Raw genomic sequence first — 57,671 nt, forward strand, 5'->3', positions numbered from 1 at the left:
TTTATTTCTACAGTCTCTTTCATGTTGTCCTGACCTGATTGAACACAAACAAAGACAGCCAACACATTCATCGGCTGCCTTTATCCAAATATGTATTTCGGTTCACGCCTATCTGATCTTTTTGAGAAAAATTTGCTTGAAGCTTTCCCGGGCATGAAGTATACTGTTCTCGGGAAGGTTAAGCGCTTACCCTCTGAGGAGGATAAGCGAACATGGTTAAACCGATTGTAGTTGGCATTATCGGAGCGGGAAGAATCGGCCGCCTCCACGCAGACAATCTGCGTGCGATGCCGTCGTTCAAACTGAAGTCCATAGCTGAAGCTATGATGAGTGACGAATTGCTGGCCTGGGCAGAGAGCAGGGGGCTTGGCTCTGTTTTTGCTGCGGGTGAAGATATACTGAATGATCCTGAGATTGAAGCGGTGTTCATCTGCACGCCGACTGATTCGCATGCGTCCTGGATTGAGCGGGCTGCGCGGGCGGGCAAACATATCTTCTGTGAAAAGCCGATCAGCCTCTCCTCGGAAGAGACCCAGCGGGCCTTGCAGGCGGCAGAGGACGCCGGTGTGCTGCTGCAAGTTGGCTTCAACCGCCGGATGGACCCCAGCTTCCGCAAGCTTAAGCGGCTGGTTCAATCCGGGGAGCTGGGGAATCCGCATATTGTGAAAATCACCTCGCGTGACCCGCAGCCTCCCGGTGAGGCTTATGTACGGTCCTCGGGCGGGATGTTCATGGATATGACGATTCATGATTTCGATATGGCCCGTTATCTGGTGGGCAGTGAAGTGGCCGAGGTCTACACCCGGGGGGCGAATCTGATTGATCCGATGTTCGGCCGTTGCGGGGATGTGGACACCGCCGTCATTACCTTGACGTTCGTGAACGGGGCGATCTGCGTAATCGACAACAGCCGGCAGGCTGTATACGGCTATGATCAGCGGGTGGAGGTGTTCGGAACGCTGGGTTCGGCGACGGCAGACAACTGCCGACCGACAACAGTGGAGGTATCCACCGCGACTTCGGTCACCCGCGATCAGCCGGAGCATTTCTTCCTGGAGCGCTATAACCAGGCATTTATGGAGGAGATTGCCGCGTTTGCCCGTTCAGTAAGGCTGGAGGAACCGGTGATCTGCAGTGGCCGTGACGGCGAAGCGGCACAGCTCATTGCCGAAGCAGCCAGAGAATCGTATCTGAGCGGACTTCCCGTCAAGTTGTCTGTAACTGCTGCGGAAGCGGGATTTTCTGAACTGCAGGCCTTGTAAGCGGATACAGATTCTGAAGACAGAGGAGGATGAACGAGGATGTCTGATCTACTGATTAAGGCCGGAACGCCGGATAAGGATGGCTGTATCGCTGCGGTCAGCCCCGAGAGTGCCGGATGGAAGTATGTCGGGTTCGAGGTGTACCAATTGCAGGCCGGAGCTACCCTGGAGCGTGATAGCGAAGAGAATGAAGTCTGTCTGGTACTGCTGGCGGGCAAAGCAGATATAGAGGTGGAAGGCGAGCGGTTCGCCGATATCGGCGGACGCATGTCCGTTTTTGAAGATATGGCTCCTTATGCTGTATATGTTCCGGCGGGAGCGCATTATGAGGTTAGCGCACTGTCAGAGCTGGAGCTTGCGGTCTGCCTTGCTCCGGGAAGCGGCAAATATCCGGCACGGCTGATTACCCCGTCAGATGCGGCGATCGAGGACCGTGGCTATGGCAGCATGACTCGCAAAGTTGTTAATATCCTGCCTGAGCAGAGTGTGGCCGAGAGCCTGCTGGTGGTCGAGGTTCGCACGGGTGGCGGCAATTGGTCCAGCTATCCGCCGCACAAGCATGACCAGGATAACCTGCCGGCGGAATCCTACCTGGAGGAGACGTATTATCACCGGGTCAATCCCGCCAAGGGCTTCGTGGTGCAGCGGGTCTACAACGATGACCGCAGCCTCGACGAGACTATTGCTGTCCCTGATAAAAGCATCGTGCTGGTGCCGGAGGGTTATCACCCTGTCTCCGCGCCGCCGGGATATGATTCGTATTATCTTAACGTGATGGCCGGACCGGTCCGCACGTGGGTGTTCCACAATGATCCCGATCATGAGTGGCTGTTCAAGCCTGCACAGAGCGGGCCTGTGACAGCGGCAGAGTGATTTGAGTCAAAGAGGGTAGAAGGTTATGTAGCTTGGCAGACAAGCGAATGGTTTATAATGGGGCTTCCGCGCAGCGGGAGCCTTTTTTACTCTAGAGGAAATTATGATTTTCTTCTGTTGTGGATAAATGGCGCGCAGGTAATCTCATTCACCCGTAAGGGTTATTTAAATAGCTGGTTTGTAGAAGACACACATACCCGATAGATAGACAGCGTGGGAGGACTTCCTTATAATCGAAGGATAAGAAGGCAAGAACGCAAAGGCGGGCTTAATAACGATGAAACCTACGATCTATGATGTGGCACGGGAAGCAGGCGTCTCTATCGCTACGGTGTCCAAGGTATTGAATAAGAGCGGCCGGATCAGCGACAAGACGCGGGAAAAGGTAGGGCGGGTCATGGAGGAGCTGAACTACCAGCCCAGTCTGGTAGCTTCTGCCCTGACCAGCCGCCGGACGGGGACCATCGGGCTGATGATCCCCGATATTGCCAATCCTTTTTTTGCGGAGACGGCTCGCGGCATCGAGGATTACGCCCAGGAGCAGGGCAGCGACTTAATCGTATGCAGTACGGATCGCAGCGATGAAAAGGCAGCCCGGTATATCTCGCTGCTGCTGCGCAAGCGGGTGGATGGCCTGATTATTGCCTCTCATACGGGGAATCCTGAGCTGATTCGCGGAATGGTGGCCGATCATGTGCCGCTTGTGCTGTTCTCAGCCGATATCCGTATGCTGGAGGGCAACAGTGTCACCGTCGATGACTACAAAGGCGGCTATCAGGCCACGGAATATCTGCTGTCCCTCGGTCACCGCAGGCTGGGAGTTATCTCTGACAATCTGCCGGGGAGCAGGCTGCGTGTGGAGGGGTTCCTGGATGCGCTGAAGGCGGCGGGGATTTCTTTTGACAATCCGGCGAATATGATCCACACCTCGGCTACGCTGGAGAACGGGCGCACGGCAGCGGCAGAGATGCTGAATCAGGCACAGGACATACGCCCGACCGCCATCTTTGGCTGCAATGATCTACTGGCGATCGGGGTGCTCAAGGAGGCGCGCAGTGCCGGCCTGTCTATTCCCCGCGACCTGTCCGTAGTCGGCTTCGACAATACGATGCTGGCCGAAATCTGCCATCCCTCGCTGACCAGTATCGCCCAGCCTCTGCGCGAGATGACCGAGCAGGCGATGCTTCTGCTGAATGAATCGATCAGTAACCCCACCAGCCCCAAGCGCAAAATCATGCTGATGCCCGAGCTGGTCATCCGCCATTCGACGGGTCCGGTTCCGCACTAACCACACCACTATCTATTAAAGACCTGTTCCGGCTGCGGCTGGGAGCGGGTCTTTTTTGCGTGCAGTGGGGGGAGAGCGAGATGTGTGGGGGGGAGTGTGCCGGAGGGATGCGAAAAACCGATTATTGATATCGCTTTCAAATTGAGGATTGCCAAAAGCGCGCTTCTAAACTATACTGAAGTAGAAAATTAGGTTAAGCGCTTACCCTCCCCTGAGATGAAATGAACCATTCTGTTCCAAAGGAAACGATTAAACGTTGAAATACTCGTTGAAATACTCAATCTACACGCCAACCGACTCTTAATGCAGCGTATCAAACTAACCTTAAGATTGTGCGATTTATAGCATCATTGCGCTTATTTACAACTTCACTGTACGAATTACAACTTCATTGTCCAATTCACAACGGTTTACAGCCATTCATATTACCGTAGTACCGAATGAATTACCTTTTCCCTAGCTTGATCAAGGAGGCATCACTATGAACGGTTTAAAGTTTGACTCTGACCGGCGGCTGGATGTAGTTGCTGTTGGCCGGTTGTGTATTGATTTGAACGCCAATGAGACCGGGCGGCCGATGGAAGAGACGATGACCTTCACCAAATATGTCGGCGGCTCTCCGGCCAATATTATCATCGGTGCAGCGCGGCTCGGCATGCGTACCGGCTTCATCGGCAAGCTGGCTGACGACCAGATGGGCAGGTTCATCCGCAGCTATCTGCGCAAGGATGGCATTGACGACAGCCAGGTGTGCGTGGACCGGACGGGTGCGGTGACGGGGCTGGCTTTTACCGAAATTAAGAGCCCGCAGGAGTGCAGCATTCTAATGTACCGCGACCATGTGGCCGATCTGCTGCTGAACACGGAGGAGATCTCGGAAGATTACATTGCCAGCTCCAAGGCGCTGCTCATCTCCGGTACGGCGCTGGCGCAGAGCCCCTCGCGTGAAGCGGTGTTTCTGGCGCTGGAATTCGCCCGCAAGCATAACGTGACTGTGTTCTTCGATCTCGATTACCGCCCTTATACCTGGACATCAGCCGCTGAAACGGCGGTCTACTATAACCTTGCTGCTGAGAAAAGCCACTGCATCATCGGCACGCGCGAAGAATTTGACATGATGGAGAATCTGTACAATCTGGCTGGCGCCGATGATCAGGCCACGGCAGCCCGCTGGTTCTCGCATCAGGCAGAGCTGGTGGTCATCAAGCACGGCGGCAGCGGCTCGATTAGCTATACAGCGGATGGGCAGAGCCACCGGAGCGGGATTTTCCCGGCAAAAGTGCTCAAGACGTTCGGCGCAGGCGATTCCTATGCGTCAGCCTTCATCCACAGTCTGATGAGCGGGCACAGTGTCAGTGAGGCGATGCGGCGCGGCAGTGCCTCGGCCTCGATTGTCATCTCCCGCCACAGCTGCTCCGATGCTATGCCAACCCTGGAGGAGCTGGAGGATTTCCTGCGAACGAACGAGGAGGTTCCGGCAGGCGCACAATAAGTAAGGGTAGTCAGCAGACTCTATATAGAACAGAAGGAGTGGACATAAATGACAGAGCAAACGGCACAAGTATTGAAAAACTATATCGGCGGGCAATGGGTAACAGCCGATACGGCACAGACGGAGCCGGTAGTGAACCCGGCCACAGGTGAGCTGCTGGGCAGAACGCCTCTATCCGGCAGAGCCGATGTGGACCGGGCGGTGGCGGCGGCTAAGGCCGCTTTTGCAGGCTGGTCCGCAACACCGGTTCCGCGCAGAGCACGGATTCTGTTCAAATATCAGCAGCTGCTGGTCGAGAATTGGGAGAAGCTTGCGAAGATCATCACCCTGGAGAACGGCAAAAGCTTCAAAGAAGCCTACGGCGAGGTCCAGCGCGGCATTGAATGCGTAGAATTCGCGGCAGGCGCTCCGACACTGATGATGGGCCGGCAGCTGCCGGATATTGCGACTGGTATCGAATCAGGGATGTACCGTTATCCGATTGGAGTGGTCGGCGGGATTACCCCGTTCAATTTCCCGATGATGGTGCCGTGCTGGATGTTCCCGCTGGCGATTGCCTGCGGCAACACCTTTGTGCTGAAGCCTTCGGAGCGTACACCGCTGCTGGCGGCCCGCCTTGCGGAGCTGCTGGAGGAAGCCGGATTGCCCAGCGGTGTGCTGAATGTGGTGAACGGCGCGCATGAGGTGGTGAACGGGCTGCTGGAGCACCCGGATGTGAAGGCGATTTCTTTTGTCGGATCGCAGCCGGTGGCGGAATATGTGTACAAAAAAGGAACAGATCACCTGAAGCGTGTCCAGGCGCTGGCCGGAGCGAAGAACCACTCCATCGTGCTGGCGGACGCGAACCTGGAAGCCTCAGCCTCCCAGATTGTGAATGCGGCCTTCGGCTCTGCCGGAGAACGCTGCATGGCCTGCTCGGTGGTAACGGTGCAGGAGGAAGTCGCCGATGAGCTGATCTCCATTCTGCTGCGGGAGTGCAACAGCATGACCATCGGGAATGGGCTAGAGGAGGATACGTTCCTGGGGCCGGTGATCCGTCAAGGCCATAAAGAGCGTACGGTTAGCTACATTGAACAGGGCATCGCCGAAGGCGCGAAGCTGCTCAGGGATGGCCGTGAGGATGCGGCGGTGAAGGGAGAAGGTTATTTCATCGGACCTACGCTGTTCGACGGGGTGACGGAGGAGATGAAGATCTGGCAGGAGGAGATTTTTGCGCCGGTGCTGTCGGTGATCCGGGTGAAGGATGTAGCCCAGGCGGTGGAGATTGCGAATCGCTCGCGGTTTGCGAACGGAGCTTGTATCTTCACCAATGATGGCGGTAAAGTCCGTTACTTCCGCGAACATATCGAGTCCGGCATGCTGGGCGTCAATGTTGGAGTGCCTGCACCGATGGCGTTCTTCCCGTTCTCGGGCTGGAAGGATTCGTTCTACGGCGATCTTCATGCGAACGGAAGCGACGGGGTAGAATTCTATACGCGCAAAAAAGTCGTCACTGCCCGCTGGCAGTAGACAAGGCGAAGGGAGGAACATGAAGTGGAACGTATCCGATTAACGACAGCGCAGGCGCTGGTTAAATTTCTGAATCAGCAGTATGTGGATTACGGCGGCGGGCCGGAACGCTTCGTGCACGGGGTATTCACCGTGTTCGGGCATGGCAATGTACTTGGATTAGGGCAGGCCTTGCAGGAAGCGCCGGGTGAACTGACGGTCTACCAGGGACGCAATGAGCAAGGGATGGTTCACGCGGCAACCGCATTTGCCAAGCAGAGCCGCAGACGGAAGATTATGGCCTGTACAGCTTCAGTAGGGCCGGGGGCTGCTAACATGCTGACGGCCGCTGCAACGGCAACGGCAAATCAGATTCCTGTGCTGCTGCTGCCGGGAGATACCTTCGCTACCCGCCAGCCTGACCCGGTGCTCCAGCAGATGGAGCATACGTATAATCTGTCGATCACGGTCAATGACGCCTTCAAGGCGGTCAGCAAATACTGGGACCGTGTCACCCGGCCGGAGCAGCTGATGTCGGCCATGCTGAACGCGATGCGGGTGCTGACGGATCCGGGAGATACCGGGGCGGTTACGATTGCGCTGCCGCAGGATGTGCAGGGCGAAGCCTGGGAGTATCCGGCTGATTTCTTCCGCAAGCGGATTCACCGGGTCATCGCCCGGCTGCCTCATCCGCAGGAGATTGCGGCTGCGGCTGAGCTGATCACCAGCAAGCAGCGGCCGCTGCTGGTCTGCGGCGGGGGTGTCCGGTATGGGGATGCCGGAGCGGCGCTGCGCGCTTTTGCCGAGAAATTCGCTATTCCGTTCGGAGAGACCCAGGCCGGCAAAAGCGCCGTAGCCAGCAGCTGCGAGTACAACCTCGGCGGCATCGGCGTCACCGGCAACGGCTGCGCGAATGCGCTGGCCCCGGAGGCAGATCTGGTGATCGGCGTCGGTACCCGGTTCACGGACTTCACCACCGCCTCGAAGAGTCTGTTCAGTCATCCTGAGGTGGAATTCCTGACGCTGAACGCTTCGCCCTATCATGCGGCCAAGCTGGACGCGCTGGCGGTAGTTTGCGATGCAGCCGAAGGCTTGAACGCCTTAGCCGCAGCGCTGGAGGAGCGGGGGTACCGCTCAGCGTATACGGATGAGATCGCCCAGGCGAAGAAATCGTGGGCTGCGGAGAGAGAACGCTTAGCTGGTGTGGAGTATCCGGCGAACACCGGCAACACAGGTGCGTTCACCCCGGAAGTAGCCGGACAGCTTGATGAGAAGCTCCCGGAATATGCAGAGGTGCTAGGCACTTCGCTGACCCAGACGCAGGTGCTGGGGATCATTAATGAAGCTATTCCGCAGGATGCGATTGTCATTGGAGCGGCGGGCAGTCTGCCGGGAGATATGCAGCGGATGTGGAACTCGGAGGTGCCGGATACCTATCATATGGAATATGGCTTCTCGTGTATGGGCTATGAGATTGCCGGGGCGCTGGGCATCAAGCTGGCAGAGCCGGGGCGTGAAGTCTACGCGCTGGTCGGGGACGGCAGCTACCAGATGCTGCATTCCGAGCTGGTAACCAGCTTGCAGGAGAACCGGAAGATCAACGTCCTTCTGCTGGATAATGCAGGCTTCGGCTGTATTAATAACCTGCAGATGGAGCAGGGAATGGACAGCATGGCCACAGAATTCCGCCACCGGGGTACGGACGGGCAGCTCAGCGGTGAGCTGATGCGGATCGACTATGCGGCGAGTGCAGCCGGTTATGGGGTAGAGACCTTCCGCGCGTCAACAGTTGAGGAGCTTCGCACGGCTCTGGCTGCGGCCTGCCAGTCGGAACGCTCCACGCTGATCGATATCAAAGTGCTGCCGAAGACGATGACCCACGGCTATGGGGCCTGGTGGAATGTCGGGGTAGCGGAAGTGTCCGGCAAGGAAGCGATGCAGGAGGCTTATGACCGGAAGCGCAGCGGACTAGAGACAGCCCGGAGCTACTGAGCGGGCGCTGGATGTGCGCTGAATGTGCGCGAAGCAGGGCAGACGGCGCACAGTGAATCAAGGATTCTGCCATACTTGGGATTGTGGAAGGGGTAGAACATGAGCATGTTCAGAGACAATGCCGTCCGGCTGGCGATCGCTCCGATTGCCTGGACGAATGATGATATGCCTGAGCTGGGGGGCGGCAATACGTTCGAGCAATGCATCAGCGAGATGGCGCTTGCCGGATATGAGGGCAGCGAGGTGGGCAACAAGTATCCGCGTTCTCCGGAGCTTTTGCACAGGGCACTGGAGCTGCGCGGTCTGAGTATCGCCAGTGCCTGGTTCAGCGCCTTCCTGACGGTGCGTCCATATGAGGAGACGGCGGAAGCCTTCCTTGCGCACCGGGATTTCCTGCATGAGATGGGCGCCAAGGTCATTGTCGTATCCGAGCAGGGCCGGAGCATTCAGGGGCAGATGGATACGCCGCTGTTCGCGCACAAGCCGGTATTTACCGAGGCGGATTGGGCAGCGCTTGCCGCAGGTCTTAGCGGGCTGGGACGACTGGCGGCCGAGAAGGGCATGACGCTGGTCTATCACCATCACATGGGCACCGGGGTGCAGACCGCAGCGGAGATTGCCCGGCTGATGGAGCTTACTGATCCTAATGAAGTGTCGCTCCTATACGATACGGGACATTTGGCCTTCTCCGGCGAGAATCCTCTGGAGGTGCTGCGTGAGCATCTGCCGCGGATTAAGCATGTGCATCTGAAGGATATCCGGCCGGAGGTGGTCCAGCGTGTGAAGGCAGAGAACCTTAGCTTCCTGCAGGCGGTAAAAGCGGGAGCCTTCACCGTACCGGGCGATGGCTGCATCGCGTTCGGAGAGATTTTTGCCGAACTGGCTGCCTCTCCCTATACGGGATGGTTCGTTGTCGAAGCAGAGCAGGACCCGGCGCTTGCCGATCCGCTGGAATATGCGATCAAGGCGCGGCGGTATATCCGGGAAAATAGCGGTTTGTAGGACATCCTGGTGGCAGCCTGTATGTCTGAAGGGCAGGAATATGCGGGGGTGCACAGCTGCGGCTGTGCGCGCTCCGTTTTTTCATGAAATCATCGGTTAGAATGAATCCTGGTAGATGGCGTAAAGTAAGTTGTGTACCAAGATTTGGAGCCTAGTCAAGCACCAAAAAAGTAGGGTATCCTCGGGATTGCGAAACCACCAAGGAGGAACCCTACCAATGAATATTTTACCCGAAAGTTCTCTGAATAATCTATTTGAAAAACTTGTTAAAGATTTTGTGAAAGACAACATGGAACTCTTGTTGCGCGCCGAGATCCAGGGGTTTATGGACAGTGAAGAAGCAGGTGCCAGCAATAGTCGCAACGGCTACTATACGCGAGACTTACACACGAAATACGGCCATATCGAGGACCTCCAGGTGCCCCGGGACCGCCAAAGCCTTTTCCAGACGCAGATGTTTGAGCCGTACCAGCGGCGGGACGGATGGTTAGAAGAGGCCGTCATCCAAATGTACAAATCGGGCATGGGCACGCGGGATGTGGCCCGGTTCATTGAAAGTATGTTTGGCAGCCACTACTCCCCCACCACGGTCAGCAATATTACAGCTACGGTGCTTGACGATATCCACCAGTGGCAGAAACGGCCACTGAGCAAACGGTACTCCGTGATCTACTTTGCGATGGGGATTGACGAGGAGGGACAGCGTCAAATTCTTGGGTTCTACGTGGGTGGCCAAGAGAGTTCAAATGGCTGGCGAGAAGTGCTCAAAGACCTGTACAACCGCGGAGCGCAGGAAGTACTGCTGGGTGTGTTTGATGGACTACCGGGGCTGGATGCGGCTTTTAAAGAGACCTATCCTCAGGCGGATGTACAGCATTGCGTAGTGCATAAAGTGCGGGCCACGTTCCCTAAAATCCGGATGGAGCACAAAACCGATGTCATTGAAGCGTTGAAAACCGTATATACAGCACCGGATGAAGTGGTAGCCCGGGCTAACTTTGATACGGTCAAAGCCAAGTGGAACAAGCTGTATCCGAAGGAAATGAGGTCCTGGGAGGAACAGTTATCCACACTACTGACGTTCTACAAGTATCCGGAGTCGATCCGCAAAGCGATCTACACGTCGAACCCCATCGAGCGGATGAACAAGGAAATCCGCAAGCGCCTGAAACCGATGAACAGTCTGACGAACATGGATGCAGCAGAGAAAATCGTGTACCTGGAGATGCTTGAATACAATGAACGTCATGCAGGGCGGGTCGCCCAAGGCTTTGGCATGGATGCCGTTAAAAAGAAGCTAAAAGAGCTATTCGAAACACGCTACCCCTCTTTGCCCACACCGGAAGAGGCGTAGCAGAGGAATCCAGTTTCTGGGGGTCGGGGTTCCCCCTCCCCCCAGAAACACTACATCCCAACCCGTAACCCGGGGGAGGCACTTCTACTCTCTTACACAAACTTCTTGACGCTACCTCCTGGTACAACAGCAGTTGGAAAAACAGCACTTAATTTAATCACATTTCATTCAAAGTCCCATTATCGGTACTATTAAATGCTGTTTTTCCACTTGCTTGGGGATAAACGTAAGCAATTGAATAAATAAGATACATTTATCCACCTGTTGTGCCGGAGCCGGTTGCAGGGGTGGTGGCCGAGTGGGTTGAAGACAATGCCGGAAGCGCTAATTACTGACTGTTTGTGGAGGCAGTTACAGCCTGCACCAGCACAGGAGAATGGCGGGGAAAAGGGCCGAGGGGAGTTGACTTTATCTGGTTAGCTGGAGGGGAAGCGCATGTGCTATAATGGCAGGAATTCAAACGGCGGTCAGTTCTGCCAGTTGCACAGTAAAAATAGGCCTGATGTTCAGGATCGCCGCAGAGCGGCTTCGAACCATATGTGTTTGAAGCGGGCGGAGGCGGCCTTGTACCCTGATGGTTGTGGAGGAGGTTGTCGAATGTTCCGTTCCTGGTATCGCCGGTTGCTGCTGTCTTATTTCCCTATATTTTTGCTGACGGTGACGATTCTGATCTTTGCCTCCTTTGTGTTTATTAATGATATCTCCCGGACGGAAACGAAGAAGGCAGACCGCATCTCCGCCAGCTATCTCAGGGATAGTGTGGACCGGACGATCAAAGAAGCCGAGCTGTCGGTGCTGGAGGCGGTTGAGCGGAACGATGTCTACAAGCTCTATTTCAATAATCAGGGGGAGCCGGACAGAGGCACTGTCTATGCGGTTGCCCAGAGTCTGCGCAATCTGATCCAGGAATCTTCGAATATTCAGTCCGTGTATTTGTATGACCGTGAGCGTGGAAGCGTTCTAACCGATACGGGGTTGAAGGAGCTGGACGGATTCGCCGACGAGGACTGGATCAGGGCCATGACTTCGACTCCGGCAGTACCGGAAGGCTGGCAACCGGTCAGGGAATATCATACCGATATGTCCCAGCGTACAGAAATTCGTGTGCTGACTACCAATAAAGCAATGCCGCTTCCCTTCGGCTCCGGGGGGATGCTGGTCATCAATATCAAAATGAGTGCCCTGGAGCAGCTCATCGACAGCATGGTTAACCAGCAGCTCTCGTTCATGACCATTCTGGACGGCAATGGCAACACCGTGTACCAGGCCCATTCCGATACAGAAGGTGTGGCTGACGGCAAGCTGCTGAACACGCTGAAGCTGGAGAGAAACGGCTGGACGTTCGAGAGTGGAATCAAGGCGGGGAATCTGTTCAGCTGGGTCTCTGTAATTTCCTATCTCTGGGTAGCGATTGCGGTGGGAACCGTGGTCTGTGCGGTATTGTATCTGATCTATGTAACCCGGCGCAATTATAAGCCGATCCAGGTGATTATGAACCGGATTGAGGGCCATCAGATCCGCATGATGGATCAGTCTACCGACAGGCCGGACGAGATGATGCTGATTGACGGCGTGCTGGAGGATCTGATCAACCACATGACCGATTATGATAAAAAAACCAGGGAGAACCTGCTGCTGCAGCGCAGCAAGCTGTTCACCGATCTGCTGCACAGCGAGCGGCTGGAGCAGGTGACCCAGCGGCTGGAGGAGCTGTCTCCGCTTACCGGTGCGAATGCTGCCTCACGCTTCATCGTTGTGCTTGGGGAGATTAACCGCTACGAGCAGGTATTCGAGGACCGGTATACCCGGGGCGACCAGAATACGCTGAAGTTTGCCCTGATGAATGTGTTCCAGGAATTGGCGCGGAACGCGGAGCTGCAGGGCTGGGCAGAATGGGTGGGAACCGAACGTGCAGCGATCCTGTTTCTGGCCACCGGCAGCGATCAGGAGATGGAAGCCAAGATCCGGGTTTTTGCGGAGGATTGCCGCTCCTGGGTCGAGCAGAATCTGCGGATCTCGCTCAGCTTCGGCATCGGCTCCGCTGCCGCCGGGCCGGTGATGATCCGGGAGTCTTATGCGGCAGCCGAATATGTGATGCAGCACAAGCTGCTGATTCATGAGGATATCGTCTTGGCAGGCAGCGGCGCAGCGCGCCAGCCACTGCTTGAGACGTATAAATACCTGCAGATGATCGCTGAATTCGTGAAGTACTTCCGCATGTCGAGCGGCCAGTGGCGGGAGCAGCTGGAGCGGATTTTCGAGGCGTTTGAACAGGATTTCCTGAAGGACGAGGATATCCGTTCCTTAATTCAGGCTATGCTGCAGATGCTGAGCCGGGAAGTGGCGGTGATGTCCGAGCAGCTGCAGGACGAGCTGTCGGCGGAGAATGCGCAGGTCCGGCTGAAGCAGCTGGAGGAGGCCGAGGCGCTCCGTGAAGTGAAGACGATTTTATTCGAATATGTCACCGATTTATTCCGGACCTATGTCTCTGCCAGCGAGACGAAGAGCTACCGGGCCATGGTCAATGAGATGAAGGATTATATCGAAGAGAATTTCACCAATCCCGATCTTTCATTGAAGCATCTGAGTGACCGGTTCCAGGTCTCCGGCAAATACGCCAGCTATCTGTTCAAGACCGAATTCAAAATGAAGTTCGTGGATTTCCTCACCGAGCTGCGGATGAAGGAAGCCGAGCAGCTGCTGGTGGATACGGATTGTTCCTTGCAGGATATCGCGCTTCAAGTAGGGTATGGGAATGCCATTTCGTTCGGCAGAGTCTTCAAGCGGATTGCCGGCATCACGCCGGGCGATTACCGTTCTTCCAGACGCCGCGAAGCAGCCTCCAGATTGGAGCCGCAGGACTAGAGGAAGCTTCACTATGGAAGCATATGATTCATCTGCCACAACCGTGTAAGCACCAGGCCGCATCTCTTTTCCGCCAACCTCTGAAAAAAGGGGGCGAATAGCGATGCGGCCTGTATTTTTGCCGATATGAAAGCGGTTTATTGTACGAAAATGGTTGGTCTGATAAACCGGATGTCCGAATTCAGGTGCTTTATCGCATCCGAAACAGGTTTATTGTCAGACCGCCAAAAGTTATGGAATACTGTGGTCATCCCGGAACAACAAGCAGCCTTGAACGCTGAGGGGGGAATACAGGCTTGAACGGGACATTACTAAGAGTACGGGCACAGTGAAGCTTGGGGGTATCATGCAGTCACCATTATAGCCTGCTAAAGGCGAGGGAGATGGAACAATGACAGTGAACGTAAATCAAAGAGTTCTGAAGAAGGCAATCGGCATCGGCTTGACCGCAGTAATGGGGGCTACTCTGCTTGCAGGCTGTTCCTCGGACGGTAAATCGAATTCGGCAGCCGGAGGTACAGATGCACCCGGGAAGAGCGCTGAACGCGTAACCTTGAAGGTGGAGATCTTCGACCGCGGTAAAACGCCGAAGCAGTACACCATTACCAATAACTTCGTGTCCCAGATGATTCAGAAAAATTTCGGTGATCCGAATAACATTAATGTTGAATTTGTACCGGTGCAGCGCTCAGAGGAAGTCACGAAGCTAAATGTACTGATGGCGAGTAATTCTGATGTGCCGGATATTGTCTTCACTTACGATTCCAGTGTCTTCTACCGTTACGCCCAGCAGGGCGGTCTGACGGATGTGGGTTCCTTACTGGAGGAGCACGGCCAGACGCTGAAGAAATTCATTGGTGACGAGACGATGACCTTCGGCCAGCTGGATGGCAAGCAATTCGCCATTCCGGGTAAACGGGCGATTACAGGCCGTTACGCTTCATATATCCGCCAGGACTGGCTGGATAAGCTGGGGCTGCCGGTACCGAAGAACACTGATGAGCTGTACACTACTTTGAAAGCGTTTAAAGAGAAGGACCCGGGCGGTCTGGGCAGCAAAACCATTCCGATGGGCATGTCCCTCGGCTCGGCTCAGCTGGAGACCCTGATCTACTCCTTCATCAAGCCGATCAGCGGCGACCTTACTTACAGCCAGCGTTATGAGCTGCCGCTGCATGAGGGCTTCAAGGATGCGGCACAGTTCCTCAACAAGCTCTACAATGAAGGGCTGGTCAGCAAGGACTTCAGTCTGGATGAAGACAAAGCCCAGGTATCCAAGGACATTCAGAACGGCAACATCGGCTTCTGGTCCGAGGATGTGGATAGTATGTTCTATGCTGATGGCACGCTGGATAATCTCTACAAGAATGTGCCGGGCAGCAAGGTGCTGCCTGCGGACATCCTCACCAATGCCAAGGTGGACAATAAGTATATCAAATCCCGCTATGCTTCGAACGGCATGTACATCATGATCCCTAAGAGCAGCAAGCGTGCGGTGGAAGCAGTGAAATACCTCGACTGGATGGCAACTGGAAACAATCTGATTGACATCTACAACGGCGTTGAAGGCGAGAACTACGATATGGTGGATGGTATTCCGGTAGTTAAGGCTGATGTTTCTCAGGAATTCCAAGACCGTCTGTTCACTTCCGGGGACACCGCGATTATCTCCAACGGTAAGAACCTCGGCGATCAGGCCACCAATGAGAAAGCCTGGATTCTGGGCTTCCCTGCCAACAACCAGGAGGCGCTGAAGCAGTCGATTGATATTGCCAACACAGATACTGTGGGTCCGATCGTCTTCGGCAAGCCGATTGAAACGGAATCGAAATACGGCACAACGCTCAGCGACAAGCTTAACGTGATCATTGTGAAGACCGCGATGGCGAAGCCGGATCAATTCGATACTATTTTCGAACAGGAAATGAAGGACTACATGTCTCTGGGCGGAGACAAGCTGAAAGCGGAGCTGGAGCAGGCGCTTACAGAGATTTCAGCCAAATAAACTAAAAAAAGTGAAAACCGGGGGGAGCTGGCATGCTGCTCTGCCCGGTTTTTTCTCCATAGGAGGAGAGGAACTTGAGCAAAGCGTCTTACATTAGAAGGTACTGGCAACTATACGCGCTGCTTTCACTGCCCATTATGTATTTCCTGATTTTCCGCTACGGCCCGATGTACGGGGTGCAGATTGCCTTTAAGGATTTCAACCTGTTCCAGGGCATTAACGGCAGTGAGTGGATCGGCTTCGATGCTTTCCGCGAGGTTTTTGGCATGAAAGAGTTTTATAGCAGTTTGCGCAATACGTTTTTGTTGAATTTTCTCGATTTGGTAGTATCTTTCCCGGCCCCGATCTTTCTGGCCATTATGCTCTATGAAGTGAAGTCCGTATGGTTCAAAAAAATATCGCAGACCCTCCTCTACATTCCCCACTTTATTTCCTGGGTGATTATCGGAGGTATCGTTTATCAATTGTTCGGCAACCAATCGGGTATGGTGAATGGTGTGCTGGAGAGTATGGGGCTGAACCCCATTCCTTTTTTGACCGAAAAAAATCCATGGCTGATTACTTACCTGTTCACTGGTGTCTGGCAAAGTGCCGGCTGGGGGACCATCCTGTATCTGGCGGCGCTTACGGGTGTCAACCGCGAGCTGTTCGAGGCTGCTGAAGTGGATGGGGCTACCCGATTGAAGAAGATCCGCTACATTACGCTGCCCAGTATCAAACCAACCATTATTACCCTGCTTATTCTCAACCTGGGGAAAATGGTCAGCATCGGCTTCGATCGTCCTTACATCATCGGGAATACGGCAGTGCGCGAATACTCCGATGTGCTCAGTACCTTCGTCTACCGGATTGGTCTGGAATCGGGCCAGTATACGCTGGCGACTGTAGTTGGATTATTCCAGGCAGTAGTTGGACTGGTATTCATCCTTGGCTCCAATTATATATCGAAAAAAGTGACCGGCGACGGCATTCTATGATTATACAGAAAGGAGGCGGAGTACGATGAGTGAACGTACCTCAAACCGGATATTCGATATCGTTAACGTTACCTTAATTGCGCTGTTCGTGCTGTTCTGCCTGGCTCCGTTCATACACGTTATTGCAGTGTCCCTCAGCTCCACGCGGGCCATTACCTCCGGGGAAGTCACGATTTTCCCGATTGAGATCAACTGGAAGGCGTATGTGCAGGTCTTCACCGACAATGCGATGATCCGCTCGCTGATCTTCACCATTATCCTGACGGTGGCTACGACGGTATTATGCATGCTCTTCACTATTGCAGCCGCTTATCCGCTGACTAAAAGCAAGCTGAAGGGCCGTACTATGTTCATGTACCTGATCATCATCACCATGTTCTTCAGCGGCGGTATTATTCCTGAATACCTGCTGATCCGTGATCTGCATATGATCGATTCCGTGTGGTCGCTGATTCTGCCCGGTCTGGTCAGCCCGTTCAACCTGATTATCCTGATCTCCTTCTTCCGCAGCATTCCGCCGAGTCTGGAGGAATCGGCCGAGATTGACGGCAGCTCACATTTCCGCACCCTGCTGAAAATCGTTCTGCCGTTATCCATGCCGGTTATGGCTACACTCGCGCTCTTCTATGCGGTTGGACGCTGGAACGGATTCCAGGATTCCCTGATGTATATCAATAATCCCGATCTGTATCCGCTTCAGCTGAAGCTCTTCCAGATGGTTCAGAACAATATGATCACTGAGCTGACGAACCTGGAGGGGGCAGCCCGCACCAAGCTGCCGCCGGAGAGCCTCAAGGCCGCCACTGTCGTCTTCGCCACGGTACCGATTCTGGTCGTCTATCCTTGGCTGCAGAAATATTTCGTCAGCGGTGTTATGCTGGGAGCTGTGAAGGGCTAGTTCATAACACTTAAGCGTTGCGAGAGGAGACATGGTCATGGAGGATAAAGGAGAATTCTCCTTCTCCACCTGTTGGAATATGAGACGTCATTCTACTGGTGTTGGATTGCTTAATGAGATCCGGGAGCTGGGGTTCCGCAGGGTAGAGCTGAATTATAATGTGACGGAGGAAATGCTAGTTACCATCGAGCCGATGATTGAACGCGGGGAGATCGGTATATCAAGTGTGCATAATACTTTCCCCCATGTCCCGGACCCTGACTACGGCACGGATTCCGTTCTGCTGGGCTTCGAGGACAAAGAGAAGCGGAAGCGTGCGATAAACCTGCTGGTCCGCTCGGCAGAGTACGCTCAGCGTTACGGCGGGGAAGCTGTAGTGGTGCATCCGGGCGAGGTGCCATTCCCGTATGATATCTCTGGGGAACTGGAGCAGATCTACGAGGGACAGGGCAGGGATTCGGCAGCTTACCGCAGCAAGTGGGCGGAGCTGATGGAGCGGCGTGAAGCGTACAGTGCAGGCTATGTGCAAACCATTATCGAGAGTCTGGACGAGGTGTGTAACCGCGCGGTGTCCAAGGGGCTGAATGTCCGCTTCGGCATCGAGACACGCTCCAAGCCGCAGCAGATTCCGACGCTGGCGGAAGCGGGGACGATAATCAATGCTTTAAAAGGAGCGCCAGTCGGCATCTGGTATGATACCGGCCACGCCATTATGATGGACCGTCTGGGCTTGTACGACAGTATAGGGGAAATGGAAGGGCTGATGGATGATATTGTCGGTGTCCACATTCATGAGACGATCGGCCTCTCCGACCACTGGTATCCCTATGTGAACAGCGGAGATCCTGATTTCTATGATGCTTATCTGCCGATGATTGAACGGGCGCAGGTCAAGGTGTATGAGCTGAAGGCTGCCTGCCGCCCGGAAGAGATTCATGAGAGCCACCGTCTGCTTACGGCTAAGCTGGCACGCAGGGGATAGGACAGAAGGCTGATTGGCGAGAGCTTCGAGATTTCCGAGATTGCCGCAAGGAGGAAGCGCAATGTATAAGCAACTGGTGGATAGTAATGACAGAGCAGTAGAGCAGGGAATTCCCCGGCAGGTGCTGGATCAGACTAACCTGTATTATGGAGGAACCCTTGATTCCCATACGGGGATTGCCTGGGTGAATCACACCACCGGCACTCCGACGGATATGTGTTACTGGGGTGCGGCGCTGGTGAACCCGGATTCGAAGTATTACCGGGATGAGGAGCTGCTGGAGCGGTTGAAGCTGGCTACGGAGTTCGTGCTGCGCTTCCAGCATCAGGACGGCTCGATCTCCCCGGGCTGGACGAATTATCATTCGCCGCCGGATACGGCCTTCGTTGTGGTCGGCTATGCGCAGTTATATCAGCTGCTGGCGAAGCAGGAGTGGCCGCCGCTTCAGCCGGTGCTGGACAACATGCTCCTGTTCCTGGAGCAGTCCCTACCCGTTATGCTTACGGGCGGGGTCCATACCCCGAATCACCGCTGGGTGATGTGCGCGGCGCTTGGCTTCCTCTATGAGCTGTTCGGCAGAGAAGAGGCCCGGCAGCGGGCGGATGAATGGCTGGCGGAAGGCATGGATATTACACCGGACGGGGAATGGACCGAGCGGAGCAACGGCATCTACAGTGCGGTAAGTGATATTATGCTGATTCATGCCGCCCGGCTGCTGGATAAGCCGGAGCTGCTGGACCCGGTGCGCCGGAACCTGCACATGATGGTCTACCTTGTCCACCCGTCCGGTGAAGTCGTGACCGATTATTCCGGCCGGCAGGATCTGGGGGTGCTCCATGATCTGTCTCCTTATTATCTGCCGTATGCGATTCTTGCCCGTTCGGACAAGGATGCCGTGCTGGCCGGTAAGGCCGAATGGGCTGGACGCTCCTTGTCCAATCCGGGCGTCTGCTCGGTGAACGCCCTGGTACGGATGCTGCTGGAGCCGGAGCTGCAGCATCCGCCGGAGGCTACAGCAGAGCTGCCTGTGCAGTATGAACAAATCCTGAACGGTGATTTCCTGCGGGACGGCTATCTGCAAAAGATGGAGTCGGCGGGTCACCAGGGGAAGATCTACCACAGCCGGCTGCATACCGACTTCGGGGCGCCTGTGGCCCGGCTTAGAGACGGGGCGACCAGCGTGACGCTGATCACGGAGACGCCATCGTTCTTCGCGATGCGCCACGGTTCTGTAAGGCTGCTGGCCGTACAGCTGAATACGAGCTTCTACCCCGGATTCGTGCCGATGCAGGAGATGACCCGGCTGCCGGAGGGCTACCTGCTGAAGGGCGTGCAGAAGAAGGGCTACTACGGTCCGGTGGAGGGAGCGCTTCTCCCGCCGGAGGTGGGTACGGCTGTCAGTCCGTGGTATCTTTTGCCGCATCAGAGCCGTCCATTGACCCATGAACAGACGCTGTCTGTGGAGACAGTGGTACACCGTACAGAGACAGGTTGGACTATCCGGCTGCACTGCGCGGAGCCTGCCCAGGTCCTGGCTCAGCTATCCTTCAAATTCGGCTGGGAAGGTAACTTCACTTCGGGAGAGCTGGAGACGTTGGATGAGGACAACACTTCGGGAGAACTGCAGATGGTGGACGAGGACAACTTCCTGTGGCGCGACGGGCAGATTCGTTATACTTATGGTGGAGACTGGATCGATCTGACAGGCGGCGAAATGGCGCATCTCGGCAGAACCGCCCCGGAACCCGGCCCGCCAAAGAGCTATAAAACCGTGCAGGTTAACCTGGTTACTCCGTTCGACAAGACATTCACGCTTACTCTCTCTCCTGCGCAGTAGAGCTTGCTGGGTTTGAGATAGGATTGTGCGGGCGCATGCGCAAAGACACCAGCATCTTCGGAGGCTGGTGTCTTTGGCGTGAGGATACGGTCGGCACAATGTGAATGAGGGGCATAAGTGCACCTGATTTCGGGAGAAGTCGGCGGCAGGTGAGGTTAACCGCTTCTATCTACTTATTGCAAGAGTAATTGGAGATTTCGGGTGGTTCAGCGGGGTTCAGAGGAGAGGGGTGGATCGGCCTGTAATTTAGTAGATTATTTCCTATTTTATGACTTTTATCATAGTTGTCCATCAGGAAAAGTTTTACATTATTTACAAGTTAGTAAATGCAACTCTATCAGTCCTGAGGAGGATGAGGGCGTATGAGATTGTCTAAGTATAACTACAAACACAGATTAAGCGATGATGTTCTGCTGATCATGAATACATTAACCGGCGCTGTAGACTTGGTTGAGCCTAAGGTAGCCCGTGTTCTTTTTAATAGAAGCTCCGATACATCTGCATTAAACGATCTGGAGCCGGAAACGCGTACCCTGCTTAAGAGCAGAGGGTATCTCACGGATATGAACGAAGAACAATATGTCCGTGAATCACTTGAAACCTACTACCGCTCTCATCCGGCCTTACAATTCACAATCTGCCCCACCTACAAATGCAACCTCGCCTGCCCTTATTGCTTCCAATCTAACATTCACCAGGACTCGCCGACGCTTGACCTTGCACAGATTAATGAGATATTTCAGGCGATGGATCAGATGGTGCATCTGAAGCCTGAGGCGGCCGTCCAGTTCGAGCTTTTCGGGGGCGAGCCCTTCCTGGCCCGTAATCAATCTCAGGTGGAGTATATTTTACAGCAGGCTATTGAGCGGAGTTGGCCTATTCTCTCCATTACGAACGGTACCGAACTCGGTGCGTATTTCCCTTTTCTGCAGAAGCATTCGGCGCATTTCCGCCATATGCAAATCACACTGGACGGCCCGAAGGAGATCCACGACCAGCTGCGTAAATACAGGAACAACAGCGGCAGCTACGATCTTATCTGCTCGAACATTACTTTTCTCCTGGAGCACCATATACCCGTAACCGTCCGAATCAACACAGGCCGGGAGAATGTCCGGCATTTGCCGGAGATGTTCGCCGGGTTCGAGCGGCTTCAGTGGACAAGCTCACCTGATTTCTCCTGCCAGATTGCCCCGATCAATGATAATTTCAATACGGGGAAGGTTGCCGGCTTCCAGCCTGAATCTGATCTTCTGAAGCAGCTTCATTTACTCTTCCCGGATTGGGAAGCCACCCGGCGCAGGTATAAGGTCAGCCTGGGGTATTTCATGGAAAAGAAGCTGCGGATACTCCGAAAAGCTATGTTTGACACAGACGATGACCACTATTACTTCGATCTGTCCGGCTGCAGTGCTTCAAAGCGTCATAATCTCGTATTTGGTGCAGACGGGCGGCTGTATCCTTGTGTTGAAACCGTCGGATTCCCGGATTATTCGATTGGAAGCTACCTTCAAGGGCTGCATTTGGATGAGGAGAAGTGGCAGAGATGGCACCGGGATATCGTGGTGAATGACAAATGCAGACACTGTAATCTTGCGCCTCTCTGTGGGGGCGGCTGCGTACTGAAAGGAAGCAGAGACGGGGAATTAAGGGATTTCGAATCGAACTGCAGCGATACAAGGCAATATCTGAAGACCTATCTCGATCTTCACCGGGACCGTCTGCTCGAAAGCTATTGCCAGTGAACTCCATTACCCTGATGTCAAGGTATTTACCTTGCCATAAATATTCTTAGAGGAGAGGAGGTAATGTACATGAAATCACTGACGAAGAACAAGGATCTCTGGACGAATCTCTCAGCCAAAGACCTTGAAGAAATTACGGTTCCAATGGCATGTTGCCAGAAAGCATCCATTCAAATCAACAATCCTGCCAAAAAAGCCATCTAACAGCATCCTTATATTTGGGAAATAGCGGGAAGCGCATCCTTATGCCTTCCCGCTGTTCATACCAGGGGGGAGAGATATTGTATATTTCAGAATATATTCTTACGTATCGCTTAAGAAACGGCCGTCATCTTATCTTCAATTCCCTGTCAGGCGCAATGGATATTGTGGAAGAGCATATCAGCCGGTTCCTCCAGAAACAACAGCCTGTTGCCTATACTCTCACCGCTGAAGAAGAACAGTTTCTGGCCGGCAGAGGTTATCTGTACAGGGAGCGTGAAGAGGAGCAAGCCCTGATCCGCCGGTACCAAGAATACCAGGATCAGCATGGATCAGGTGACATTTCCTTTGTGTTCTGCCCTTCCATGACCTGTAATTTGAAATGTGTCTACTGCTTTGAGCCTCAAGAGATCCGCTCCAGCCATGAACGGATGACTGAAGATCAGGTGCAGGCTGCCTTCCTGGCCATGGATCAAATCATGCAGCAGCAGCAGTCCACCCGGCATCATTTTGTTATTTTTGGCGGAGAACCGCTCCTGCCCCTGAACCGCTCCATCGTCGGGCTTATTCTTGAGCAGGCCAAAGCAAGGGGAGTCACAGGAACGGTCATATCAAATGGGGTGTTCCTGTCACACTATCAGGAATTGCTAGAGCCTTACAAGGACATGCTCAGAATCCAGTTAACCATAGACGGCCCCCAGGCGGTTCATGACCGGCGGCGGATCACCCGGGCCAATGAGGGAACCTTTATGAAAATAACCGCTCAGATTGACTCCTTCCTGGAGCATGATTTCGACATCGCTATTCGTGTCAATCTGGATGGTGAGAATATAGAGCATCTGAATGAACTCCTGGATTTCTTCCAGGAACGGCAATGGAATGCTCACCCTAACTTCTCGGTGTCACTGTCTCCCGTTGAGAATTATGCAGGGAATTCCGCCCCGGGCCTGCTGCCCAGTTATCAGCTCACGGAATTCATCAAAGCGCATGTGCCAAACGATAGACTACAAAGGCTGAATGCCGCGTTAAACAGTGATCTAACCAGACTCTCCCTGCCATTTGAGAACGTGCTGGGAACAGGTCTCGCTAAAGATAGCTATTTCCCTAACTGTTACTTTTGCGAGGCGGCCGGAGGAAAAACATTCACCTTCTCGCCGGACCACCAGGTCTACCCTTGCACCAGTATTATAGGGGATCAAAAATGGAGTCTCGGAACGTATTACCCGCAGCTTGAGCTGGATGAACAGAAGCTGGCGCTCTGGAAGGAACGTCATGTCTTGAATCAGCCGGAGTGTAAAGCGTGCAATATCGCTTTTCTATGCTCCGGGAATTGTCCGGTTCAAGCCGCCCGAACCACCGGTTCGATCTTAGGCGCCTACTGCGGAAATGTGAAGCGTGACCTTGACAGCCATCTGGAGCTGCTGAATGATTCATTCACCGCCTTAAGTTAAATCTTCTCTTACGTGAGGTGATTGGGAAATGATCCAATTGATATGTCCGCCCTATAATGCAGCTGTGGATACCGTTGATCCCCCGCTTAACCTGCTTGTGCTCGGCGCTGCACTTCTTGAAGCGGGGTACGGGGTGTGTCTCACCGATCTGGCATTACTCTATTCAGGCACCAGCCATTTCGATGCAGCAGCCCTTGCCGGTATTGCCCGATTAATCATCGGCAAGCCATCCAGAGTTCTCGGATTCACCGCGATGTGCGGCAATTATTCGATCGCACTGAGAATTGCGGAGGAATGCAAACGGCTGGACCCGGACAGAATCATTATTCTTGGCGGACCCCATGCGAGCTTCGTAGCGGCTGAAACCTTAACCCATTTCCCAGCGATAGACTATATCGTTGCCGGAGAAGGCGAGCTGACGCTGCCGGAGCTGATTGCGGTCCTGGAGTCGGGCCATCCGCTCTCAGAGGTAGAAGGAATCTGCTACCGTGAAGAGGGGACAATCCGCACCAATCCGCCGCGGCCGATTCTGAGGAATCTCGATGATACGCCCTTCCCTGCCTTTCATCTAATCGAGGATATTGAAGCTTATTTTAGCACTCCGGAGAGCCGTTTTTTTCCGGTTGAGGCGGGACGCGGCTGTCCCTTTAATTGCAGCTTTTGCAGCACCTCGACCTTCTTTTCACGAAAATACAGAACTAAAAGTCCTGCACGGATCATCGCCGAGATGAGATACGTCAGGGATCGTTGGGGAATCACCCATTTCAGCTTAACACATGATAATTTCACGGTTAATCAGAAGTTTGTCAGACAATTCTGCCGGGAGCTGCTGGATTGCAGCGAGCCCTTCACCTGGAGCTGCTCCTCCCGGACGGACCACGTCAATATAGAACTGTTTGAGGTGATGATGCAGGCTGGATGTAATGGCGTCTTCTTCGGGATTGAGAGCGGCAGCCAGCCCATCCAGCAGGTCATTGGCAAAAAGCTCGATCTGAACCAGGCTTATGAGCTGCTCCGCGAGCTTCATCGGCTGGGTCTGTCATGTACGGCTTCATTTATTACCGGATTTCCCGAAGAGACAACCGAAGACCTTAATCAGACGCTGGATATGATTGTCCGGCTGCTCTCCATAGGAATAGCGGATGTGCAGCTGCATCAACTGTCCCTTTTTCCCGGAACCCAATTGTTTGACGCAGCGAAGGGCAGCCTTGTGCTGGACGAGCAGTTCTGGAGCACGAACGATATGAACAGTGATTTCCAGCTATCCGGCATTGAAAAGAACTGGATTGCCAGCTACCCGCAAATTTTCAGCAACTATTACTCCTTGCGGTCTGTGGATACACACACTCTGCACAGGATCAGAAAGCTCTACTACCCGCTGGCCCGTTCGTTCTTCCGCACCTTGTATTATCTCAATCATCTGGCGGCTGTTCCATACACCCGTACAATCGATTATGTCTCTGCCAGGCTGGATATGCATGAGACAATGCTGCCGGAAGCGGAGCTGGCCCTCATTCTTGATGAGCTGGTGCAGGGTCTTGTGCCGGAAACCGGGCGGGTCCTTAAGGACTTCCTGTCTTATGAGCGTGCGGTGATGGAACTGATGCAGCAGGATACAGCACCGCAGGACACAACTGCTATGAAGCCTGTCAAAGTGATGCAGCCGCACTATTCCATCCCTGCGCTGAAGCTGCACAGTCCCCTTCCTGCAGAGCTTGAGCTTGCGGAAGGGCATGAAGATTGGATTCTGCTGGTGCTGGAGAGCGCACCGGCTCTTGAAGGGCGCAGGCGCTACGTCCGGGTGATGAGCATGGACCCTTTAAGCATTGCTATTATTCAACAGATGGAGGACGGGAGCGACTTCCGGACGGTTGTACACAACCTGGCGTTAGAGAATCCTTTTGCTGCCAGCGAACAGGATCGGCAGGAATGGATCAGCCGGGTGTACGACCATTTCCATACGCATGAATTGCTGACTTCTTAGGGTGACAATACCGAAAGAGAGGGGGCCTTTCCTTGTGGAGTATGCTGAAGAACGGAGTGTTCCGCCGGTTATGGTGCACGCAGACCTTATCCTCTGTAGGAGATGAGATCAGGAACTGGGCCATCCTGTTCTGGGTATTTGCGGAAGCGGATCAAGCTGTCTTTTACCGGACAGCTCTTTTGTTTGCCCAGATGCTCCCGGTCTTTATCATGGCTCCTCTTGCCGGAACATGGGTTGACCGCAGGAAACCAAAGAAGGTGCTGCAGGCGACACTGGTGATCCGGGCTGCGATGTCTTTTGTACTGGCCGGATTGATCTGGATAGAGCAGGTGCCGCTTTTGCTGGTCATGCTGGCCTTCACGTGTACGGTTCAGCAATTTTTTCAGCCTGCCATCAGTAAATTAACGGTCACAGCCGTGGACAACGAGGATTACGGTACCGCCAGTTCCTCTGTAAAGACGGTAGATACGCTGATCAGTCTTGCCGGGCCTGCAATCGGAGCCTTTGTCTATGAGTGGTGGGGGGCGTCAACTTCTTTAATTATGGACGGCTTTTGTTTCATCGCAGGCAGCCTGTTCATTCTGAGTCTTAAGGTGAGCCCGGCCCCCCTGGCAGCACCCTCCGATTCCGGTCCGGCAACCTCCTTTTGGGTGGATGTCCTGGAAGGCTTCCGGTATATCTTCGCTTCTGCGCTCACCAAACGCTTATTTATCATGTTGGCGGTAATGGGGGCGTGCACAGGGGCGATTAATCTGTTAAATATATATTTCGTGGTGAAAGAGCTGCATTTAGACCAGAATTACTTAGCCTGGGCAAGCACCGCCGGGGGCATCGGTATGTTCGCGGGGGCGCTCGGTCTGAACCTGCTTGGGGCGAAATTCAAAAATTATGTGCGAATCAACATTTGGGGAGCAGCGGTCATGACTCTGGGGCTGTTGCTGCTCACGCTCTCCTTCGGCTCTTGGTCCATGCTGCTCAGCCGTGTCATTATCGGGATTGGCATATCCCTGCTGAGCATTACGCTGTCGACTCTGTTAATGACCTATGTTCCTGAGAACCTGCTCGGACGCGTCGGTTCCGTGTTTGAAGGCGGTCCGCTGGCGACCAATATGCTGTCTTATCTATTCTTCGGATGGTTGTATGTGTACAGTGGCGCCAGACTGATCTTCGGCATCTCCACTATGCTGTTCTTCATGGCGTTTCTGCTGGCCCTTAGCCTTCAGTCTGTACTCTCCCCGGCCCGGAGAGTCCGTGCCGAACAGCAGGAGTTCATCAGCCCGTCCCAGTAACAGCCTAACCCGGGATGCACCGGCGGGACGAGCGAATGAGGTACAAATTATCACTACATGAGATGAGCCCCCAGGCTGCTGAACTACAGCAGCCTGGGGGCTCTAGTGTCAATTGTATCAATCGCCGCCGCCACCGCCGGAATCGCCGCCTCCAGAATCCCCACCGCCTCCGAAATCGCCGCCTCCATGGCTGCTGTGACCTCCGCTGTCCCAGCCTCCGTGGCTGCCGTGATGATGATCATGTGAATGATTCCCGTGGTGATGACCCTGATGATGGCTGGCGCCGCTGTGCCCGTCCGTGCCCGGATGGATTTTGTGCGGGCTGTTTTCGTTGTAGCTGCCCGCATCGGCTCCGGTACCTGTGATGAAATAATGATCTCCCGAGTGAGAGCGGGTTCTATTGCTGTAATTTTTATACCGCGCATTACGATTACTGCGATTAATCAACTTCACCGCAACGAAGATAACTGCTCCTGCGAATAGTAAGCTTCCCATCATGCAGAACCTCTCCTTTAACCAAATGTAGGATTGCCCTCATAGCAGAATCATACCATAATTCTGGGAACTACTTGGAATGCTGCTTGAATTGTTTCGGGGTGAGGCCGGTATACTTCTTGAATACCTTGGTAAAATAGCTCTGGTCGTTAAAATGCAGACGGGTAGCGATATCTGATAGTGTGACACCGGGCAGCTGGATCAGACGCTTGGCTTCTTCGACCCGCTGCTGCTGGATGTAGTCGCTGATGGCGGTGCCGGTTTCTTTTTTGAACAGCTGGGACAGGTAACTGGCACTCATTCCGGCGTATTCAGCCAGCCTGCCGAGTGGAAGCTCCTCATACAGATGATTGTAAATAAAATTCCGGCACCGGTCGGAGATGCGGGAATGTCTTGCGCTACGGCTGCCCTCTACCTGATCGGCGAAGTCGCAGAGCGCGGCCAGCATGGCGCTGTCCACCGCCGGAATATCGCGAAGCTCCTCAATATGCTGGATATGGAAGTCACTCAGGGTATAGGCAGCCTCCCAGAACAGTCCGCCTTCAATTGCCGCGCGGGTGGCCAGCGTGATGGAGGAGACGGCCAGATTTTTTTTGCTGCGCAGCTGGCTTTTACGGGACAACCTTCCGTAGCTCTCTTCAGCAAAAGAAGCATGGGTCCGCAGCAGCCCTGCCTTGTCCCCATTGGTAATATAGCGGAACATTTCGCGTTCCTGCATCGGGTCGTGGTGCAGCCACGTATGCTCGCGGCGGTAGGATAAGTCCAGATCCGGGCTATCGTCCGCGCGCGGTAAAGGTTCCGCCAGCGTACCCGCCGCCAGCAGCAGCTCCGTTACCGACAACGCCTGCCCGGTGACAAGGGTGTAGAGCAGCAGCGCCGCATGATACCAGCGCTTCCGGCTGATCACAGGCAAGCTGCCGTAATACTCCAGCCAGCTTGCCTGCTGACCGGGCGGGATGTTGTGGTCACGCAGCAGGCTGGTTGCGTTATCACCGGTAACAGGTGCGTTCAGCGCCGGGCCGATGACGATGGCTCCACTGGCTCCGTCTGCATCAGCTTCCTGGAGAATAATGAAATTCTCCAGGAAGCTGGTCATATGCAGATACGGCACATCCAGTGTGTCTCCCGCCGAAGTATCCGCCCCGTTCACCCTCGCTCCGCCGCCCGCCGCCCCGCTGCGTCCCCGGACAAGCTCCATCACCTCAACCGGCAGGCCGCCCGTTCCCTGAACGGAAGGGCGGTTAAGTGCAGCCGGTGCCAGGGCTAGACGGGGCGCAGCCGCTTCATCCAGCCACAAGACCGGGACCCGGTAAGCTTCGTAGATCAGCTTGCAGATGTACTGTATACCTTCGTCATTCCCGATTCCCTTCGTCATGGGTCACCCCTCTTCTTGTCTGCTTAGAATACCAAAGATCGAATGAAAGTACCATAATTGACCGTTCGGGTCGTATAGAATGAAACTAAGAAACCGTATTCATAGGAGGCTATATAATGGCAAAGGACGTAACAGAGCTTCAAAACCTCATTTCACAAATGACACTGGAAGAGAAGGCCGGACTCTGCTCCGGGCTGGATTTTTGGAATACCAAAGGCATTGAACGTCTGGGTATCCCCTCAGTGATGGTAACAGACGGTCCCCACGGTCTCCGCAAGCAGCAGGGTGACGCAGACCATCTTGGATTGAATAACAGCGTACCGGCAACCTGTTTTCCGTCAGCGGCCGGACTGGCCTCCTCGTGGGATCGTGATCTGATCTTCCGGGTGGGCGAGGCGTTGGGAACGGAATGCCAGGTGGAGAATGTCGCCGTTCTGCTCGGACCAGGCAATAATATCAAGCGATCTCCGCTGAATGGGCGGAACTTTGAATATTTCTCGGAGGACCCGTTCCTGGCCTCAGAGATGGCTGCGAATCATGTGAAGGGTGTGCAGAGCCAGGGAGTGGGGACGTCGCTGAAGCATTATGCCGCCAATAATCAGGAACACCGCCGCATGTCAGTGGATGCGGTTATTGATGAGCGGACGCTCCGCGAGATTTATCTAGCCAGCTTCGAAGGCACTGTGAAGCAGAGCCAGCCGTGGAGTGTGATGTGCTCTTATAATCAGGTGAACGGAGAGTATGCTTCCGAGAGCTATGAGCTGCTGACTAAGGTGCTGCGTAAGGACTGGGGCTTCGAAGGCTTCGTCGTGTCCGACTGGGGAGCTGTCAATGAGCGGGTAAAAGCACTGGCAGCAGGGCTGGAGCTGGAAATGCCGTCAAGCGCTGGAATTGGGGACGCTAAGATTGTAGCGGCTGTGAATAGCGGCGAATTGGCTATGGAGACGCTGGATCTCGCTGTAGAGCGGATACTGGCCTTTATCTTCAAAAGTGTAGAAACCCGCAACCCGCAAGCGGTCTTCGACCCGGAGAAGCATCATCAGCTTGCACGCGAAGTGGCCCGGGAGAGTATGGTGCTGCTGAAGAACGAAGGCGGAATTCTGCCTCTCGCTAAGAGCGGGCGGATTGCCGTGATCGGCGAATTCGCCAAGCAGCCGCGCTATCAGGGCGGGGGCAGCTCGCATGTGAATCCATCCCGGATGGATGATGCCTTCGTTGAATTGCAGGCCGTTGCCGGGGATGCGGCCAGCTTCCTGTACGCACAGGGCTATGAGCTGGAGAGCGATGACATCAATGCTGATCTGCTGCGAGAAGCCTGTGATACAGCAGCTAAGGCGGATGCAGCTGTGCTGTTCCTTGGTCTGCCTGACCGCTACGAATCGGAGGGCTATGACCGTAGCCATCTGCTGCTGCCTGCGAGCCATAAGGCGCTGATCGAAGCGGTGGCCGAGGTTCAGAGCGAAATTATTGTAGTGCTGAGCAACGGCGCGCCGGTCGAGATGCCTTGGCTGCATCAGACGAAGGCGGTGCTTGAAGGCTACCTGGGCGGTCAGGCTTTTGGCGGTGCGGTTGCGGACCTGCTCTTCGGCGAAGTGAGCCCGAGCGGCAAGCTGGCGGAGACCTTCCCTATGAAGCTGAGCGACAATCCGTCATTCCTGAACTTCCCCGGCGAAGGCGATACGGTGGAGTACAAGGAAGGCTTGTTCGTAGGCTACCGTTATTATGACAAAAAAGAAATAGAGCCGCTGTTCCCCTTCGGCTTCGGCCTCAGCTACACACAGTTCGAATACAGCCGTCTGCTGCTGGATCAGACCCGCATTCAGGACACAGATACCGTTCAGGTATCGGTCACTGTCAAGAATACCGGCAGTAGAGCGGGCAAGGAAGTCGTGCAGCTCTATGTCAGCGATGTGGAGAGCAGCGTGATCCGTCCGCTGCAGGAGCTGAAGGGCTTCGGCAAGATTGAGCTGCAGCCGGGGGAAGAACGCATCGTAACCTTCACCTTGGATAAGCGTTCCTTTGCCTACTACAATGTGAAGCTGGCTGACTGGCATGCAGAGAGCGGGATGTTCAAAATCTCTGTCGGATCTTCCTCACGCGATATCCGACTGAGCACGGAGCTTGAGGTAGAATCCACCGTGAAGCTGCCTGGCTGGTTCCACCGTAACACTACCGTCGGTGACCTGCTTGCCAATCCGCTGACGGAGGAGAAGGCGAAGAGCTTCAGCAGTGTGTTCGGGCTGGAGGATGCACTCGGCGACAATCCGGAGATGCTGCTGGCCATGATGAAGTTCATGCCGCTGCGCGCCATGATCGGCTTCGGCCAGGGCAAGTACACCGAGGCGGATCTGGAAGCGGATCTGCAGGAGCTGAACAGGCTGGCCGGACAGGCGTAAGAGTGTAGGGGTTGCTTTTGGCAGTGTAATTTGCTAACATACGATGTAAGTTCATAAGCAGTTAATAGTTCTCTAGGGTTCCGCAGCAGGTACACACCGCTGGCCTGGTCCGAGGGAGAACACACGGATGAAGCCAATCCGTGTATACACGGAGGGACAAAAGCCCGGGAGGTATCGTCAATAATGACGATAACCTTCCGGGCTTATTTTATGAAACAGGAGGCAGGAGAAATGAAGAAGAGCACTAAGAGCTGGATCATGATTGCAGGCGCTGCTTGCTTTGAAGTGGTATGGGTCATCGGGCTGAAGCATGCCTCCGCTCCATGGGAATGGGCGGTTACGGTAGCGGCTATCCTGATCAGCTTCTACGCCCTCATCTGGGCCAGCGGCAGGCTGCCTGTGGGGACGGTCTATGCTGTATTTGTCGGACTTGGAACAGCGGGTACCGTGCTTGCGGGCGGAGTTCTATTCGGTGAACCGCTGCGGCCGTTGAAGCTGCTGTTGATTGGCCTGCTGCTGGCAGGAGTCGTCGGCTTGAAACTCGTTACTCCGGCTCAGGCTGAATCTGAACAGACAAAGGGGTTGAACTGAGATGGCATGGGTGATGCTGATTGCCGCCGGAATATGTGAAATGTTCGGGGTCGCCATGATTGGCAAGCTGTACAAGAACCGCAACTGGCAGTCATTCTGTCTTTTGATTCTAGGCTTCGGGGCAAGCTTCCTGCTGCTGTCTCTGGCGATGGAGAGTCTGCCGATGGGGATTGCTTATGCGATCTGGACAGGGATTGGAGCGTCCGGGGCAGCGATTATGGGCATGTTGTTCTACGGCGAAGCACGGGATGTGAAGCGGATTGCCTGCATTGTAGTGATTCTGGGAGCTGTAGCAGGCCTTAAGCTAATCGGCTGATGCTGCTGAAACTTTACACAGTTGGACACTTATCGGATGTTTCACAGGCGTTAATATGGTAAGTATAGTAAGTGAGAACATTATTCTTATAAGGAGACTTATCACATATGAGCAAACCTGTAACTGAACCCATCCGTCTGCCGGACGGAGCAATATTGCCGAGATTGGGGCAGGGAACGTGGCGGATTGGTGACCAGCCGGGGAAGCGGGCAGAAGAGATTGCTGTACTTCGCCAGGGCGTGGAGCTGGGTATGAATCTGATTGATACAGCTGAGATGTATGGAGACGGCCGCTCCGAGGAGTTAGTTGGTGAAGCGCTGCGGGGTATCCGCGACAGCGTATTTCTGGTCTCCAAGGTGTATCCGCATAATGCGGGTGGGACTAAGCTTATAAGCAGCTGCGAAGCCAGTCTGAAGCGTCTCGGCACGGACCATCTGGACCTGTACCTGCTGCATTGGCGCGGCAACATTCCTCTGGAAGAGACTGTGGAGGGGATGGAGGCGCTGGTTGCTTCCGGCAAAATCGCCCGCTGGGGCGTATCCAATCTGGATACGGCAGATATGCAGGAGCTGCTGCGTATCCCCGGCGGCAATCACTGCGCAGTGAATCAAGTGCTCTATCATCTGGGCTCGAGAGGAATTGAGCATGAGCTGCTGCCTTGGCTGAGAGGACATAAGATTCCTGTCATGGCCTATTCTCCGCTGGCGCAGGCAGGGGCGCTGAGAAAAGGGCTGACCGAGAATGAAGCCGTGCAGCAGATTGCCCGGAATCATGAGGTCACTCCGCTGCAGGTTCTGCTGGCCTGGACCATCCGTGACGGGGAAATCATCGCTATTCCCAAGGCCGCTACCCGCGAGCATGTGTACGAGAATGCCGCTGCTGCCAAGCTTGTACTTACAGACGACGAGCTGTGGCAGCTCGACGATGCTTTTCCCCAGCCGTCGTGGAAGGTTCCGCTGGACATGATTTGATATGGATGTGACCCTGATATAGTGTAAGGCTGCGAGGCTGTCTCCCCAGTGGAGACGGCTTTTTTGCTGCGCACGCTTAGGGAACTCATGATATTTTATGAAAAATGGTGCATTCTATGAAGATTAATATAGTCCGCCAGGAGCAGTGGGAATACCGGACTTAAGCCCCTTGGCAAGAGCTCTTAAATGTTGTCAACAACGTTCATGCCGAAACCGTGTTTTCAATTTGGTGACAAAGAAAGCGCTTTGATTTACGATGTGTTCAAAGGGGAATACCTTTCAGAATGCAGTGCGGAAGGTTCCCGTTCATTATAATAAGGGGGCATCTTAAATGGCCACAACGGCAACTACGCAAACTTCATCCGGCGGTGCAAGGGTGAAGGTTCAACAATTTGGTCGTATGCTCAGCGGTATGGTTATGCCGAATATCGGCGCTTTTATCGCCTGGGGATTAATTACAGCATTATTCATTCCAACCGGCTGGTATCCTAATGAAAGCCTGGCAGCACTGGTAGGCCCAATCATTACTTACCTGCTTCCGCTGCTGATCGGTTACACCGGCGGACAGATGGTTCACGGCAAACGCGGCGCTGTCATCGGCGCTCTGGTGACCATGGGGGTTATCGTCGGCTCAACCATTCCAATGTTCCTCGGTGCCATGATTGTCGGTCCGCTGGCCGCCTGGGTTCTGAAGCAGTTCGACAAAGCGGTGGATGGCAAAATCAGAGCCGGTTTTGAAATGCTTGTCAATAACTTCTCCCTTGGTATTATCGGCGGGGCTTTGACCCTTGGAGCGCTTAAAGGGGTTGGACCTCTGGTTCAGGGATTGACCAATATTTTGTCAAATGGCGTTGAGTTTCTGGTTAACCATAACCTGCTGCCGCTCATCAACATCATCATTGAGCCGGCCAAAGTATTGTTCCTGAACAATGCGATCAACCACGGTGTACTGGGCCCGATTGCGCTTGAAGAATCACAAAGAATCGGCAAATCCATCCTGTTCATGCTTGAATCGAATCCGGGTCCCGGTCTGGGTATCCTGCTTGCTTACTGGCTGGCGGGTAAAGGCTCTGCGAAATCTTCCGCACCAGGCGCCATCATCATTCACTTCCTGGGCGGTATTCATGAGATCTACTTCCCTTACATCCTGATGAATCCGCGTCTGATTCTGGCTGTCATCGGCGGCGGGATGTCCGGGACATTCACCTTCCAGATGCTGGGTGCAGGACTTACAGCTTCTCCTTCTCCAGGAAGTATTCTTGCTTACTTCGCAATGACACCTAAGGGCGGATATCTTCCGATGATTGCCGGTGTAGTCGTTGCTACAATCGTGTCCTTCCTGATCGCGGCAGTACTCTTGAGATCCTCCAAGAAGAACGATGAAGAAGAGATTGATCTGGAAGAAGCAGCAGCAAAAATGAAGGACATGAAGTCTGCCGGTACAGCAGCTCAGACCGCTGCTACTGCAACTGTAGCTTCCAATATCCGCAGCAAAGCCAATGTGAACAAAATCGTCTTCGCTTGTGATGCAGGGATGGGCTCCAGTGCAATGGGCGCTTCGGTCCTGAGAAAGAAGCTGCAAAATGCAGGGGTGAATGTCACCGTTACGAACTCTGCGGTCAGTGAAATTCCAGCGGACGCGGATATCGTGGTCACCCAGAAGACCCTTACCGACCGTGCGATTGCCAGCAATCCAAGGGCAGAGCATATCTCGATCGACAACTTCCTGAAGAGCCCGAAATATGATGAGCTCGTAGAACGTTTGAAGTAAGAGGCACAAGTGTAAAATTTAAGTATAGTTCTCGCTGAAACGGATGCCGTTCCTTATAGGACGGCATATCCGTTTTTGCTTGAAATATAAGAATTTATATGTTGCACACGATAACTTATCCTTATATTTCTCGCTGAAACGAATACCGTCCTTATAAAAGGACGGCAAAGCCGTTTCCACTTGATGCAAGGCGGAGGGTTAGCGGAAATGACGAAAATTACCGCCAGACAGCGCCAGATCCTGTGGCTTCTGCTCGAAGCCAACGGTGAGATTACCGCTGTGAAAATTGCCGAGGCTACCGGGGTAAGCGTAAGAACCGTACACCGGGAGATGGAGGATATAGAGTCCGCGCTTGAGAGCTTTGGTCTTGATCTGATCAAAAAATCAGGCAAAGGCATCCAGTTGAGCGGCCCGGAGGCCGGTCTTGCGGAGCTGCGCCTGTTCCTGCGGGAAGAGAAGCCGGCGGATTATTCCGGCGAAGACCGCAAGGTATTCGAGCTCTGCATTCTGCTGGAGGCAGAGGAGCCGGTGAAGCTGTTCACACTTGCGCATTCTCTCAAGGTTACAGTTGCCTCCATCAGCTACGATCTGGATGAACTGGAGCAATGGGTCCGCAAGTTCGGGCTGGAGCTGGTCCGCAGAAGAGGCTACGGCGTAGAAATCACTGGCAGCGAGCTCGACAAGCGCCGGGCGATTGGCCGGTTAGCCGCAGAGCATCTGGATCTGTCCGATCTGGTCGGACATGGCTCTCTGACGGAGAGTAATCCGGCTTTTCGCGTGCTGTTGACTACAGTCGGGCAAGCTAAACTCATGGAAGTAGAGAATACTCTGTGGGATATGGAATGGAAATGGACCTCGGAGCTGCCCGAAATTGTCTATATGGAGATGCTTCTGGCCCTTGCTGTCACTACCCGGCGGATTGAGCTTAGCCGGAGCATCGACAGCGGAGCGGAAGCAGGCTATTCCAGGGTGTCCGACCACCGGAATATTGCCGGAGCCGAGCGATTTGTACAGCAGCTCGCAGAGGTGCTTGAGCTGAAGATTCCCCGGGTAGAGATACTGTATATTGCAGGATTATTCGACCGGGTCCAGGATTCCTTCTCCTCCTCAGGCTATGCCTATGGCGATATTGAATTAATGGAGATTGTCTACAAGCTGACGGAGAGTGTGGTCAAGCGGACAGGGCTTCCCTTCCAGAGTGACCGCACTCTGCGCGAGGGGCTGCTGGAGCATATTGATCCGGCGCTGAAGCGGATTCGTGAAGGCACCCGCATCCGCAATCCGCTGCTTGGCCCCATCCGCAGGGATTATGAATATCTGTTCAACATCGTCCGTGCAGCGGTAGAGGATATGCAGCTGGAGCACCAGATCCCCGATGAAGAAATCGGATTTCTGGTTATGCATTTCGGTGCTTCCGCCGAGCGGCTGAACCAGCTGAGGCGTAACGTAAGAGCCATTCTGGTCTGTGCCAGCGGCCTCAGCTCCTCCCGTCTGCTCGCCACCCGGCTGACCAAAGAAATGCCGCAGATTGAGATTCTCGGCAACATCTCCTGGTATGAAGCGGCACGCCTGCCGGATGAAGATTACGATCTGATTATCTCTACCATTGATCTGCCGATTGATAAGGAGCGTTACATCAAGATCAGCCCCCTGCTCACAGCGGAAGAGATAGAAAAGCTGCTGAGCTATATCCAGAACATTACGCTGCGGGAACGGGAGAAGGGGAGCTCAGGTGAACCAGGCCATGCGGCGCGGGAGGTAGCCTCGCTTGAACGGCTCAGGAGCTACAAGGGCATTCTGGATGAGATCGTCAGCTTGCTGGAGCGGTTCCGCTTCCACCCGATTGACAACAAGGGGATGGATCTGTCAGCGACGATAGTGGAGATGCTGGAGACACTGAATGGAAACGGCGTGGTCGGGGATGCCGGTATTGTGCTGGAGCGTCTGCTCGAACGGGAGCGGATGACCAGCCAAGTGATCCCGGATACCGCATTGGCGCTGTTCCATACCAGAAGCAGCCATATTCACCTGTCCTCGCTGACCCTGTACCGGCTCGATCAGCCCGTAATTCTGGAAGGGGATACAGAGGTCAGAGTCATTCTGCTCATGCTGGCTCCGCGCAGACTGTCCAAGGAGAGCCTGGAGGTGCTCAGCGAGATCAGCGCACTGCTGCTGAACTCGGAGCTGGTTCAATTGCTGGAAGAACGTTCAGAGACAGAGATCCGGGCGTATTTGTCCTCGGAGTTGCTTCATTTTTTCCAAAATAAATGTTGAAAGCGGGAGAAACCATATGAGTATACTGTCAGAAAATAAAGTGATTATGCACGGTGCCGCAAACGATAAATACGAAGCCATCCAGATGGCGGGTCAGCTGCTGGTTGATGCAGGGCATGTGACGGAAGAATATGTTCCCAAGATGCTGGAGCGCGAGGAAGTGGTGTCCACTTATATGGGCGGCGGATTGGCTATTCCCCATGGTACCAAGGAAGCGCGGCCTTTTATTAAGTCAACAGGCTTGTCTATCATCCGCTTCCCGGACGGGGTGGATTTCGGCGGCGATGAGCCGGCGTTTGTAGTCATCGGCATTGCAGCCGCAGGCGACGGGCATATGGAGGTTCTGACGAATGTGGCGATGATTTTCACCGAGGATGATGCCATTGAGCGTGTCATGAACGCCCCTACGGCTGCTGATGTTATTGCGATCTTCGAAGGGGGACTGGAGTAATGAAGGCGGTCCATTTCGGCGCGGGCAATATCGGCAGAGGCTTTATCGGGCTGTTGCTGTCACAGGCGGGCTATGAAGTTACTTTTGTGGATGTGAATGTGGCCTTTGTTACCCAGCTCAAGGAACGCGGTGAGTATCCGGTCACGCTGGCCAGCGACGGTCAGGAAACGGTCATCGTGAAGAATGTAACGGCTCTTAGCAGTGTCACGCATGCGGATGAAGTGGCTGCGGCGATTGCCGGGGCGGATCTGGTTACTACAGCGGTCGGCGTGTCGATTCTGAAGCATATTGCCGGTGTTCTGGCAGATGGCATTAGCAGACGGGTAGCCGTATCCTCCGCACCGCTGCATGTGATCGCCTGCGAGAATGCGATTGGCGGCAGTGCGCAGCTCAAGGAGCTGGTGTACGTGAAGCTGGATGAAGCTGCCCGTGCGAAGGCTGAATCTTCGGTTGCTTTTCCTAACGCGGCAGTGGACCGGATCGTTCCGCTCCAGCAGCATGAGGATATTCTGAAGGTGGTTGTTGAGCCGTTCTATGAATGGGTGGTGGACGCCTCGCAGATGATCCCAGGCTATACGCCGGTTGAAGGGGTGCATTACGTAGATAATCTGGAGCCGTATATTGAACGCAAGCTCTTCACTGTGAACACGGGCCACTGCTCTGCTGCGTACCTTGGCTTCCTGCAGGGCTACGAGACCATTCAGCAGGCGATGGAGGATGAGGCGTTAACGGCGAAGGTTCGTGAGGTGCTGGAGGAGACGGGCGCGGTGCTGATCCAGAAGCATGGCTTCGATGAAGCGGAGCATAGTAAGTATATCGATAAAATCCTGGAGCGCTTCCGCAATCCGGCACTGACCGATGAGGTGTCCCGTGTAGGCCGTTCGCCGCTGCGCAAGCTGTCGCCAAGTGACCGTCTGGTGTCCCCGGCAACGCAGGCGTATGACAGAGGGCTGAGCTACACGGCGCTGACGCGTTCCATGGCCGGTGCGCTGCTGTTCAAGGCGGGCGATGACCCGGAAGCGGTGGAGCTGCAAGCTGCAATCGCCGAACTCGGCGCGGAAGCGGCGCTGACGAAGTACACGGGTCTTGCTGCGGATCACCCGATTCATCAGGCTGCGATGGAGCAGTATGCGAAGCTGAGCTAACAACAAATGAGCTAACAACATAAAAGTACAGCCGCAGGGAAAGCCTATAAGCTTATCCCTGCGGCTGTTTGCGTTAGTCTGTGACTCTTAAAAGAGTGGCAATACCGTTTTTCGCTTGAAAGAAAAGACTTTATATGTTCCGGGGTCCCCGCAAAGTACCTGAATAGGCTTCGGAGCTAAAGCCCCACTTTGTGGGGAGATTCTCTAGCTGTTCTCCAGAATCGTCTGCAGTGTCGTGCGGTCGAGTCCTTGCACGAGCTTAATCAGCAGCTCTTTGGCTGCTGCATAATCATCACTGTGGATGATCGAGGTTGCCGTGTGGATGTAACGGGAGCAGATCCCGATCACCGCTGAAGGAATGCCGATTCCGCTGAGATGCACCTGACCCGCATCCGTTCCTCCCTGGGAGACGAAATACTGGTATTTGATCTTATGGGTGTCGGCCGTATCCTGCACATATTCAATCAGCCCCCGGTGAGTAATCATCGTCGGGTCAAAAATACGCAGCAGCGCGCCTTGGCCCAGATGGCCGAAGGCCTGGCGGTCACCGGTCATATCGGCAGCGGCACTGGCGTCCAGTCCGAAGAAAATATCCGGTGCCAGCATATTGGCAGCCGTCCGGGCACCGCGCAGCCCGACTTCTTCTTGAACGGTAGCCCCGCAGTAGAGCGTATTCGGCAAGGCTTGGCCGTGCAGTTCCTTCATTAATTCAATCGCCAGTCCAACGCCGTAGCGGTTGTCCCAGGCCTTGGCCATAATCTTCTTCGGATTGGCCAGCGGCGTGAACGGGCATACCGGCACGACCTGCTGTCCCGGAGCCACACCGAAGCTCTGCGCCTCCTCACGGCTGTCCGCACCGATATCGATATACATCTTGCTGATTTCCCCGGCTTTGCCGCGTTCATCCGCGCTCAGCAGGTGAATGGGCGTACTGCCGACCACGCCGTTCAGCGTTCCCTTCGGCGTAATGATCTGCAGACGCTGTGAGGCCACGGCCGATGCCAGCCATCCGCCCAGCGGTGTGAAGCGGATCATACCGTTGTCTGTAATGCCGGTCACCATGAAGCCTACCTCATCGAAATGGCCGGCCACCATAATCTTGGGTCCGTTAGCTTCACCGCGCATTACGCCGAACAGGCTGCCGAGGCGGTCCTGTACGAATTCATCCGTATAAGGCGTCATAGCCTCTTTGACATAAGCGCGCAGTTCGCGCTCGAAGCCGGAGGCTGAGGGGAATTCTGTTAAGGTTTTGAACAATTCAAGTGTGTCTGTATTCATACATATATCGCTCCTTTATGTCATCTAGTATGAACATTCTTACGCCGCTTGTCCATGCCGGAAGGGCAAATGAACACAGAGGCTCCCTGTGCGAATACTATACGGTAAGGGCTCTGCAGGCAGGAGCCGGGGAAAGGAAGCGAGGAGAATGTGGCTCTCGGGGAGCGTAGCCCAGGCAGGCAGCCGGAGCGGATTCCGGAAAGTGCCGGCCCGCAGGCAGGGCTTGCCCAGGCGGTACCGCCGCCGGTACGGGCGGGAGAATGAGGCAGTGCTGATCCTGGTGCTGTTTCTGCTGCTGATTGTTGTGCTGTTTTATTTTTCCTGAGCAGGAGGGACATAACGAGGCCGCCTGAAGTGAACAATAAGGAAAACTTAATTCCGCATAGCACGAAGGGACGGGACTACAGCTTACCCGCTGCCCGGTCCCTTTCGTATCTAACAGTTCAGGGGGTGTCTGCATTGCCGGCAAAAACAAAAAAGTCAGGCGTCAAGCTGAACCTTGACGGTCTGACCCCGAAGGCTTATCAGGAATTGGCCAAGCCTTTCGTGCCTTCTCGTCCTGTATTCAAAAATTGTATGCGTGCCTTTCTCTCCGGGGGCTTAATCTGTGTGCTGGGACAAGGCATCCAGGAAGCATTCATGGCGATATTCGATATGACCTCAAGAGAGGCGGCAAGCCCGACCGTGGCGATTCTGATTCTGCTCTCCGTCGTGCTGACCAGCTTCGGGGTGTATGATAAGCTCGCCCAGTGGTGCGGTGCAGGCACAGCGGTGCCCGTCACAGGGTTCGCCAACAGCATGTGCTCTGCCGCACTGGAGCACCGGGCTGAAGGTCTGGTGCTGGGTGTGGGCGGGAACATGTTCAAGCTGGCCGGATCGGTTATTGTGTTCGGGGTCGTTGCCGCTTTTATCGTTGGCGTAGTGTATGCCGTTATGGGCTGGGGAGGTGCACATTAAACGATGAAGCAGCTCGGCAGTCAGACCTGGGAATTTACAAACCGTCCGGTGATCCTCGGGACCTCCGCTGTGGTGGGACCCGAAGAGGGGGAAGGGCCGCTGGCCTCAAGCTTCGACTTCATTTATGATTCGCTTGAGATGGGCGAGAAGACATGGGAGAAGGCAGAACGTGCCCTATTTGAAAAAGCCGCCAAGCTCGCCTTGATGAATGCGAATCTTGATCAGGAGAAGCTGGAGTTCTTCGTCGGCGGGGATCTGATGAATCAGATTATCAGCAGCTCCTTCGCCGCGCGCAAGCTTGGCGTCCCCTATCTGGGAGTGTTCGGCGCCTGCTCCACCTCGATGGAGAGCCTCGCCATCGCCTCCATGATTGTGGATTCCGGCGGCGGAAAGTATGCTCTGGCTGGTACATCCAGCCACAACTGTACAGTCGAGAAGCAGTTCCGCTACCCGACAGAGTACGGCTCGCAGAAGCCGCCCACCGCCCAGTACACCGTTACAGGCTCCGGCTGCGCGGTGGTAGGTGTGAACGACGGAACGGTGAAAGGACCGTATGTGGTGTACGCAACTCTTGGGCGTATCATGGACCTGGGTCTGAAAGATCCGTTCAATATGGGAACCGCCATGGCTCCGGCTGCTGCTGACACTATTACGGCGCATTTCCGGGATACAGGGCTGTCACCGGGCCACTATGATCTGATAGTTACAGGTGATCTGGCTTCGGTCGGCTTGCCGATTGCCAAGGAGCTGCTGGCCAAGGAAGGCATACCGATGGAGGAGACGGTCTTCAATGACTGCGGGCTGATGATTTTTGACCTGGACAAGCAGAAGTATGTTATTGCCGGGGGAAGCGGCTGCGGCTGCTCAGCCACAGTAACCTATGGGCATATTATGGGCCGACTAAAGAAGGGGGAATTGAAGCGCGTACTGATCGTGGCGACCGGGGCGCTGCTCTCCCCGTTGTCTTATCAACAAGGGGAGAGTATTCCGTGCGTAGCCCATGCGGTAGCCTTGGAGAGCGGAGGTGAGAGAGCATGATTTATTTATGGGCTTTTCTGGTCGGGGGAGCAATATGCGTAATCGGCCAGCTGATGTTCGATGTGCTTGCGCTGACTCCGGCCCATACCATGAGTACGCTGGTTGTGCTGGGGGCGGTTGCCGACGCTTTTGGCATCTACGACCCGCTGGTGAAATTCGCCGGAGCCGGGGCCAGCGTGCCCATTACCAGCTTCGGCAATTCCCTGGTCCATGGCGCGCTGACTGAGCTGGAGCGCGATGGCTGGGTCGGCGTCGTCACCGGGATCTTCGATGTGACCAGCGCCGGGATTTCCTCGGCGATTGTCTTCTCCTTCCTGGCGGCGCTGGTGGTCCGGCCGAAGGGATAAGTGACGGTGGAAGGATCGTCAATAGATATGTTAATTCAGGGATCGCCTATGGCGGTCCCTTTTTATATGAAGAAGGGTTACGCCGCCTGATGCGGGTTTCTTTTGGACAAATCTGGCATGCGGCTCTACAAATTCACTTGGCCTAACATGTACTTTCGGTACTCCTATCATGTAAAATGTATATATTACTGCTTATTCTGATATAGGAGGGTTTAACATACATGCCCGTACGTCAAGAATCCACGCAAATTATGAACGCTGTCCGCACTAATCTGGAATCCTGTATTCTCGGTAAAAGCTTTGAAATAGAACTGCTGCTGACGGCTCTGTTAGCAGGCGGACATGTCCTGATTGAGGATGTTCCGGGGACTGGCAAAACCCAGCTGATCCGCGCGCTCTCCCGCTCGATGTCCGGTGAATACCGGCGCATCCAGTGTAACCCGGATATTCTTCCGAGTGATATTACCGGCGTATCCGTCTATCATCCGCGTGATGAGATGTTCCACTTCCGTCCGGGGCCGGTGATGACCAATATTCTGCTGGCCGATGAGATCAACCGGGCGACCACCAAGACCCAGTCCGCGCTCCTTGAGGTAATGGAAGAACGCAATGTTACGGTCGATGGAGAGACCTATCCCCTTCCGCATCCGTTCATGCTCTGCGCGACCCAGAATCCGATAGATTTCGAGGGAACCTATACCCTTCCCGAAGCGCAGTTGGACCGCTTCATGCTGCGGATCAGCCTGGGCTACCCGGATGCCGATACCGAGAAGAACCTGCTGCTAACCCATCAGCAGGGCCAGCCGGTGGACAGGCTGTCTCCTGTAACCAGCATGGAGACGATTGCTGCCATTCAGGAGGAGATTCGCGATGTGTTCATCAGCGAACCGGTGCTGAACTACCTGCTGGATGTGGTCCGCCAGACGCGGGTGCATCCGCTGGTGCTGCTGGGCGCAAGCCCCCGGGCATCGTTATCATTCATGATGGCCTGCAAGGCCTACGCTTTTCTACAGGAACGGGATTATGTGCTGCCTGATGATGTGAAGACCCTGACCCCGTATGCGCTGGGACACCGTATTCTGCTGCGGCCGGAATCACGCCTGGACAATGTCAGCATGGACTCCCTGCTCCAGAAGCTGCTTCAGAGCATTAACGTGCCTGTAACCATGAGGCAATAAGATGAGGGCCTTACTTACGCGGGCTGCCGCTGCGGTTCAGCTGAGGAAGTTCATGGGGGTTCTGGCGATTTGGGTCATCACACTCTTCTACGTGCTGTTTCAGGGCGGCAAAACCTCGTTCATGCTGTTCATCATGGTCTCTGTGCTCATTCTGTATCTGTTCATTGGCGGTCTTGAAGGGGTCCGGCGGGCCAGAGGCTCACGCAGCTTCTACTCGGAACAGGACAAGCCGGATCTCCTTTACGCCGGGGGGTATCTAAAAGTGAAGCTGGACGTGACGATTCCGGGATTTCTGCCTTTGCCCTACGTGATCGTAAGGGAAATTCTGAAGCGCCATAACGGAGAGTCCTGGGTGTTCGAGGAGAGCCTGATTCCGAACATGGGCGGACGGGGCGAGCTGCTGTTCCAGACGCCGCTGCTGGAGCGGGGCCGTTATTCTTTTGAGAATACGGATATTCTCAGCGAGGATATCTTCGGTCTGATGGAGCACAAAGGAACCTTCAAGGCAGAAGGCCAGTTCCGGGTTATGCCCAGGGCGGTCGTGGTGCCGCGCTGGCAGCTGTATGAGCGCAAGGCGCGCCTGTCCGGGCCGCAGGTATCGCTGCTTCAATCCCGGCGCGAGACCACGCAGATCAACGGTGTCCGTGATTATGTCTATGGCGACCGGCTGACGCGCATTCACTGGAATGCTACGGCGAAGACCGGCGAGTGGAAGTCCAAGGAATTCGAGCATGAATCCGTTCCCAGAACCATTCTGGTGCTGGACGGTACCTCCAGCGGCTATTATAACTCCGCACAATTCGAGCTGGCGGTCTCGATTACCGCTTCCCTACTCGGCTTTGGCATCCGGGAGCGGATCGGCATCGGCCTGTGCTGTCTGGATAAGCATAATAAGGTGTTCAGTCCGGCGGAAGGCAATGCCGAGCGGCAGAAGATGATTCAGTATTTGATTGACATCAACGCAGAAGGCAAGGGGCCGCTGATTAACAGACTGGAGAGTGTCCAGCGGATGTTCCCCAAGGGATCGTATTTCGTACTGATTAGTCCGCAGAGCGGCAGAGTGGTGCTGGATACGCTGCACTGGGCGGAGAACCGGGGGATGACCCCTTCCCACATTCATGTTCTTCATCCTTCCGGGAAGTACCGGGCCGGAGAGTGGCAGAATATTCTGCACTCGCATGGAGTTACCGGACATAGCATCAGCACACTTCAGGAGCTTCCTGCGGTACTAGGAGGTGATTCTGTCCGATGAAGCACTGGTTTCAGGCAATCCGATCCTCATGGCATCACGGGCTGACGCTGCTATGGGTGAGCATTATCGCTATGCAGTGGGTGTCCTATACGGTGCCCTTCTGGCTGCAAGAGACAACCTTAGCTGTGGCGCTTACCCTGCTGGCCGTAACAGCTATTGAAATCATTTTTCCGTTCAAAAGAGTGTACCGCATTCTGCTGGAAGGCGCGGCAGTCCTATTTATTATCTACAACGTTATTATCAGTTACGGAATCTACATTCCTGATCCGCTGCTGCCGTCATTTCTTGACCGCTTGCCCGGGATAGCGGTCTCGATGATTCCGTACATCTGGTTTGCGCTGGGGGCCTGGGCGCTGCTGCTTGTGTCCGCCTGGTGGGTGAACGGCAAGGTGCGGATTCTGATGTTCATCGCGATGAATATCACGGCCTTCGCCGCGCTGGATTCGTTCACGACAGCGGTAATGTGGCAGGAGGTAGCCTGGACGGTCTTTGCCGGTATGGGCTGGCTGGTCACACAGCATCTGAGGAATTTCCAGCTGCATTATCCGCGGGGCTGGACCTATATGCTGAGGTATCCGATGAAGGTTGTCTTGAATATAGCGATCATTTTCTCATTGGTCATCCTTGCCGGGGTGAATATGCCGGGCGTGCGTCCAACCTTAACCGACCCGTATACCGCCTGGCAAAAGTGGAACGGTAACTCCGTCTCGTCCAGACCCTCCTCCGGTAACGGGGACAGCGCAAGCGGCGGGTCAGCGGCGAACGGGACGACCTCGGGCTACAGCCTGAACGATGACAATCTGGGCGGGGGCTTCAACTTCGATTATTCGCCGGTCATGCAAGTGACCTCCGATCTGCGCACCTATATGCGCGGCGAGATCCGCAGCGTGTATTCGGGCAAAGGCTGGACAGATGATGATACCTCCGGCCGGGGAAGGCATAACGAGGTGGAGGTGGGCGAGCCGCTGGAACGTGCTGCCGCCTCCAAGACGGAGACCCGTACGCTCAAGCAGACCGTCAAGCTGCTCGGAGGGAACAGCTATCCGGTTCTGTTCGGCGGCTATTCGATCTCGGGGGTAGACTCGGTGGACGGGCAGGAAAAGAGCAGCGGCTTGTCCTGGCGGAGTGAAGACAGTGAACTGCTGTGGAATCCCGGAGGCAAAACAAGAGCTTACCCGCAGACCTATGTGGTAACCTCGGAGGTGCCGGTGGTTCCCCTTAAGGAACTGAGCATGCAGACCTTCGAGCAGCTCTACAGCAACAAGAATATCGACCCGCAGTATCTTCAGCTCCCGGATAACTATCCTGAGCGGGTGAGCGCGCTGGCCAAGGAGATTACGGCGAGAGCGCAGACTCCTTACGAGAAGACGATCCTGCTGCAGCAATATCTGCAAGCATCGTTCCCTTATACGAATCAGCCGGATACCTCACGGGCCAGAAGCAAGGACATGGTCGAGAGCTTCCTGTTTGAGATTAAGGAGGGATACTGCGATTACTATTCCACGGCGCTTGTCACTATGGCGAGGTCACTGGATATACCGGCCCGTTGGGTGAAGGGGTATGCTCCCGGGGAGCAGGCCGAGATTCCGGATAGCGTAATGCTTCAGCAGGGCGCTGCCGGTTATGTGAATAACAACTACACGATTACCAATGCGGACGCCCACTCCTGGGCCGAAATCTATTTCGGCGATTACGGATGGGTACCTGTAGAGGCAACGCCCGGCTTCGATGTTCCGGTGCTGACGCAGAGTGAGCAGGATAATCCGGACCAGCCTGAAGTTCAGGAAGAGGAGCCGGAGGAGCTTGAACCGGCGGCATCGGGCCAGACGGACAACTCTTCCGGATTCCATCCCGGCACCTGGGCAGTGGCTGGAGCAGCGGCTGTACTCCTGCTCTGGACCCTATTCCTCATCTGGCAGCGCCGGCTGAGCCTGCGCTTCCTGTTCACCCGTATGCGCCTCGGCGGCCAGCCCACTCCGGCGCAAAAAGTTGTCATAGAAACGGAGCGCTGGGTAAGGTATATGCGCAGGAAGGGTATGCTGAAGAAAGAGCATGAAACCTTGCGCGAATCCGTAGCACGGTGGAGCGTGGAACGCCCGGAATCAGCGGGCAGCCTTGCTGCACTGCTGAAGATGTTCGAGCGGGCCAATTACAGCCCTGAGGTTATTGAAGACAAAGACTGGCACAGCGTGTATACTGAAGCTTTGCGGCTGCGAAAAAGCAAGAAGTCCGGCAAGTAATGCTCCTGGGTGATGTAATGCTGCCGGACCCTGGATTTTGGCAGTCCTATAGAGCCGGGTTACAAGTTTCCTGCATGAAAATGAGGTGAAGGTATTGTTTGAAAGATTAGTCCCCAAGCTCCGGGTAAACACGGTGTTTGATATCGGTCTGGAAGAGCTGTATCGCCGGGGGTACCGCGGAATTATTACGGATCTGGATAATACGCTGGTCGGCGCCAAGGCGCCGCTGGCTACTCCTGAGCTGCTGCTCTGGTTCGCGAAGGTGAAGGAGCTGGGCTTCAAGCTAGTGATCGTGTCCAACAACAATATGGACCGGGTATCGCGTTTTGCGACCCCGTTGAATATTGAATTCGTACATCAGGCCAAGAAGCCCAGCAATTCTCCGTTCCTGCGGGCTATGAAGCTGATGGAGCTGGGGCCGGAGCAGACGATTGTCGTCGGCGACCAGATGCTCACTGATGTATACGGCGGCAACCGGCTGGGATTGTTCACGGTACTCGTCCTGCCGATCTCCGTCAAGGATGAAGGCATAGGTACAAGAATTAACCGCAGAGTGGAGCAGATTGCCTTGACCCGTCTGCGGAAGCAAGGATTGTGGCAAGAGGAGGATAAATCTTAATGAATGCAATGAACGATGAAACAGGGCGGCCTGAGAAATGCAGCGGCTGCGGCATTAAGCTCCAGAGCGTGGACAAGGAGCTTCCCGGCTATATCCCGGAGGTTGCCTTTGAACGGGAGCCGGTGATCTGCCAGCGCTGCTTCCGGATCAAGAATTACAATGAAGCCTCTTCCGTATCGGTGAATCAGGATGAATTCCTGAAGCTGCTCAGCGGAGTAGGGGAGAAAAATGCACTGGTGATCCATATTGTGGATCTGTTCGATTTCGAAGGCAGTCTGATTTCCGGTCTGCAGCGGTTTGTCGGCAATAATCAGGTCATTCTGGCGGTGAACAAGATCGATCTGCTGCCGAAGGTGACCAATTGGAACCGGCTGCGTAACTGGATGCAGCAGCGCTGCAAGGAAGAGGGACTGCGCACGGCGGAGATAGTTCTGGTCAGCGCGAAGCGCAATCAGGGCTTCGACCGTCTGCTGGAAGTGGTTACGGAGCTCCGCGGACAACGTGATGTCTATGTCGTCGGGGCTACCAACGTAGGCAAGTCCACCTTGATTAACCGGCTGATCTCCGATTACAGTGACCTGGAAGAGGAGCTGACGACCTCCCGTTATCCGGGCACGACCCTCGATATGGTCAAAATTCCGCTGGACGACGGCCATTCCATCATTGATACACCGGGAATCGTGTACCCGTGGCGGTATAGCGAGCTGGTCGAGCGTAAGGATCTGGCTGCAGTGATGCCCGAGAATCCGCTCAAACCTGCGGTCTACCAGCTGAATGAAGGCCAGTCGCTGTTCTTCGGCGGATTGGGACGCTTCGACTTCGTCCAGGGAGAACGCCAGTCCTTCACCTGCTTCATCAGCGGGACCCTGAAGATTCACCGCACGAAGCTGGAGCGTGCAGATTCCCTGTATCAGGACCACCGGGGCGAAATGTTGTCTCCGCCGGCAACTGCCGACATGGACAAGCTGCCGAAGTGGCAGCGCCATGAATTCCGCATTGCCAGGAATAGTGAGACGGACCTGTTCATCTCCGGCCTGGGCTGGATCAAGGTGAATGGTACAGCCGGGGCGGTCATCGCTGTCCATGTACCGCGCGGCGTCAAGGTACTTACCCGTCCTTCGCTGATCTAATTGTACAGGAGGAGGGCGACATGACTGAGACAGGCAGGAACACGCAGAGTCACGGGGAGCTTCTGCTGGGCGTGATGGGTGACCCGATTGCCCAGTCCAAATCCCCGCTGATGCAAGGGGCGGCGCTCCAGGCGCTCGGTCTCTCCGGTGCGTATGTGCCGCTGCACATTACGCCGGACAAGCTGGGCGATGCGGTGCAGGCAATACGGACCCTTGGCTTCCGGGGCGTGAATGTAACGATTCCGCATAAGGTTGCGGTGATGGAGTATCTGGACCGACTTGATTCAAGTGCGGTGGATGTCGGCGCAGTAAATACCATCGTCAATGACAAGGGTATCCTGACCGGCTTCAATACGGACGGCATCGGATATGTCCGCTCGCTCAAAGCTGAGGCTGCGCCGGATCTCACCGGCACCCGTATTCTGGTGATTGGAGCCGGCGGTGCGACCAGAGGGATTGTCTCGGCGCTGCTGAAGGAGCAGCCGGCATTGGTCCTGATTGCGAACCGTAATGAGGAACGGGCTTGTCAGCTGGCAGATAGCTTCAGCAGCCGGGGCAGCATAGCAGGAGCAGGGATGGATGCCGTTCCCGGCGTGCTTGGCAGCATGGATATCGTAATCAATACGACATCGGTAGGTATGTATCCGCATATGGAGGACATGCCGATCGATCCGGCCGGGCTGCATGAAGGGATGATTGTCAGCGATCTGATCTATAATCCGCTGCATACCCGGCTGCTTACAGAGAGCCTGAAGCGCGGCTGCACCGTTCACGGCGGGCTGGGCATGTTCGTATACCAGGGCGCTTACGCCCTGGAGTACTGGACGGGACTTGAAGCTCCCACAGCGATTATGCGGCAGACTATTGCAGATTGTCTCGGCCAGGTGCCGGGCAAATGATTTTCACTGAAAAGGGTAATAATATATGTTAATTAAGGAGTTTTCACATTTATGTTAACAGGCAAACAAAAACGTTATCTGCGCTCTTTGGCCCATCATCTGGATGCTGTATTTCAGGTTGGCAAAGGCGGCGTAAACGATCATCTGATCCGTCACATTGAAGAAGCTATTGAGAAACGCGAGCTGATGAAGATCAGTGTACTGAATAACAACGCTGATGATCCCAAGGAAATTGGTGCCGCGCTTGCCGAGCAGTCCGGTTCGGAGCTTGTTCAGGTTATCGGCAAGACTATCGTTCTGTACAAGGAATCACGCGACAACAAAACGATTGAGCTTCCCAGATAGGAGGTTGACCTCTTGAGAGTAGGCATAATGGGAGGTACCTTCGATCCTCTGCATATCGGTCATATGATGGCCGCAGAGACGGCGCGCGAGAGCTACGGTCTGCAGGAGGTCTGGTTCATGCCTTCGCATATCCCGCCTCATAAGCATGAGGCCGGGGCAACCGGTGAAGAGCGGCTGGCAATGGTGGAGGGGGCGGTGAAGAATCACCCTTCCTTTGGCATTCTCGACTGGGAAATTGTGCGGGGCGGAGTATCCTATACGCTGGAGACGGTAATCAGTCTGCAGGAGGAATATCCGCAGCATGAGTTCTTTTTCATCGTGGGTGCGGATATGGTTCAGTATCTGCCCAAGTGGCAGGGGATCGAAGAGCTGGTGAAGCGGTTGACCTTCATCGGTGTCGGACGTCCGGGCACTCCGCTGGATCTGGGCCTGCTGCCGGAGTTCATTGCCGATAGAGTGCTGCTGGCGGATATGCCGCTGGTCGATCTCTCCTCTACCATGCTCAGAGCCCGGGCCGCCGAAGGAAAGTCGATCCGCTATATGGTGCCTGATGCTGTGTATGAATATGTTCAAAGGAGTGGATTGTATGGAGTACAGCCGTGAAGCGCTGATTGAGGCGGTATCCGGCCAGATGCCGGACAAACGCTGGAAGCATACACTCGGTGTGATGGAGTCCGCTGTGAAGCTGGCGCAGCGTTATGGCGCTGACCCGCAGCGGGCAGAGACCGCAGCCATCCTGCATGATGTGGCCAAATATTGGCCGGTAGAACGGATGCGGGAGATCATTGAACAGAATGGATTATCCGCCGAGCTTTTGAAATATGACAAGCAGCTATGGCATGCCGAGGTTGGTGCTTATACCGCCGAGCATGATTATGGCATTCAGGATACTGAGGTGCTGGACGCGATCCGTTATCATACCTCGGGCCGGGAGAACATGAGCCTGCTGGAGCGGATCGTCTGTCTGGCTGATTATATTGAGCCTGGACGGGACTTCCCTGGTGTGGAGGAGATCCGCAGGCTATCGAAGGTCAGCTTGGAGGAAGGGCTGATTGCAGGACTGGATTCCACCATCGGCCTGCTGCTGGAGAAGCGCCGGATCGTATTTCCGCTTACGGTACTGGCGCGCAACGATTTAGTAAGAACATTGGAGGATAAACTATGAGTGTACAATCAAACAAGCTGTTTGAGCTGGCGTTGAACGCCGTTCAGGATAAAAAAGCAATGAACGTGGTGGCCCTGGATCTGCGCAGTGTGTCGCCGATCAGCGATTATTTCATCATCTGCCACGGTAATTCCGATACCCAGGTTCAGGCGATTGCCACTGAGGTACGTAAGGTAGTTCATGAAGCTGGCGGAATGATTAAAGGCATCGAGGGGATGGATGCGGCGCGCTGGGTACTGATGGACCTTGGCGATGTGATTGTCCATGTCTTCCACCGCGATGAACGTGAATATTACAATATTGAGCGTCTGTGGTCGGATGCCAAGGTCGTGGAGACGGTATGAGTCTGATTGCAGGAACTACGGTTACGCTTGAAGTGATGCGGGAGGTATCCCCTTACGGGTACTTCCTGAGCGCAGGCGACCAGGATATCATGCTTCATTACACCGAGCTTGTGGGCAGCAAGCCGAAGATCGGCGACAAGGTGGAGGTATTCCTGTTCTTCGATACCGAGGACCGTCCTGCGGCTACGATGAAAAAGCCGTATCTGACGCTTGGTGAGATGGCGCTGCTTGAGGTGGCGGATATCCATCCACGGCTGGGCTGCTTCCTGGAGATGGGGCTTGGACGGCAGCTGCTGCTGCCGCTCAGTGAGCTTCCTGAGCTAGTGGAGCTGCGTCCGCAGATTGGCGACAAGGTCTTCGCAATTATGGAGCATGACAAGCAGGGACGTCTTCGTGCCAAGCTGGCCGGAGAGCAGGAGCTCGCGCCGCTGGCCTTGCCTGCACCGGAGTCCTGGCAGGGGCAGAGTGTCACCGCCCGGGTGTACAAGCCGCTGCAGATGGGCACCTTCGTGCTTGTAGACGCCGGTGTGCTCGGCTTCGGCATCATCGGTATGGTCCACTCCTCTGAACGTGCCCGCTTGTTGCGTCTGGGTGAAGTGATTGAAGCGCGCGTGGCGCATATCCGTGAGGATGGCCGCGTCAACCTCAGCATGGGCCACCGCAAGGAAGTGGGCCGTGATGTGGATTCGGCGGCCTTGCTCGACTTCCTGGCCTCCCGTCCGGGCGGCGGAATGCCGTATTCGGATGCTACGCCTCCCGATGTTATCAAGCAGCGCTTCGGCATCAGCAAATCAGCGTTCAAGCGTGCGCTCGGCAAGCTGATGAAGGAAGGGCTGATTGTCCAGAAGGAGAACTGGACCTATCTGGCTGCCCGCGAAGAGGAGCAGGCCGGACCGGACAGCGATTCTGACAACCAATAGTATAGAGAAAGCGGTGTACGCAGTGTCTTCCTATGGCAAATTTGCTTATGTATACGATGCGCTTATGGCGGATATGCCGTATCCGGATTGGCTGGCCTTTGCCGAGACGGCATGGGGCAAATACGGCAAGCCGCGCACGGTAGCCGAACTCGGCTGCGGTACCGGCAGCCTGACGATTCCGCTGGCGGGGGCAGGGTATCACATGACGGGGATTGATCTTTCTTCGGACATGCTGTCCGTTGCCCAACGTAAGCTGGAGCAGCAGCCGCAGGGCCGGCGCTTTTTGCGGGAGGGCAGTGTGCAGTGGGTTCAGCAGAACATGAAGGAATGGGAGCTGCCGGAGCCGGTAGATGCCGTCATCTCCTTCTGCGACTGCCTGAATTATGTGCTGGAGGAGCAGGACATCCGGTCTGTGTTCTCCAGTACGTATGACGGACTGAAGCCAGGCGGGACCTTCCTGTTCGATGTGCATCATCCGAACACGCTGATCCGCTATGAGGAAGAGCAGCCTTTTGTGCTGGATGAGCCGGACATCTCCTATATCTGGACCTGTGAGCTGGATGAGCCGCGCCGGGAGATTGAGCATCACCTGTCCATCTTTGCCCGTGAGGAGGGCCGCTCAGACACGTACCGGCGGTTCGAGGAGACTCATACCCAGCGTGCCTATGACCCGGAGTGGATGAAGCAGGAGCTGCTAGCCGCCGGATTCAGCGAGGTGTCGGTTTATGCGGACTTCAAGTGGGTGGCGGCGGATGATTCGGCGCAGCGGCTGTTCTATGTGGCTGTGAAATGAAGCTGCTACAGAGAACTTGAACTTGAAGCATAATCGTCACTGCGGAGAACATTTGGACTTACGGCCGCTGTTGTCTCCAGATGTTCTGAATTGTACCGCTATTAGCGGATAACATCCGGAGACAAAGGCGGACGCTGCCGCTCCTAGAGTTCCAAATTTCCCCTCCGTTCCTTTTTGCTTTTCGTTAAATTCTTTAGAGCTTCATATATGGTTGAGGTAGTATGGAGGTCCTTACCCGAAATTGGGTAAGGGCCTTCTTTGATCTTGATATGGACCAAATGTATGTGGAAAAAAGCATACAACCGGCGCTTCTAAGGCGTAGTATGGACCAAATGTATGTGGAAATCAACATACACTAGGCGCTGCTAAGGTACATGGACCAAATGTATGTGGAAAACAGCATAGAATAGGCGCTTATAAGACGTATGGACCAGATTGTATGTGAAAAACAGCATACAATCGGCAGGCGCGAGGTGAGTAACCGCTTCGGCTTGCATGACATAGCAAACCGGACCCTATCCGAAGGATACGGTCCGGCCATCTTCCAAGTATGCTTACCGGTGTTCGAACAAATCGATGGTGCCGAGTACAATATGCGCCAGACCAAATCCAAGAATGCCGGTTGCCGCGATCTTATATCTGCTCCCCAGAAAAGCTGCACTCGAAGCAGTAACTACGGTCCCTAGTACGGCTGGTATTAACCCTTCACGCATTCGAAACACTCCCTCACGGTAGTTTGAAAGACATTCGTTAGTGTGGGTTACAGAAGGGACAATTATACTTCGAGTTTATGTCAGCGGCGGCAGGGAAGCGGCTGCACGTCCTAAACGGTCAATCTGCCACTCCCGCGGTGGTTGCCCGGCCGGTAGGGTCTTCGACCTCATGCACATTGTAGAGTACACGCGCCAGCAGATCCTGGCTGTAATTGCCGAAATGCTTGCCGTAGATGGTCAATCCGCGCTTGTTGACCGGCTTGTCCGTGACGGCAATACGGAAAGTCAGCTCGCTTCGGTAATCCAGCTTAATGTCGTCCAAGGTGATGTCGGAGATGCGGCAGCCGTCAATGAAGCTGCCCTCCTGATTGATGCGGATCAGCTTCAGCATGCCGTACTGATTGAGGTGGGGAGGCCACCAGTCCGGGTTGAAGGTGCCGCGCACATCACCGAAGTCTCCGGGGCTGGTCCAGAAGCCGATCTCGATGCCGTTCACATAAAAGTACAGATCCGAAGGGTAATTGTCGCTGAACCCGGGAGCCTCTGAGCCAATCTCCATGGAGAACTGGATCTCCCGGAAGGTCTGGTTGGCTTTGAGATAGTTAGGGATGCGGTACTCCAGGAAGCCTTCGGCCATCCAGATGATCTCGGAATCGATCCGCTGGGGATCGGCGAAGTAACGCGGCTCGTCGAAATCGCCGATGATGCTGTCCTTGGTAGCCAGACCGCAGGTCGGAACAGCCTGATAATTACTGTAATGGCCCACCTGAATCTCGACCTCATACAGATTATCCACATCCTTGCTGCGCAGATCCACCATCAGCTTATCCTTATTCAGGTAGCAGACCTTCTGAATTCCATGCTTGCCTACGGCAGTATTAATCTCAATTAAGCCGCTCTCCTCCAGCTTCTTGATATGCATCGTAATAGCCCCGTTGCTGAGATTGAGCTTCTTGGCAATTTCATTGAGATTCAGGGCCTGATTGGTCGCCAGCAGCTCAAGAATCTGGATGCGGATTTCCGAGCTGAGCGCCTTGAAGATATCAATCCCGCTCATCAGATCTTTGATATAAATCATATTTAGGGTACCTTCTTCCACTGAGGTCATGAGAATCAAAACTATTTTATAAAATTATAAACTAATCAACCCTAAAAGGAAAGTATTCTGCCTTTATTCTTGAAAAACAATTAAATTTAAGCTAAAAGTTAAAGTTGAAGGCTGTTTATTTTATATAAGTATGAATACTTAATGCGCCATTAAGTCAATAATAAATGATTTTTTTCAGTAAAAAGACAATAAACATCATTTAGTTTGAACAAATATAAAAAGATTTATACTTTTATATTTACACTGAACTTTATATATGCTATTTTATACCTGTAAGCGAATACATTCAATTGTTTCTCAATTATTTGATTAAAGTGTGAAACATAGTACATCATGCGGTAGCTTGAACTAACAGAGCCGGTGAGGTTCCCTAGTTCTTCTATATAGATTGTATCAATTGAATTGCTCAGCAAATTCTAGGAGGGGTTACAGTGTTAAAGAAAAAGGGCTGGTTCACACTGCTGTCGTTGGTTCTGATGGTATCGGTTGTACTTACAGGCTGCGGCGGGAAGAACAATGCATCGTCCGGAGGCAATAGCGGAAGCAAAGCTACGGCGAATGCCGGCAGCAAGGATTCCAAGGAAACCAAGAATCTCACGTTCATGTTCCGCGGGGGAACCGATGAGCAGAAGGCCTATGAAGGTGTTGTAAAAAAATATGAAGCCGATCATCCGAACGTCAAGGTTAAGATGGTTGTAACTGCGGCAGATCAATATGCCACTAAGCTGAAGGCCTCTATTACGGGGAACAGCGTTCCGGACGTATTCTATTTTGAATCCGGTGACCTGAAGGCTTATGTGAACAGCGGCGTGCTGCTGGACCTGACCAGCTATGTAGAGAAGAATCCTAATATTGATTTGAATAACATCTGGAAATACGGCGTGGATCTGTACCGTTACGACGGCACGATGGCCGGGCAAGGTAATTTGTACGGGATGCCTAAGGATGTAGGCCCTTTTGCGCTCGGTTATAACAAGGCCATGTTCGAAGCTGCGGGTATCCCGCTGCCGGACAAAGACAAACCTTACACTTGGGATGAATTCATCAAAGTCGCTCAGCAGCTGACCATTGACAAGGACGGAGACGGTAAGCTGGATCAATTCGGCGCAGGCTTCAACGTGCAGTGGGCCTTGCCTTCCTTCGTCTGGAGCAACGGGGCGGACTGGCTGGATGCGACCAAGACCAAGGTTACGATTGATGATCCGAAGTTTATCGAAGCCCTGCAATTTTTCACTGATATGCAGCTTAAATACGGCATTACGCCGTCCACGGAACAAGCACAGACTCTAGATACCTACCAGCGCTGGATGAAAGGTGAAATGGCCTTCTTCCCTGTAGGTCCATGGGATATGAGCACTTACGAAAAGCTTCCCTTCGATTATGACCTGATTCCTTATCCTGCCGGCTCCACCGGCAAATCCGCTACATGGACCGGCTCACTCGGTATCGGTGCTTCCGCCAAAACCAAGCATCCCGATGAAGCCGTGGATCTGATCAACTATCTGACGGCCTCCAAGGAGGGAATGGAAGCGCTGGTGAAGGCTAAGGTGCAAATCCCGAACCTGATGGATATGGCTAAGGAATGGGCCGCTGATACTACGACCAAACCGGCGAATAAAGAAGAATTCCTCCAGGTCGTGAATGAATACGGACGGGTGCTGCCTGGCCATTACACGTACAATGCTGAATGGTATAACCTGTTCTACACGGACATCCAGCCGGTGCTTGACGGCAAGGTTACCCCGGAGGAGTATGTGAAGGCGGAACAGCCGAAGATGCAGAAGCTGCTGGATAAAGCGGTCGAGCAAGAGGCGAAATCCAAGAAATAAGCTGTAACATCGTTCTTATCTAGCATACAAAGTGATGCTCGGTCTCCTGTAACAGCGGGCCGGCATCACTTTATTCTGAGATGAACTTGTATATATTTTGGGGACCCCGCAAAGTATCTGAATACTCATCGGAGCTGATGCATCACTTTGTGGGGAAAGTTATAGACTATCCGAATTTGAGGTGATTCTAATGAACGCTAAGTTGGGTCTGTATCGCAAGGAGAAAATTTACGGATTTCTGTTTATCCTGCCTCCGCTGCTGGGACTGCTGATCTTTACGCTGTACCCGATGATTTATTCGATCTATGGATCATTCACGGACTGGGATGGACTCGGCCAGATGAACTTCATCGGCCTCGGCAACTTCACGGATCTGTGGTCGGATGAGCTGTTCCATAAGGCCTTATTCAATACCTTGTTCATGATGCTTGGCATTCCGATCGGCATTACGCTGGCGCTGCTGCTGGCGCTTGGACTTAACCGGGGGGTGCCCGGGACTACCGCGTTCCGGGTCATCTATTATGTTCCGGTCATTTCTTCTCTGGCCGCAGTATCGATCATGTGGAACTGGGCCTATAACGGTGATTATGGTCTCGTCAACCAGTTCCTCGATCTGTTCGGAATCAGCGGGCCGAACTGGATGGCGAATAAATATACGGTCAAGCCGGCGCTGATCATTATGGCGGTATGGAAGGGCCTCGGTTATACGATGCTGCTCTATCTGGCGGCGCTGCAGAGTGTCTCCA

50 protein-coding genes and 1 riboswitch (1 of these 51 running past the window's edge) are annotated in these 57,671 nt (G+C 54.4%); of the genes, 45 read left to right on the plus strand and 5 right to left on the minus strand.

Annotated features, from left to right (window positions below; all coding sequences use genetic code 11):
* Positions 1-212 precede the first annotated feature (212 nt).
* The 19 genes from iolG (at position 213) to NST43_RS06160 (ending at position 26,985) form a co-directional block, all read left to right on the plus strand.
* Positions 213-1,262, plus strand: a complete 1,050-nt coding sequence (iolG, locus tag NST43_RS06070; RefSeq protein ID WP_339223125.1) for an inositol 2-dehydrogenase — start codon at positions 213-215, stop codon at positions 1,260-1,262.
* Positions 1,263-1,301: 39 nt separating this feature from the next.
* Positions 1,302-2,135 carry a 5-deoxy-glucuronate isomerase gene (gene iolB, locus NST43_RS06075; protein WP_339223126.1) on the plus strand — a complete coding sequence of 278 codons (834 nt, stop codon included), beginning with the start codon at positions 1,302-1,304 and terminating at the stop codon, positions 2,133-2,135.
* Positions 2,136-2,412: 277 nt separating this feature from the next.
* On the plus strand, positions 2,413-3,423 hold the full coding sequence (locus NST43_RS06080; RefSeq protein ID WP_209993867.1) for a LacI family DNA-binding transcriptional regulator: 1,011 nt from the start codon (positions 2,413-2,415) through the stop codon (positions 3,421-3,423).
* Between the two features lie 481 nt (positions 3,424-3,904).
* Positions 3,905-4,915 carry a 5-dehydro-2-deoxygluconokinase gene (gene iolC, locus NST43_RS06085; protein ID WP_339223128.1) on the plus strand — a complete coding sequence of 337 codons (1,011 nt, stop codon included), beginning with the start codon at positions 3,905-3,907 and terminating at the stop codon, positions 4,913-4,915.
* A gap of 48 nt (positions 4,916-4,963) precedes the next feature.
* The gene (locus tag NST43_RS06090) at positions 4,964-6,424 is read left to right on the plus strand and encodes a CoA-acylating methylmalonate-semialdehyde dehydrogenase (protein WP_339223130.1); all 1,461 of its coding nucleotides are present in this window, start codon (positions 4,964-4,966) and stop codon (positions 6,422-6,424) included.
* Positions 6,425-6,448: 24 nt separating this feature from the next.
* On the plus strand, positions 6,449-8,395 hold the full coding sequence (iolD, locus tag NST43_RS06095) for a 3D-(3,5/4)-trihydroxycyclohexane-1,2-dione acylhydrolase (decyclizing) (protein ID WP_339223132.1): 1,947 nt from the start codon (positions 6,449-6,451) through the stop codon (positions 8,393-8,395).
* A gap of 105 nt (positions 8,396-8,500) precedes the next feature.
* Positions 8,501-9,397, plus strand: a complete 897-nt coding sequence (gene iolE / locus NST43_RS06100) for a myo-inosose-2 dehydratase (RefSeq protein ID WP_339225347.1) — start codon at positions 8,501-8,503, stop codon at positions 9,395-9,397.
* Positions 9,398-9,614: 217 nt separating this feature from the next.
* Positions 9,615-10,751: an IS256 family transposase gene (locus NST43_RS06105; RefSeq protein ID WP_339223134.1), complete on the plus strand. Its 1,137-nt coding sequence runs from the start codon at positions 9,615-9,617 to the stop codon at positions 10,749-10,751.
* A 597-nt stretch (positions 10,752-11,348) separates the two neighbouring features.
* Positions 11,349-13,616, plus strand: coding sequence for a helix-turn-helix domain-containing protein (locus NST43_RS06110; protein ID WP_209993834.1), 2,268 nt, complete (start codon positions 11,349-11,351; stop codon positions 13,614-13,616).
* A gap of 391 nt (positions 13,617-14,007) precedes the next feature.
* The gene (locus NST43_RS06115) at positions 14,008-15,621 is read left to right on the plus strand and encodes an extracellular solute-binding protein (protein WP_209993833.1); all 1,614 of its coding nucleotides are present in this window, start codon (positions 14,008-14,010) and stop codon (positions 15,619-15,621) included.
* A 137-nt stretch (positions 15,622-15,758) separates the two neighbouring features.
* Complete coding sequence (locus NST43_RS06120; protein ID WP_339225348.1) at positions 15,759-16,598, plus strand: ABC transporter permease subunit; 840 nt, start codon at positions 15,759-15,761, stop codon at positions 16,596-16,598.
* Positions 16,599-16,623: 25 nt separating this feature from the next.
* Positions 16,624-17,496 carry a carbohydrate ABC transporter permease gene (locus NST43_RS06125; RefSeq protein ID WP_209993831.1) on the plus strand — a complete coding sequence of 291 codons (873 nt, stop codon included), beginning with the start codon at positions 16,624-16,626 and terminating at the stop codon, positions 17,494-17,496.
* Positions 17,497-17,527: 31 nt separating this feature from the next.
* On the plus strand, positions 17,528-18,478 hold the full coding sequence (locus tag NST43_RS06130) for a TIM barrel protein (protein WP_339223136.1): 951 nt from the start codon (positions 17,528-17,530) through the stop codon (positions 18,476-18,478).
* Between the two features lie 61 nt (positions 18,479-18,539).
* Positions 18,540-20,315 carry a hypothetical protein gene (locus tag NST43_RS06135; RefSeq protein WP_339223138.1) on the plus strand — a complete coding sequence of 592 codons (1,776 nt, stop codon included), beginning with the start codon at positions 18,540-18,542 and terminating at the stop codon, positions 20,313-20,315.
* A gap of 362 nt (positions 20,316-20,677) precedes the next feature.
* Positions 20,678-22,060: a radical SAM protein gene (locus NST43_RS06140; protein ID WP_339223140.1), complete on the plus strand. Its 1,383-nt coding sequence runs from the start codon at positions 20,678-20,680 to the stop codon at positions 22,058-22,060.
* Between the two features lie 69 nt (positions 22,061-22,129).
* Complete coding sequence (locus NST43_RS06145; RefSeq protein ID WP_339223142.1) at positions 22,130-22,264, plus strand: hypothetical protein; 135 nt, start codon at positions 22,130-22,132, stop codon at positions 22,262-22,264.
* A 77-nt stretch (positions 22,265-22,341) separates the two neighbouring features.
* On the plus strand, positions 22,342-23,712 hold the full coding sequence (locus NST43_RS06150; RefSeq protein WP_339223144.1) for a radical SAM protein: 1,371 nt from the start codon (positions 22,342-22,344) through the stop codon (positions 23,710-23,712).
* A 28-nt stretch (positions 23,713-23,740) separates the two neighbouring features.
* Positions 23,741-25,696, plus strand: coding sequence for a radical SAM protein (locus NST43_RS06155; RefSeq protein ID WP_339223146.1), 1,956 nt, complete (start codon positions 23,741-23,743; stop codon positions 25,694-25,696).
* A gap of 41 nt (positions 25,697-25,737) precedes the next feature.
* Positions 25,738-26,985: an MFS transporter gene (locus NST43_RS06160; protein WP_339225350.1), complete on the plus strand. Its 1,248-nt coding sequence runs from the start codon at positions 25,738-25,740 to the stop codon at positions 26,983-26,985.
* An 83-nt stretch (positions 26,986-27,068) separates the two neighbouring features.
* Here NST43_RS06160 and NST43_RS06165 read toward each other — a convergent pair whose 3' ends face one another.
* Both NST43_RS06165 and NST43_RS06170 read right to left on the minus strand, forming a co-directional pair.
* Positions 27,069-27,410, minus strand: a complete 342-nt coding sequence (locus NST43_RS06165; protein ID WP_209993824.1) for a hypothetical protein — start codon at positions 27,408-27,410, stop codon at positions 27,069-27,071.
* Positions 27,411-27,550: 140 nt separating this feature from the next.
* Positions 27,551-28,855 (minus strand): helix-turn-helix domain-containing protein, encoded by a 1,305-nt coding sequence (locus NST43_RS06170; RefSeq protein WP_339223148.1) that lies wholly within the window; start codon positions 28,853-28,855, stop codon positions 27,551-27,553.
* A 116-nt stretch (positions 28,856-28,971) separates the two neighbouring features.
* Between NST43_RS06170 and NST43_RS06175 the strand changes: the two genes are divergently transcribed.
* From NST43_RS06175 to NST43_RS06210, 8 genes are all read left to right on the plus strand, one after another.
* Entirely contained in the window at positions 28,972-31,251 is a 2,280-nt protein-coding gene (locus NST43_RS06175; protein ID WP_339223149.1) for a glycoside hydrolase family 3 C-terminal domain-containing protein, read from the plus strand.
* 61 nt (positions 31,252-31,312) lie between these two features.
* A riboswitch (guanidine-I (ykkC/yxkD leader) is annotated at positions 31,313-31,424 on the plus strand.
* Between the two features lie 58 nt (positions 31,425-31,482).
* Positions 31,483-31,842, plus strand: coding sequence for a multidrug efflux SMR transporter (locus tag NST43_RS06180; protein ID WP_209993821.1), 360 nt, complete (start codon positions 31,483-31,485; stop codon positions 31,840-31,842).
* A 1-nt stretch (position 31,843) separates the two neighbouring features.
* Complete coding sequence (locus NST43_RS06185) at positions 31,844-32,158, plus strand: multidrug efflux SMR transporter (protein WP_209993820.1); 315 nt, start codon at positions 31,844-31,846, stop codon at positions 32,156-32,158.
* A 107-nt stretch (positions 32,159-32,265) separates the two neighbouring features.
* Positions 32,266-33,129: an aldo/keto reductase gene (locus tag NST43_RS06190; RefSeq protein ID WP_339223151.1), complete on the plus strand. Its 864-nt coding sequence runs from the start codon at positions 32,266-32,268 to the stop codon at positions 33,127-33,129.
* Between the two features lie 331 nt (positions 33,130-33,460).
* Positions 33,461-34,900 carry a PTS mannitol transporter subunit IICB gene (locus NST43_RS06195; protein ID WP_339223153.1) on the plus strand — a complete coding sequence of 480 codons (1,440 nt, stop codon included), beginning with the start codon at positions 33,461-33,463 and terminating at the stop codon, positions 34,898-34,900.
* A 207-nt stretch (positions 34,901-35,107) separates the two neighbouring features.
* A complete protein-coding gene (locus tag NST43_RS06200; RefSeq protein WP_339223155.1) occupies positions 35,108-37,174 on the plus strand; it encodes a BglG family transcription antiterminator in 2,067 nt (688 codons plus the stop codon).
* Positions 37,175-37,190: 16 nt separating this feature from the next.
* A complete protein-coding gene (locus tag NST43_RS06205; RefSeq protein WP_339223157.1) occupies positions 37,191-37,625 on the plus strand; it encodes a PTS sugar transporter subunit IIA in 435 nt (144 codons plus the stop codon).
* Positions 37,625-38,770, plus strand: a complete 1,146-nt coding sequence (locus NST43_RS06210; RefSeq protein ID WP_339223159.1) for a mannitol-1-phosphate 5-dehydrogenase — start codon at positions 37,625-37,627, stop codon at positions 38,768-38,770. Before NST43_RS06205 ends, NST43_RS06210 begins: the two co-directional genes overlap by 1 nt.
* Positions 38,771-38,974: 204 nt before the next feature.
* On the opposite strand, the gene NST43_RS06215 is transcribed toward NST43_RS06210, so the two are convergent.
* Entirely contained in the window at positions 38,975-40,048 is a 1,074-nt protein-coding gene (locus NST43_RS06215; RefSeq protein ID WP_209993814.1) for a M42 family metallopeptidase, read from the minus strand.
* Positions 40,049-40,196: 148 nt separating this feature from the next.
* Here NST43_RS06215 and NST43_RS06220 point away from each other — a divergent pair, with 148 nt between their 5' ends.
* From NST43_RS06220 to NST43_RS06295, 16 genes are all read left to right on the plus strand, one after another.
* The gene (locus NST43_RS06220; RefSeq protein ID WP_155991454.1) at positions 40,197-40,373 is read left to right on the plus strand and encodes a hypothetical protein; all 177 of its coding nucleotides are present in this window, start codon (positions 40,197-40,199) and stop codon (positions 40,371-40,373) included.
* 134 nt (positions 40,374-40,507) lie between these two features.
* Positions 40,508-41,005: a stage V sporulation protein AC gene (gene spoVAC, locus NST43_RS06225; protein WP_339223162.1), complete on the plus strand. Its 498-nt coding sequence runs from the start codon at positions 40,508-40,510 to the stop codon at positions 41,003-41,005.
* A gap of 3 nt (positions 41,006-41,008) precedes the next feature.
* Entirely contained in the window at positions 41,009-42,043 is a 1,035-nt protein-coding gene (spoVAD, locus tag NST43_RS06230) for a stage V sporulation protein AD (protein WP_339223164.1), read from the plus strand.
* Positions 42,040-42,390 carry a stage V sporulation protein AE gene (gene spoVAE / locus NST43_RS06235; RefSeq protein ID WP_209993810.1) on the plus strand — a complete coding sequence of 117 codons (351 nt, stop codon included), beginning with the start codon at positions 42,040-42,042 and terminating at the stop codon, positions 42,388-42,390. Before spoVAD ends, spoVAE begins: the two co-directional genes overlap by 4 nt.
* 221 nt (positions 42,391-42,611) lie before the next feature.
* Entirely contained in the window at positions 42,612-43,568 is a 957-nt protein-coding gene (locus tag NST43_RS06240; RefSeq protein WP_209993809.1) for a MoxR family ATPase, read from the plus strand.
* Between the two features lies 1 nt (position 43,569).
* Positions 43,570-44,820 (plus strand): DUF58 domain-containing protein, encoded by a 1,251-nt coding sequence (locus NST43_RS06245; protein WP_339223167.1) that lies wholly within the window; start codon positions 43,570-43,572, stop codon positions 44,818-44,820.
* Complete coding sequence (locus NST43_RS06250; RefSeq protein WP_339223168.1) at positions 44,817-47,060, plus strand: transglutaminase domain-containing protein; 2,244 nt, start codon at positions 44,817-44,819, stop codon at positions 47,058-47,060. Before NST43_RS06245 ends, NST43_RS06250 begins: the two co-directional genes overlap by 4 nt.
* A 94-nt stretch (positions 47,061-47,154) precedes the next feature.
* Complete coding sequence (locus tag NST43_RS06255) at positions 47,155-47,679, plus strand: YqeG family HAD IIIA-type phosphatase (RefSeq protein ID WP_209993806.1); 525 nt, start codon at positions 47,155-47,157, stop codon at positions 47,677-47,679.
* Between the two features lie 8 nt (positions 47,680-47,687).
* A complete protein-coding gene (yqeH, locus tag NST43_RS06260; protein ID WP_209993865.1) occupies positions 47,688-48,809 on the plus strand; it encodes a ribosome biogenesis GTPase YqeH in 1,122 nt (373 codons plus the stop codon).
* A 20-nt stretch (positions 48,810-48,829) separates the two neighbouring features.
* The gene (gene aroE, locus NST43_RS06265; protein WP_339223170.1) at positions 48,830-49,708 is read left to right on the plus strand and encodes a shikimate dehydrogenase; all 879 of its coding nucleotides are present in this window, start codon (positions 48,830-48,832) and stop codon (positions 49,706-49,708) included.
* Between the two features lie 51 nt (positions 49,709-49,759).
* Complete coding sequence (gene yhbY / locus NST43_RS06270; RefSeq protein WP_036697934.1) at positions 49,760-50,053, plus strand: ribosome assembly RNA-binding protein YhbY; 294 nt, start codon at positions 49,760-49,762, stop codon at positions 50,051-50,053.
* A 12-nt stretch (positions 50,054-50,065) separates the two neighbouring features.
* Positions 50,066-50,656 (plus strand): nicotinate-nucleotide adenylyltransferase, encoded by a 591-nt coding sequence (locus NST43_RS06275; RefSeq protein ID WP_209993804.1) that lies wholly within the window; start codon positions 50,066-50,068, stop codon positions 50,654-50,656.
* Positions 50,640-51,218, plus strand: a complete 579-nt coding sequence (gene yqeK / locus NST43_RS06280; RefSeq protein WP_339223173.1) for a bis(5'-nucleosyl)-tetraphosphatase (symmetrical) YqeK — start codon at positions 50,640-50,642, stop codon at positions 51,216-51,218. Before NST43_RS06275 ends, yqeK begins: the two co-directional genes overlap by 17 nt.
* Positions 51,215-51,562, plus strand: a complete 348-nt coding sequence (gene rsfS, locus NST43_RS06285) for a ribosome silencing factor (protein ID WP_209993802.1) — start codon at positions 51,215-51,217, stop codon at positions 51,560-51,562. Before yqeK ends, rsfS begins: the two co-directional genes overlap by 4 nt.
* Positions 51,559-52,482, plus strand: a complete 924-nt coding sequence (locus tag NST43_RS06290; RefSeq protein ID WP_209993801.1) for a S1-like domain-containing RNA-binding protein — start codon at positions 51,559-51,561, stop codon at positions 52,480-52,482. Before rsfS ends, NST43_RS06290 begins: the two co-directional genes overlap by 4 nt.
* A 22-nt stretch (positions 52,483-52,504) precedes the next feature.
* Positions 52,505-53,275 (plus strand): class I SAM-dependent methyltransferase, encoded by a 771-nt coding sequence (locus NST43_RS06295; protein ID WP_339225351.1) that lies wholly within the window; start codon positions 52,505-52,507, stop codon positions 53,273-53,275.
* 554 nt (positions 53,276-53,829) lie between these two features.
* Here NST43_RS06295 and NST43_RS06300 read toward each other — a convergent pair.
* Together NST43_RS06300 and NST43_RS06305 are read right to left on the minus strand one after the other, a co-directional pair.
* A complete protein-coding gene (locus NST43_RS06300) occupies positions 53,830-53,988 on the minus strand; it encodes a hypothetical protein (RefSeq protein WP_036697952.1) in 159 nt (52 codons plus the stop codon).
* A 118-nt stretch (positions 53,989-54,106) separates the two neighbouring features.
* Positions 54,107-55,066, minus strand: a complete 960-nt coding sequence (locus NST43_RS06305; RefSeq protein WP_339223176.1) for a winged helix-turn-helix transcriptional regulator — start codon at positions 55,064-55,066, stop codon at positions 54,107-54,109.
* A gap of 461 nt (positions 55,067-55,527) precedes the next feature.
* On the opposite strand from NST43_RS06305, the gene NST43_RS06310 reads away from it, so the two are divergent.
* The gene (locus NST43_RS06310) at positions 55,528-56,925 is read left to right on the plus strand and encodes a sugar ABC transporter substrate-binding protein (protein ID WP_339223177.1); all 1,398 of its coding nucleotides are present in this window, start codon (positions 55,528-55,530) and stop codon (positions 56,923-56,925) included.
* A gap of 190 nt (positions 56,926-57,115) precedes the next feature.
* Positions 57,116-57,671: the 5' portion of a sugar ABC transporter permease gene (locus tag NST43_RS06315; protein ID WP_209993799.1), read on the plus strand. Its footprint extends 335 nt past the window's final position; 556 of the gene's 891 nt are visible here — the first part of the coding sequence; the start codon lies at positions 57,116-57,118; its stop codon lies beyond the right edge, outside the window.

Origin of the sequence: Paenibacillus sp. FSL H8-0332 (assembly GCF_037963835.1) — a bacterium.
GTDB lineage: Bacteria > Bacillota > Bacilli > Paenibacillales > Paenibacillaceae > Paenibacillus_AQ > Paenibacillus_AQ rhizoplanae.

Coding starts and splice junctions, on each gene's coding strand:
- NST43_RS06215 (WP_209993814.1), bottom strand. CDS start 40,048: ATGAATACAGACACACTTGAATTGTTCAAAACCTTAACAGAATTCCCC.
- NST43_RS06220 (WP_155991454.1), top strand. CDS start 40,197: ATGTGGCTCTCGGGGAGCGTAGCCCAGGCAGGCAGCCGGAGCGGATTC.
- iolC (WP_339223128.1), top strand. CDS start 3,905: ATGAACGGTTTAAAGTTTGACTCTGACCGGCGGCTGGATGTAGTTGCT.
- rsfS (WP_209993802.1), top strand. CDS start 51,215: ATGAGTGTACAATCAAACAAGCTGTTTGAGCTGGCGTTGAACGCCGTT.
- iolG (WP_339223125.1), top strand. CDS start 213: ATGGTTAAACCGATTGTAGTTGGCATTATCGGAGCGGGAAGAATCGGC.
- spoVAE (WP_209993810.1), top strand. CDS start 42,040: ATGATTTATTTATGGGCTTTTCTGGTCGGGGGAGCAATATGCGTAATC.
- yqeK (WP_339223173.1), top strand. CDS start 50,640: ATGGAGTACAGCCGTGAAGCGCTGATTGAGGCGGTATCCGGCCAGATG.
- NST43_RS06290 (WP_209993801.1), top strand. CDS start 51,559: ATGAGTCTGATTGCAGGAACTACGGTTACGCTTGAAGTGATGCGGGAG.
- NST43_RS06120 (WP_339225348.1), top strand. CDS start 15,759: ATGTATTTCCTGATTTTCCGCTACGGCCCGATGTACGGGGTGCAGATT.
- spoVAD (WP_339223164.1), top strand. CDS start 41,009: ATGAAGCAGCTCGGCAGTCAGACCTGGGAATTTACAAACCGTCCGGTG.
- NST43_RS06240 (WP_209993809.1), top strand. CDS start 42,612: ATGCCCGTACGTCAAGAATCCACGCAAATTATGAACGCTGTCCGCACT.
- NST43_RS06165 (WP_209993824.1), bottom strand. CDS start 27,410: ATGCGCGGTATAAAAATTACAGCAATAGAACCCGCTCTCACTCGGGAG.
- NST43_RS06160 (WP_339225350.1), top strand. CDS start 25,738: ATGCTGAAGAACGGAGTGTTCCGCCGGTTATGGTGCACGCAGACCTTA.
- NST43_RS06245 (WP_339223167.1), top strand. CDS start 43,570: ATGAGGGCCTTACTTACGCGGGCTGCCGCTGCGGTTCAGCTGAGGAAG.
- NST43_RS06300 (WP_036697952.1), bottom strand. CDS start 53,988: ATGCGTGAAGGGTTAATACCAGCCGTACTAGGGACCGTAGTTACTGCT.
- NST43_RS06110 (WP_209993834.1), top strand. CDS start 11,349: ATGTTCCGTTCCTGGTATCGCCGGTTGCTGCTGTCTTATTTCCCTATA.
- NST43_RS06200 (WP_339223155.1), top strand. CDS start 35,108: ATGACGAAAATTACCGCCAGACAGCGCCAGATCCTGTGGCTTCTGCTC.
- NST43_RS06305 (WP_339223176.1), bottom strand. CDS start 55,066: ATGATTTATATCAAAGATCTGATGAGCGGGATTGATATCTTCAAGGCG.
- NST43_RS06195 (WP_339223153.1), top strand. CDS start 33,461: ATGGCCACAACGGCAACTACGCAAACTTCATCCGGCGGTGCAAGGGTG.
- aroE (WP_339223170.1), top strand. CDS start 48,830: ATGACTGAGACAGGCAGGAACACGCAGAGTCACGGGGAGCTTCTGCTG.
- NST43_RS06250 (WP_339223168.1), top strand. CDS start 44,817: ATGAAGCACTGGTTTCAGGCAATCCGATCCTCATGGCATCACGGGCTG.
- NST43_RS06080 (WP_209993867.1), top strand. CDS start 2,413: ATGAAACCTACGATCTATGATGTGGCACGGGAAGCAGGCGTCTCTATC.
- iolE (WP_339225347.1), top strand. CDS start 8,501: ATGTTCAGAGACAATGCCGTCCGGCTGGCGATCGCTCCGATTGCCTGG.
- NST43_RS06170 (WP_339223148.1), bottom strand. CDS start 28,855: ATGACGAAGGGAATCGGGAATGACGAAGGTATACAGTACATCTGCAAG.
- NST43_RS06090 (WP_339223130.1), top strand. CDS start 4,964: ATGACAGAGCAAACGGCACAAGTATTGAAAAACTATATCGGCGGGCAA.
- NST43_RS06205 (WP_339223157.1), top strand. CDS start 37,191: ATGAGTATACTGTCAGAAAATAAAGTGATTATGCACGGTGCCGCAAAC.
- NST43_RS06135 (WP_339223138.1), top strand. CDS start 18,540: ATGTATAAGCAACTGGTGGATAGTAATGACAGAGCAGTAGAGCAGGGA.
- NST43_RS06210 (WP_339223159.1), top strand. CDS start 37,625: ATGAAGGCGGTCCATTTCGGCGCGGGCAATATCGGCAGAGGCTTTATC.
- NST43_RS06175 (WP_339223149.1), top strand. CDS start 28,972: ATGGCAAAGGACGTAACAGAGCTTCAAAACCTCATTTCACAAATGACA.
- NST43_RS06125 (WP_209993831.1), top strand. CDS start 16,624: ATGAGTGAACGTACCTCAAACCGGATATTCGATATCGTTAACGTTACC.
- NST43_RS06105 (WP_339223134.1), top strand. CDS start 9,615: ATGAATATTTTACCCGAAAGTTCTCTGAATAATCTATTTGAAAAACTT.
- yhbY (WP_036697934.1), top strand. CDS start 49,760: ATGTTAACAGGCAAACAAAAACGTTATCTGCGCTCTTTGGCCCATCAT.
- yqeH (WP_209993865.1), top strand. CDS start 47,688: ATGAACGATGAAACAGGGCGGCCTGAGAAATGCAGCGGCTGCGGCATT.
- NST43_RS06185 (WP_209993820.1), top strand. CDS start 31,844: ATGGCATGGGTGATGCTGATTGCCGCCGGAATATGTGAAATGTTCGGG.
- NST43_RS06145 (WP_339223142.1), top strand. CDS start 22,130: ATGAAATCACTGACGAAGAACAAGGATCTCTGGACGAATCTCTCAGCC.
- iolB (WP_339223126.1), top strand. CDS start 1,302: ATGTCTGATCTACTGATTAAGGCCGGAACGCCGGATAAGGATGGCTGT.
- NST43_RS06130 (WP_339223136.1), top strand. CDS start 17,528: ATGGTCATGGAGGATAAAGGAGAATTCTCCTTCTCCACCTGTTGGAAT.
- NST43_RS06190 (WP_339223151.1), top strand. CDS start 32,266: ATGAGCAAACCTGTAACTGAACCCATCCGTCTGCCGGACGGAGCAATA.
- NST43_RS06140 (WP_339223140.1), top strand. CDS start 20,678: ATGAGATTGTCTAAGTATAACTACAAACACAGATTAAGCGATGATGTT.
- NST43_RS06115 (WP_209993833.1), top strand. CDS start 14,008: ATGACAGTGAACGTAAATCAAAGAGTTCTGAAGAAGGCAATCGGCATC.
- NST43_RS06155 (WP_339223146.1), top strand. CDS start 23,741: ATGATCCAATTGATATGTCCGCCCTATAATGCAGCTGTGGATACCGTT.
- NST43_RS06180 (WP_209993821.1), top strand. CDS start 31,483: ATGAAGAAGAGCACTAAGAGCTGGATCATGATTGCAGGCGCTGCTTGC.